At 39.7% G+C, this 57,671-nt stretch carries 52 protein-coding genes, 4 tRNA genes and 1 pseudogene (1 of these 57 cut by a window edge); 39 read left to right on the top strand and 18 right to left on the bottom strand.

The window, feature by feature from the left end:
- Nucleotides 1-11: 11 nt before the first annotated feature.
- From RMB13_RS15620 to RMB13_RS15585, 8 genes are all read right to left on the bottom strand, one after another.
- Nucleotides 12-87, bottom strand: a tRNA-Glu gene (locus tag RMB13_RS15620).
- A 30-nt stretch (nucleotides 88-117) separates the two neighbouring features.
- A tRNA-Glu gene (locus tag RMB13_RS15615) sits at nucleotides 118-193 on the bottom strand.
- Between the two features lie 121 nt (nucleotides 194-314).
- Nucleotides 315-1,214 carry a hypothetical protein gene (locus tag RMB13_RS15610; RefSeq protein WP_005038243.1) on the bottom strand — a complete coding sequence of 300 codons (900 nt, stop codon included), beginning with the start codon at nucleotides 1,212-1,214 and terminating at the stop codon, nucleotides 315-317.
- 119 nt (nucleotides 1,215-1,333) lie between these two features.
- Nucleotides 1,334-2,755, bottom strand: a complete 1,422-nt coding sequence (locus RMB13_RS15605; RefSeq protein ID WP_005038245.1) for an amino acid permease — start codon at nucleotides 2,753-2,755, stop codon at nucleotides 1,334-1,336.
- Between the two features lie 129 nt (nucleotides 2,756-2,884).
- Nucleotides 2,885-2,960: transfer RNA gene (locus RMB13_RS15600), tRNA-Glu, on the bottom strand.
- A 25-nt stretch (nucleotides 2,961-2,985) separates the two neighbouring features.
- Nucleotides 2,986-3,061, bottom strand: a tRNA-Ala gene (locus RMB13_RS15595).
- 57 nt (nucleotides 3,062-3,118) lie between these two features.
- The gene (gene gltX / locus RMB13_RS15590; protein ID WP_311085698.1) at nucleotides 3,119-4,627 is read right to left on the bottom strand and encodes a glutamate--tRNA ligase; all 1,509 of its coding nucleotides are present in this window, start codon (nucleotides 4,625-4,627) and stop codon (nucleotides 3,119-3,121) included.
- A gap of 116 nt (nucleotides 4,628-4,743) precedes the next feature.
- Complete coding sequence (locus RMB13_RS15585; RefSeq protein ID WP_005038248.1) at nucleotides 4,744-5,043, bottom strand: hypothetical protein; 300 nt, start codon at nucleotides 5,041-5,043, stop codon at nucleotides 4,744-4,746.
- Nucleotides 5,044-5,442: 399 nt separating this feature from the next.
- Between RMB13_RS15585 and RMB13_RS15580 the strand changes: the two genes are divergently transcribed.
- The 9 genes from RMB13_RS15580 to RMB13_RS15540 all read left to right on the top strand — a co-directional run bounded on the left by RMB13_RS15580 (nucleotide 5,443) and on the right by RMB13_RS15540 (nucleotide 15,026).
- The gene (locus tag RMB13_RS15580; protein WP_311085697.1) at nucleotides 5,443-6,444 is read left to right on the top strand and encodes a sulfate ABC transporter substrate-binding protein; all 1,002 of its coding nucleotides are present in this window, start codon (nucleotides 5,443-5,445) and stop codon (nucleotides 6,442-6,444) included.
- 232 nt (nucleotides 6,445-6,676) lie between these two features.
- Nucleotides 6,677-7,600, top strand: a complete 924-nt coding sequence (gene rsmH / locus RMB13_RS15575; protein ID WP_005038252.1) for a 16S rRNA (cytosine(1402)-N(4))-methyltransferase RsmH — start codon at nucleotides 6,677-6,679, stop codon at nucleotides 7,598-7,600.
- The gene (ftsL, locus tag RMB13_RS15570; protein WP_080027896.1) at nucleotides 7,600-7,932 is read left to right on the top strand and encodes a cell division protein FtsL; all 333 of its coding nucleotides are present in this window, start codon (nucleotides 7,600-7,602) and stop codon (nucleotides 7,930-7,932) included. Before rsmH ends, ftsL begins: the two co-directional genes overlap by 1 nt.
- 11 nt (nucleotides 7,933-7,943) lie before the next feature.
- Nucleotides 7,944-9,776, top strand: coding sequence for a penicillin-binding protein PBP3 (gene ftsI / locus RMB13_RS15565; RefSeq protein ID WP_005038254.1), 1,833 nt, complete (start codon nucleotides 7,944-7,946; stop codon nucleotides 9,774-9,776).
- 3 nt (nucleotides 9,777-9,779) lie between these two features.
- On the top strand, nucleotides 9,780-11,279 hold the full coding sequence (locus RMB13_RS15560; RefSeq protein ID WP_311085696.1) for a UDP-N-acetylmuramoyl-L-alanyl-D-glutamate--2,6-diaminopimelate ligase: 1,500 nt from the start codon (nucleotides 9,780-9,782) through the stop codon (nucleotides 11,277-11,279).
- Nucleotides 11,280-11,287: 8 nt separating this feature from the next.
- Complete coding sequence (gene murF, locus RMB13_RS15555) at nucleotides 11,288-12,688, top strand: UDP-N-acetylmuramoyl-tripeptide--D-alanyl-D-alanine ligase (RefSeq protein WP_311085695.1); 1,401 nt, start codon at nucleotides 11,288-11,290, stop codon at nucleotides 12,686-12,688.
- Complete coding sequence (mraY, locus tag RMB13_RS15550; RefSeq protein ID WP_003653822.1) at nucleotides 12,689-13,807, top strand: phospho-N-acetylmuramoyl-pentapeptide-transferase; 1,119 nt, start codon at nucleotides 12,689-12,691, stop codon at nucleotides 13,805-13,807.
- 59 nt (nucleotides 13,808-13,866) lie between these two features.
- Entirely contained in the window at nucleotides 13,867-14,199 is a 333-nt protein-coding gene (locus RMB13_RS15545) for a hypothetical protein (protein WP_003653820.1), read from the top strand.
- Between the two features lie 2 nt (nucleotides 14,200-14,201).
- Nucleotides 14,202-15,026: a putative RNA methyltransferase gene (locus tag RMB13_RS15540; protein WP_311085694.1), complete on the top strand. Its 825-nt coding sequence runs from the start codon at nucleotides 14,202-14,204 to the stop codon at nucleotides 15,024-15,026.
- A gap of 54 nt (nucleotides 15,027-15,080) precedes the next feature.
- Here the strand turns inward: RMB13_RS15540 and ponA are convergent, their stop codons facing one another.
- Nucleotides 15,081-17,642 (bottom strand): penicillin-binding protein PBP1a, encoded by a 2,562-nt coding sequence (gene ponA / locus RMB13_RS15535; RefSeq protein WP_311085693.1) that lies wholly within the window; start codon nucleotides 17,640-17,642, stop codon nucleotides 15,081-15,083.
- A 162-nt stretch (nucleotides 17,643-17,804) separates the two neighbouring features.
- Here ponA and RMB13_RS15530 point away from each other — a divergent pair, with 162 nt between their 5' ends.
- The 16 genes from RMB13_RS15530 to RMB13_RS15455 all read left to right on the top strand — a co-directional run bounded on the left by RMB13_RS15530 (nucleotide 17,805) and on the right by RMB13_RS15455 (nucleotide 38,070).
- Nucleotides 17,805-18,863, top strand: coding sequence for a pilus assembly protein PilM (locus RMB13_RS15530; RefSeq protein WP_311085692.1), 1,059 nt, complete (start codon nucleotides 17,805-17,807; stop codon nucleotides 18,861-18,863).
- Nucleotides 18,863-19,504, top strand: coding sequence for a PilN domain-containing protein (locus tag RMB13_RS15525; RefSeq protein ID WP_311085691.1), 642 nt, complete (start codon nucleotides 18,863-18,865; stop codon nucleotides 19,502-19,504). Before RMB13_RS15530 ends, RMB13_RS15525 begins: the two co-directional genes overlap by 1 nt.
- Nucleotides 19,501-20,250 (top strand): type 4a pilus biogenesis protein PilO, encoded by a 750-nt coding sequence (locus RMB13_RS15520; RefSeq protein WP_311085690.1) that lies wholly within the window; start codon nucleotides 19,501-19,503, stop codon nucleotides 20,248-20,250. Before RMB13_RS15525 ends, RMB13_RS15520 begins: the two co-directional genes overlap by 4 nt.
- 10 nt (nucleotides 20,251-20,260) lie before the next feature.
- Nucleotides 20,261-20,788 carry a pilus assembly protein PilP gene (locus tag RMB13_RS15515; protein ID WP_003653811.1) on the top strand — a complete coding sequence of 176 codons (528 nt, stop codon included), beginning with the start codon at nucleotides 20,261-20,263 and terminating at the stop codon, nucleotides 20,786-20,788.
- Nucleotides 20,789-20,850: 62 nt separating this feature from the next.
- Nucleotides 20,851-23,004: a type IV pilus secretin PilQ family protein gene (locus RMB13_RS15510; RefSeq protein ID WP_311085689.1), complete on the top strand. Its 2,154-nt coding sequence runs from the start codon at nucleotides 20,851-20,853 to the stop codon at nucleotides 23,002-23,004.
- Between the two features lie 11 nt (nucleotides 23,005-23,015).
- On the top strand, nucleotides 23,016-23,585 hold the full coding sequence (gene aroK, locus RMB13_RS15505; RefSeq protein WP_003653807.1) for a shikimate kinase AroK: 570 nt from the start codon (nucleotides 23,016-23,018) through the stop codon (nucleotides 23,583-23,585).
- Nucleotides 23,586-23,613: 28 nt separating this feature from the next.
- Nucleotides 23,614-24,696: a 3-dehydroquinate synthase gene (gene aroB / locus RMB13_RS15500; protein WP_311085688.1), complete on the top strand. Its 1,083-nt coding sequence runs from the start codon at nucleotides 23,614-23,616 to the stop codon at nucleotides 24,694-24,696.
- Between the two features lie 16 nt (nucleotides 24,697-24,712).
- Nucleotides 24,713-25,594 (top strand): hypothetical protein, encoded by an 882-nt coding sequence (locus tag RMB13_RS15495; protein ID WP_311085687.1) that lies wholly within the window; start codon nucleotides 24,713-24,715, stop codon nucleotides 25,592-25,594.
- A gap of 461 nt (nucleotides 25,595-26,055) precedes the next feature.
- Nucleotides 26,056-30,531, top strand: a complete 4,476-nt coding sequence (gltB, locus tag RMB13_RS15490) for a glutamate synthase large subunit (RefSeq protein ID WP_311085728.1) — start codon at nucleotides 26,056-26,058, stop codon at nucleotides 30,529-30,531.
- A 69-nt stretch (nucleotides 30,532-30,600) separates the two neighbouring features.
- Nucleotides 30,601-32,022, top strand: a complete 1,422-nt coding sequence (locus RMB13_RS15485) for an FAD-dependent oxidoreductase (protein WP_281836054.1) — start codon at nucleotides 30,601-30,603, stop codon at nucleotides 32,020-32,022.
- 172 nt (nucleotides 32,023-32,194) lie between these two features.
- Nucleotides 32,195-33,082: a metal-dependent hydrolase gene (locus RMB13_RS15480; RefSeq protein WP_056482453.1), complete on the top strand. Its 888-nt coding sequence runs from the start codon at nucleotides 32,195-32,197 to the stop codon at nucleotides 33,080-33,082.
- Nucleotides 33,083-33,210: 128 nt separating this feature from the next.
- Entirely contained in the window at nucleotides 33,211-33,801 is a 591-nt protein-coding gene (locus RMB13_RS15475) for a LemA family protein (protein WP_003653797.1), read from the top strand.
- Between the two features lie 24 nt (nucleotides 33,802-33,825).
- The gene (locus tag RMB13_RS15470) at nucleotides 33,826-34,905 is read left to right on the top strand and encodes a TPM domain-containing protein (protein ID WP_311085686.1); all 1,080 of its coding nucleotides are present in this window, start codon (nucleotides 33,826-33,828) and stop codon (nucleotides 34,903-34,905) included.
- Nucleotides 34,899-35,459 (top strand): TPM domain-containing protein, encoded by a 561-nt coding sequence (locus RMB13_RS15465; protein WP_311085685.1) that lies wholly within the window; start codon nucleotides 34,899-34,901, stop codon nucleotides 35,457-35,459. Before RMB13_RS15470 ends, RMB13_RS15465 begins: the two co-directional genes overlap by 7 nt.
- Before the next feature lie 347 nt (nucleotides 35,460-35,806).
- Entirely contained in the window at nucleotides 35,807-36,292 is a 486-nt protein-coding gene (locus tag RMB13_RS15460) for a pilin (RefSeq protein WP_311085684.1), read from the top strand.
- 149 nt (nucleotides 36,293-36,441) lie between these two features.
- Nucleotides 36,442-38,070 (top strand): Wzy polymerase domain-containing protein, encoded by a 1,629-nt coding sequence (locus RMB13_RS15455; protein ID WP_311085683.1) that lies wholly within the window; start codon nucleotides 36,442-36,444, stop codon nucleotides 38,068-38,070.
- Nucleotides 38,071-38,113: 43 nt separating this feature from the next.
- Here RMB13_RS15455 and bfr read toward each other — a convergent pair whose 3' ends face one another.
- The 6 genes from bfr to gmk form a co-directional block, all read right to left on the bottom strand.
- Nucleotides 38,114-38,578 (bottom strand): bacterioferritin, encoded by a 465-nt coding sequence (gene bfr, locus RMB13_RS15450; RefSeq protein ID WP_005038304.1) that lies wholly within the window; start codon nucleotides 38,576-38,578, stop codon nucleotides 38,114-38,116.
- Between the two features lie 245 nt (nucleotides 38,579-38,823).
- Entirely contained in the window at nucleotides 38,824-39,018 is a 195-nt protein-coding gene (locus RMB13_RS15445; protein ID WP_004639703.1) for a bacterioferritin-associated ferredoxin, read from the bottom strand.
- 219 nt (nucleotides 39,019-39,237) lie between these two features.
- Complete coding sequence (locus RMB13_RS15440) at nucleotides 39,238-39,621, bottom strand: RidA family protein (RefSeq protein ID WP_004789789.1); 384 nt, start codon at nucleotides 39,619-39,621, stop codon at nucleotides 39,238-39,240.
- A gap of 143 nt (nucleotides 39,622-39,764) precedes the next feature.
- On the bottom strand, nucleotides 39,765-41,870 hold the full coding sequence (locus RMB13_RS15435; protein ID WP_005038306.1) for a bifunctional (p)ppGpp synthetase/guanosine-3',5'-bis(diphosphate) 3'-pyrophosphohydrolase: 2,106 nt from the start codon (nucleotides 41,868-41,870) through the stop codon (nucleotides 39,765-39,767).
- A gap of 208 nt (nucleotides 41,871-42,078) precedes the next feature.
- The gene (gene rpoZ, locus RMB13_RS15425) at nucleotides 42,079-42,357 is read right to left on the bottom strand and encodes a DNA-directed RNA polymerase subunit omega (RefSeq protein WP_002116990.1); all 279 of its coding nucleotides are present in this window, start codon (nucleotides 42,355-42,357) and stop codon (nucleotides 42,079-42,081) included.
- A gap of 72 nt (nucleotides 42,358-42,429) precedes the next feature.
- Nucleotides 42,430-43,059 (bottom strand): guanylate kinase, encoded by a 630-nt coding sequence (gene gmk, locus RMB13_RS15420; RefSeq protein WP_311085682.1) that lies wholly within the window; start codon nucleotides 43,057-43,059, stop codon nucleotides 42,430-42,432.
- Nucleotides 43,060-43,181: 122 nt separating this feature from the next.
- On the opposite strand from gmk, the gene ispH reads away from it, so the two are divergent.
- A complete protein-coding gene (gene ispH / locus RMB13_RS15415; protein ID WP_003653781.1) occupies nucleotides 43,182-44,132 on the top strand; it encodes a 4-hydroxy-3-methylbut-2-enyl diphosphate reductase in 951 nt (316 codons plus the stop codon).
- Here the strand turns inward: ispH and RMB13_RS15410 are convergent.
- Nucleotides 44,098-44,398, bottom strand: a pseudogene (locus RMB13_RS15410) (hypothetical protein); the annotation flags it as partial. The gene ispH and the pseudogene RMB13_RS15410 overlap by 35 nt on opposite strands.
- Between RMB13_RS15410 and RMB13_RS15405 the strand changes: the two are divergent.
- From RMB13_RS15405 to rplS, 11 genes are all read left to right on the top strand, one after another.
- Entirely contained in the window at nucleotides 44,304-44,750 is a 447-nt protein-coding gene (locus RMB13_RS15405) for a prepilin-type N-terminal cleavage/methylation domain-containing protein (protein ID WP_311085681.1), read from the top strand. The pseudogene RMB13_RS15410 and the gene RMB13_RS15405 sit on opposite strands and share 95 nt — an antisense overlap.
- Nucleotides 44,747-45,268, top strand: coding sequence for a type IV pilus modification protein PilV (pilV, locus tag RMB13_RS15400; protein ID WP_311085680.1), 522 nt, complete (start codon nucleotides 44,747-44,749; stop codon nucleotides 45,266-45,268). Before RMB13_RS15405 ends, pilV begins: the two co-directional genes overlap by 4 nt.
- A gap of 1 nt (nucleotide 45,269) precedes the next feature.
- Nucleotides 45,270-46,298 carry a PilW family protein gene (locus tag RMB13_RS15395; protein WP_311085679.1) on the top strand — a complete coding sequence of 343 codons (1,029 nt, stop codon included), beginning with the start codon at nucleotides 45,270-45,272 and terminating at the stop codon, nucleotides 46,296-46,298.
- Complete coding sequence (locus tag RMB13_RS15390; protein ID WP_311085678.1) at nucleotides 46,298-47,044, top strand: PilX N-terminal domain-containing pilus assembly protein; 747 nt, start codon at nucleotides 46,298-46,300, stop codon at nucleotides 47,042-47,044. The genes RMB13_RS15395 and RMB13_RS15390 overlap by 1 nt, the downstream gene beginning before the upstream one ends.
- Nucleotides 47,045-47,068: 24 nt before the next feature.
- A complete protein-coding gene (locus RMB13_RS15385) occupies nucleotides 47,069-50,755 on the top strand; it encodes a PilC/PilY family type IV pilus protein (RefSeq protein ID WP_311085677.1) in 3,687 nt (1,228 codons plus the stop codon).
- Between the two features lie 9 nt (nucleotides 50,756-50,764).
- Nucleotides 50,765-51,265: a type IV pilin protein gene (locus RMB13_RS15380; protein WP_307012253.1), complete on the top strand. Its 501-nt coding sequence runs from the start codon at nucleotides 50,765-50,767 to the stop codon at nucleotides 51,263-51,265.
- Nucleotides 51,249-51,698 (top strand): type IV pilin protein, encoded by a 450-nt coding sequence (locus RMB13_RS15375; RefSeq protein WP_311085676.1) that lies wholly within the window; start codon nucleotides 51,249-51,251, stop codon nucleotides 51,696-51,698. Before RMB13_RS15380 ends, RMB13_RS15375 begins: the two co-directional genes overlap by 17 nt.
- A 146-nt stretch (nucleotides 51,699-51,844) precedes the next feature.
- Nucleotides 51,845-52,096 carry a 30S ribosomal protein S16 gene (gene rpsP, locus RMB13_RS15370; protein WP_000260334.1) on the top strand — a complete coding sequence of 84 codons (252 nt, stop codon included), beginning with the start codon at nucleotides 51,845-51,847 and terminating at the stop codon, nucleotides 52,094-52,096.
- Nucleotides 52,097-52,117: 21 nt separating this feature from the next.
- A complete protein-coding gene (gene rimM, locus RMB13_RS15365) occupies nucleotides 52,118-52,666 on the top strand; it encodes a ribosome maturation factor RimM (protein WP_003653772.1) in 549 nt (182 codons plus the stop codon).
- A gap of 42 nt (nucleotides 52,667-52,708) precedes the next feature.
- Nucleotides 52,709-53,464: a tRNA (guanosine(37)-N1)-methyltransferase TrmD gene (gene trmD, locus RMB13_RS15360; RefSeq protein WP_056482493.1), complete on the top strand. Its 756-nt coding sequence runs from the start codon at nucleotides 52,709-52,711 to the stop codon at nucleotides 53,462-53,464.
- A 219-nt stretch (nucleotides 53,465-53,683) separates the two neighbouring features.
- Nucleotides 53,684-54,052, top strand: coding sequence for a 50S ribosomal protein L19 (rplS, locus tag RMB13_RS15355; RefSeq protein WP_231762436.1), 369 nt, complete (start codon nucleotides 53,684-53,686; stop codon nucleotides 54,050-54,052).
- 52 nt (nucleotides 54,053-54,104) lie between these two features.
- Here rplS and RMB13_RS15350 read toward each other — a convergent pair whose 3' ends face one another.
- Nucleotides 54,105-55,046 (bottom strand): triacylglycerol lipase, encoded by a 942-nt coding sequence (locus tag RMB13_RS15350; protein ID WP_080028358.1) that lies wholly within the window; start codon nucleotides 55,044-55,046, stop codon nucleotides 54,105-54,107.
- Nucleotides 55,047-55,163: 117 nt separating this feature from the next.
- A complete protein-coding gene (locus RMB13_RS15345; protein WP_311085675.1) occupies nucleotides 55,164-56,195 on the bottom strand; it encodes a lipase secretion chaperone in 1,032 nt (343 codons plus the stop codon).
- 153 nt (nucleotides 56,196-56,348) lie between these two features.
- Here RMB13_RS15345 and truB point away from each other — a divergent pair, with 153 nt between their 5' ends.
- Nucleotides 56,349-57,254: a tRNA pseudouridine(55) synthase TruB gene (gene truB, locus RMB13_RS15340; RefSeq protein WP_311085674.1), complete on the top strand. Its 906-nt coding sequence runs from the start codon at nucleotides 56,349-56,351 to the stop codon at nucleotides 57,252-57,254.
- Nucleotides 57,255-57,273: 19 nt separating this feature from the next.
- Nucleotides 57,274-57,671, top strand: the 5' portion of a protein-coding gene (locus tag RMB13_RS15335) for a TSUP family transporter (RefSeq protein WP_005301047.1). 379 nt of this gene lie beyond the right edge of the window; only the first 398 of its 777 coding nucleotides appear in the window; its start codon is at nucleotides 57,274-57,276; its stop codon lies beyond the right edge, outside the window.

Genomic DNA, 57,671 nt, shown 5'->3' with positions numbered 1-57,671 from the left:
AGATTCGAATTTGGCGTCCCTACGGGGATTCGAACCCCGGTTACCGCCGTGAAAGGGCGATGTCCTAGGCCTCTAGACGATAGGGACTTATATGAGGCATACATCTGAAAAAATTACTGGCGTCCCTACGGGGATTCGAACCCCGGTTACCGCCGTGAAAGGGCGATGTCCTAGGCCTCTAGACGATAGGGACGTTTCAGAGGTGGGCGTATATTAGGTCGATTTAATAAAAGTGTCAAATAGTTTTCTGAATAAATATTAAAAAAAGCTATCAAGCGCTTAAAAATAACTCAAATTGTAGAAAATATATACATTTAGCCCTCTTTTTTCTGAAAAGGTTCAATAATTGCCTTTATCACGGAGGGATGTTGTAAATATCCTAAAATCTCATGTGGCTGGTTGGCGAAGGTAAAAATTTTCTGATTAATAATAGGCGGATCAAAGTTAAAAGGAGCCTCAGATAATGGAAATGCAGTCAGAAAATCATCTTGAGAATAAAAATTAAACCATTCACCGTGAATACAGGGTGGTCTGGCAATTGGGCTCGGGAGCTTACTTTGAATGACGCGAAAAGATAAAGGGGACGCTAAAGTTATAAATCGTTTAACTGAAAATTGATAAGATGGGTCTGAAAATAGCCGATAGGCAATGACTGAGCCGAGAGAGTGCGCAACGACAATATAATCATCATCTTCTCGCATTTTCTTTAAAATTCGCTCATTCACTTCTTGCATAAATTCAGGATTAGATAAGTACATATAAGTTTCAATCAGAAACTGCTGTATCAAACTCTCATGCAATTTTGGAAAGTTGTTTAAAAGAACAACCAATTCTTTGAGTACTCGATCCTTTACGAGTTGAGAGGTCAGATAGAGTCGTTCTGAAAAGCTTTTTTCAGCTTGATCCGTTGATGGCGACAATAAGGGAATAAAAGGGGTGTGTTCTTTCGTTGGGGGATTATTCTCATGTAAATGAATAGGTAAATAATTATTTAAAAATGTTTTAGGTAACAAGGTTGTAAGATCTAATTGATTACTTAATTGATATTTATTCATCAAATCGCCATAAAATGGCATATGAATATGAAGATCGCGTACGTTAACTTTGCAAGGCATTTGCTTTAGACCGAGCTTAAATACTTTTAACCAATGCTCTTTTAAGCGGTGTGATGTGTAATTCTGTTGATTCATCCCGTGGATAAATATAATTTTCATTCTATACAAGGAATTGTTTTTAATATAAATTTTAATCTACAACGGTATGTTATATAAAACCAGTGTGTAGACAAAAAAAAGTGTAGCTTTTTGCTACACTTTCATTGAATAAGGGTGATTTAGACCTTATTGCGGTAAAAAATAAAATAGCTGACATAACATAAAGCTGTAAAAATAAGGCAGCCTACAAAACCAGCACGCATTTCAGGGTCTGCTGCCATACTTAAACACGTAATAAAGCAGAAAATAAAACCTAAAATCGGGACGATAGGAAATAATGGAGCAGCATATTGTAAGTCTTTAACTGTATGGCCAGATTTGTACCATTGGCGGCGGAAATTAAATTGACTTAAACAAATGCTCATCCAGACAATAACCATAGTAAATGCTGCAACGCCAAGCAGATTTTTAAAAATAGTCTCTGGGGCAAATTGCTCTGATAACAAGCCTGGAATTGCTCCAAACATTGTGACAACTAGGGCAACAATAGGTGTTCCACTTTTTGAGAGTGTAGCAAATACGCTAGGTAATAATTTTTGTTCCGACAGTGACCACATCATACGTGAAGCGGCATAAAGTCCTGAATTTGCTGCCGAAAGCAGAGCTGTAATAATTACAAATCGAATAATGTCATCCGCATATGGAATGCCAATATAATTAAATACAGTAACGAATGGACTGCTACTTACGCTTTCACCACCTAAACCTGCAAGTTGGAAGGGAAGCAAAGCGCTAATAACAATAATGGTCCCTACAAAGAAAATAAGAAGACGCCAAATCGCTGCATTAATTGCTTTGGGTACATTCTGAGCCGGATCTTTGGTTTCACCTGCTGCTACGCCAATTAATTCGGTTCCTGAGAAAGCAAAGTTAACAATTAACATGGTAGTAAAAATAGGAATTAAACCATGTGGGAACCAGCCTTGAGCTGTAAGATTGCTAAATAGGGGTGCAGTTTGGCTACCATGAAAAGGAATTAAACCAAAAATTGCTAATAGGCCTAGCACAATAAAAGCAATCACGGTAATCACTTTAACAAGAGCTAGCCAAAACTCAGACTCAGCAAAAATGCGAGTTGAACTAATATTTAAGCCAAAAATAGTGATTGCAAAAAAAATTGTCCAGATCCACATTGAAATATGTGGGAACCATTCCTGCATGAGTAATGCCGCAGCTGTGAATTCAGTTCCAAGCGTTGCAGTCCAGGTCAACCAGTACATCCAAGAAATCATATAGCCTGTACTCGGGCTGATATATTTTTTGGCATAGGCACCAAAAGAGCCTGAAACAGGCATATGTACAGCAAGTTCTCCTAGGCAGAGCATGACCATATAAGCGATCGCGCCACCAAGAATATAGGCAATAATTGCGCCAATAGCTCCAGTTTGTGAAATGACTTCCCCTGAACCTAAAAATAAACCAGTTCCGATTGCTCCGCCTAGTGATAGCATAACAAGATGGCGAGTACTCATGGCTCTTTTTAAAGGTGCAGTACTGTTCTGATGCTGATGAGCATCTAGTTGATTGTCAGATGGCTGCATATTACACATTGAGAGAATTAAGAAAGACGCTATTTTAGATAAAATAGACAAATGTGCAATCTAGAAAGAGATAAAGAATAAACAGTAAGGTGACGATAGAGTCTTTTTATAATTTTATAAAGCAGAATATGGCGTCCCTACGGGGATTCGAACCCCGGTTACCGCCGTGAAAGGGCGATGTCCTAGGCCTCTAGACGATAGGGACTTGATGAGGCAAACACAAAGGAGCGTGGTGGAGTCAAGCGGGATCGAACCGCTGACCTCTACAATGCCATTGTAGCGCTCTACCAACTGAGCTATGACCCCAGTTTGTGTGAGCGCAATATTAGGTTGAATGCGCTCACACGTCAACTAAAAAATGAATTAAACTTCGCTAGTTGCTTCATTTTTCGGCAATTTTAAGCTCTCATTGAGTTTTTCCCAATTTTTAACTTCTTTCTTGCTTGGCCCACCCACAATTTCTAAAGCGCGACGTAAACGAGCGAAAGTTAAATCAGGTCCAAGGGTGACCATTGACTGCATTACAGGGGTCGAGCTGGTTGAACCCGCAATTGCGATAAAGAACGCTGGCATGAAATCGCGTAATTTAATCTCCATCTGGTTCGCAATATCCATTAGGGTTTGGCTCACAGTGTCATTATTCCAAGTGAACTGGCCTTCAAGACGCCATATTGCAAATTGAAGACTTTGACGAACTTGTTCTTGAGTCAATTTTTTACTTTCAAACATTTCCGCGGTAATTTGTGGCATATGGTTAAAATAGAAACCAGCCCAATTCACTGCTTCTGAAAGCAAGTTAATACGCGGTTGAATGGCAGCAGCAATATCTTCTAAAGTGCTTCGATCACTCTTCCAAGTTAATAAACGGTCTAACAGTTGACCAGGGGTTAAACCTTTGATCCATTGACCGTTAAGCCAATTTAATTTTTCAACATCAAAAATTGGTCCACCTAGGGAAACACGTTGAATATCAAAGTTATCCATCATGTCTTGTAAGGTGAACACTTCTTTGTCGTCCGGCATTGACCAACCCATACGGCCTAAATAGTTTAGCAAGGCTTCTGGTAATACACCGATATCGCGGTAGTAGTTAATTGATGTCGGGTTTTTACGTTTAGATAATTTTGATTTATCTGGATTACGCAGCAATGGCATGTGGCAAAGTGTCGGCATTTCCCAACCAAAATATTGGTAAAGCAACTGATGCTTCGGTGCAGATGGAAGCCATTCTTCACCACGCAATACATGAGTGATTTCCATTAAATGGTCATCAACGACATTGGCCAAATGATAAGTTGGTAATCCATCATTTTTAAGAAGAACTTGCATGTCGACTTGCGCCCAAGGAATTTCAACTTCCCCGCGTAATAAGTCATTAAACTTACAAATACCTTCTTCAGGTACTTTCATACGGATGACATGTGGTTCGCCCGCTTCCAAGCGATGTGTCACTTCGTCTTGAGAAAGTTTTAACCCACGACCGTCATATTTTGGTGTTTCACCACGTGCTTGTTGTTCTGCACGCATCTGGTCTAGTTCTTCAGCTGTAGCAAAACAATAAAAAGCATGACCTTTTTCAACAAGTTCTAATGCGTATTGCTTATAAATTCCCATACGTTCAGATTGGCGATACGGTGCATGAGGACCTCCCACATCTGGACCTTCAGACCAATTTAGACCTAACCAACGTAATGAATCCAAAATCATTTTTTCAGACTCTGGTGTAGAGCGAAGTTGGTCTGTATCTTCAATCCTTAAAATAAATTCTCCGCCATGTTGTTTCGCAAAACACATGTTAAATAAGGCGATGTAGGCGGTGCCGACATGAGGAAAACCAGTAGGGGAAGGTGCAATACGAGTACGAACTTTCATAGGTAATGGGTCAAAATAAAAATTGAAACTATTATAACGAAAAAGCCCAGTATTCTGACGTTTTATTTAACATCAGACTGGGCTAAAACTGAAACGAAGAGGGGATGTTTCAGATTTTAAGAAGCATGCGGCTGAAAGATTGCCTGAACAAAACGTGAAAAACGTTCATGCTGAGCAGCGAGAAAATTTTGAGTCGGTGTAACGCGAATGGTATTGAGTACTTTAAGCTCATCATCCGTAGAAGGTAATACAATAGGATTGCGTTTCTGTTGATCTAAAGCTTTTTCAATAAGCGAAGTCTGCTTATCTGACCCAGTTTTGTTTGGAGTATCTTTAAGTACTGCTGCTGCAGAAAACTGTGATGCCAAACCCAGCACCAAACTTAAGCTTAACGCTTTTCCATAATGAATTTTCATTATTAATCATCCCCTCTGTTCATTACATTTCATCTATTTTTTGAGTTTAACGAAATGTAAAATTACGGTAATGCTACGATTTAAACATAAATCTTAATAAAAAAGTGGAACTGTGTCACACTTTTTACAAAAATTATCTATATTTTAATCTGGTCGACCCAAATGTAGGCCATATGTATCCTTTGCGCTTCATTATTTAACAAATTAATGTGTAGATAAAGTGAAGGCCCTCATTAAGTTGTAAGAATAATTACAAAACTTTTCAAAAATGAAATAACTTAAACATCTTAATCTATATATTTTAAAGAGATTAATAAAAAATATATTAATATAAGTAATTGATTGTAAATTATAAAATTAAAAATATAGTAAAACTAAAACCAATGATGGATTTTGTAAATGAAAAAAATATCAATAATGGCTGTAGCTGTGTATTTGGGAATGGCAGTAACAGCAGCTCAAGCCGCTACCTCTTTTTTAAACGTTTCTTATGATCCGACCCGAGAATTTTATCAAGAATATAATCAGGCTTTTGGGAAGTTCTGGAAACAGCGCACAGGGCAAGATGTTGAATTTAAACAGTCGCACGGTGGATCTGGTAAACAAGCTCGGGCGGTGGCTACTGGTTTAGAAGCTGATGTTGTAACGTTAGCGTTAGCGAATGATATTGATGAGATTGTGAAAGCAGGCTTTATCCAGCCGAATTGGCAAAAAGAATTTCCGAATAATTCTGCGCCTTATACTTCTACTGTTGTATTTCTAGTACGAAAAGGCAATCCTAAAAATATACGTGACTGGAATGACTTAACAAAACCGGGTGTTGAAATTATCACCCCTAACCCTAAAACAGGTGGCGCACCTCGTTGGATTTATTTGTCTGCGTGGGGTTATGCCTTAAAACAACCGGGTGGTAATGATGCTAAAGCTCGTGAGTTAGTTAAAAAGCTTTATCACAATGTAAAAGTACTTGATTCGGGAGCACGCGGTTCGCTAACAACATTTGCCGAACGTGGCATTGGTGATGTTTTATTGTCTTGGGAAAACGAAGCTTTATTGGCAACGAAAGGACCTGATAAAGACAAATATGAAATTGTTTACCCATCAATTTCAATTTTGGCAGAGCCATCAGTCGCAATTGTAGATAAAACCGTTGATAAAGATGGAAATCGAACTTTGGCAAAAGGCTATTTAAATTTTTTATATTCACCTTTAGGGCAAGAGCTGGCTGCTAAACATTATTTCCGACCACGTAATGCTCAAGTGGCAGCAAAATATGCAGTACAATTCCCAAAAATTAAATTATTTACCATTAATGATGTGTTTGGTGGCTGGGCGAAAGCTCAGAAAACTCACTTTGCTAATGGAGCTGTCTTTGATCAAATTTATGATGGGAAGCAGTAAATAAAATTATCTAAAAAACAGTAGTTCAAAAAGAAAATTTAAAAGATAAATATTCATAAAGAAAGCAAGCAAACTTAAAAAGGTTAGCTTGCTTTCTTTTTTTGCTTAAAAAATGCTAACAAAACGGTTTTATCTATGAAAAATTAATATTTTCCTACAAAAAGCAGTTTGGTGTTGGTCATAAACAAGGTGATAATGTGCAGTTACATTTTTACGCAATGATTTAACACCTATGTCGCATATTTCTGTCTTACTTTTTGAGACCGTTGAGAGCTTATTGGCAGATCGCACAACAGGGGTGTATATCGATGCAACCTTCGGAAGAGGCGGGCATACACGTTTATTGCTCTCCAAACTTGATGAAAATGCACGAGTGTATGCATTTGATAAAGATCCTCAAGCTTTGGAAGTTGCTGCTGCTTTGGCACAAGAAGATCCAAGATTTACCATCATTCATGCCAGTTTTGCTGATATCAAAGAGAAGATGCAGGAAATTGGCGTGATGAGTGTTGATGGAATTATGGCTGACTTAGGGGTTTCATCTCCTCAGCTTGATCAGGCTGAGCGTGGTTTTAGCTTTATGCAAGATGGTCCGTTGGACATGCGAATGGATAATTCTAAGGGTTTAACTGCGGCTGAGTGGTTACTTAAAATTGAAGAAGAACAATTAGCAAATATTATTTATCAATATGGTGAAGAGCGTTATAGTCGACGTATTGCTAAAGCCATTAAACTAGCTGGAAAACTAGAAACGACCGCTCAATTGGCGGAAGTTGTTAAAACTGCTCATCCAAAATGGGAAAAACATAAACATCCAGCGACACGTGCATTTCAGGCTATTCGAATTGCTATTAATAAAGAGCTAGAAGATATTGAACTGTTTTTGCCGCAAGCTGTAGACTTACTAAAACCGGAAGGGCGTTTGTCTGTTATTAGTTTCCATTCTCTTGAAGATCGACTGATTAAGCAGTTTATTCAAAAAGAATCTACGTTAGCAGAAGATTTCGGTTGGGGAATGCCTGAGCAGCGGGTAGATACAAGAAGATTAAAGAAAATTTCAAGGGTTCGTGCGAGTGAAGAAGAAGTAAAAGCGAACCCTCGTTCACGTAGTGCATGGCTTCGGGTTGCTGAACGCTTGGAAGAAAAAGGCGCGTAATGAAAAGCAGTGATGAAATCGCAACCACAGAAAACAAAGTGGTGAAAAAAATTGTTGTGTATACAGTATTGGTGGCGCTTGTTTTTATAAGTGCCATGATGGTGGTATTTCAAGTATTTGAATATCGTCATGATTATAGAGAGCTTAGCTCTTATATGCGTGAACGTGATGATCTCAATGCTGAATGGGGGCGTTTGCTCATTGAGCAACAAACCTTTGGTGCAACAGCACAGATTGGTACGCGTGCTGTAACTCAGCTACGGATGTTTTCTCCACCGGCTGCAGAAACGGTGGTAATTTCTTTACCAATGACCTCAGAGCAAAATAAGTAAGGCCTTGCTGTATGGTAGATAAGCGAACAAAACAAACACGGAAAAAACAGCAGTCTATTTCGGAAAAACCAACTCTTGCATTTGATATGTGGCGGTTTTATCTGCTCTGGGCAGTGGTGCTGCTCTGTTTTGTTGTTTTAATTGCACGTGCATTTTATGTACAAGTAATTAATAAGGATTTTTTACAAAACAAGGCCAATGCCAATATTTTGCGTACTGAGCGTGTGGAAGCCATGCGTGGCGTGATTAGTGATCGCCACGGGGTGCCTTTGGCAATTAGTACACCAATCATGAAAATCGTAATGGATCCACGTGATTATTTCGATACCAAACACTTATATGATCAAATTACAGAAGAATTAAAGAAAGATCCGAATAATCGTAAATTAAAACGACAATTACCCGATAAAAATTTGAATCTTGATGAGTTGGCAGATGTCGTTGGTTTAGACCGTGCCGATCTTAAAAAACAGATGAATGCACGACCGCGTTCTCGTTATCTGGTTTTGAAGAAAGAAATACCTCCGCAACAGGCAGACCTCATTACGAAGGGTAACTTTCAAGGGGTATATGCCGAGAAAACGTATAAGCGTTATTATCCTCAACCACAGCCAAATGCCCAGATTATTGGTTTAACCAACAGTGAAGGCCAAGGGATTGAAGGCTTGGAAATGCAGCTCAATAAACAGCTGTCGGGTGTGGATGGTGAGCAAAAAATTATTCGTGATAAGCGCGGAAACCGTTTAAAAGTTTCAGAGGTTATTCGTGAGGGTGAACCGGGCGAAAACATCACTTTAAGTATTGACTCCCGTTTGCAGTACATTATGTACCGTGAATTAACAGCTGCTGGTGTTGCAAATAACGCTCGTTCGGCAACAGCGATTGCTGTAGATGTTAAAACTGGCGAAATTTTGGCAATGACCAGTTGGCCGTCATATAACCCAAATGACAAAAACGGTTTATCTAATAAAGATGCCATGCGTAACCGCGGTGCGATTGATATGTTCGAACCGGGTTCAACCATGAAGCCATTTACTGTTTCTGCGGCACTGGAAACTGGACAATATACGCCAAATACGATTGTAAACACTTCTCCGGGTTCAATGCGTTTAGGTTGGCATACAATTCGTGATACTCATAATTATGGTGCATTAACTGTAAGTGGCGTGATTATTAAGTCTTCAAACGTGGGTTCTGCAAAAATTGCATTGTCGCTTCCAAAGCAAACATTGCCGAGCTTCTTTAATCGCGCTGGCTTTGGTAAACGTTCAGCTGTGAAGTTCCCAGGTGAAAGCTCAGGTTTGGTGCTACCGGCAAGTAAATTAAATTCTTCCCAAATTGGTACCATGGCTTATGGTTATGGTCTAAATGCGACTATTCTCCAGTTGGCGCAAGGCTATGCAATGCTTGCAAATCATGGCGAGAAAATGCCTTTAAGCCTGCATAAGTTAGATCAGGCACCTAAAGGTGAACAAGTTCTAGCTCCAAAAATTGCCGATCAGGTTTTGCTTATGCTAGAGCAGGTGACTATGCCTGGTGGTACTGCAAAACAAGCTAATATTCCGGGTTATCGCGTGGGTGGTAAAACTGGTACGGCGCATAAACTTCGTGCAGACCGTAAAGGTTATTCAAATAATGAATACCGTGCTTTATTTGCTGGTGTTGCCCCAATTAGTGACCCGCGTTTAGCAGTTATTGTTGTGGTTGAAAACCCGCAAGGCCGTTATTACGGTGGTTTGGTTGCTGCCCCTGTTTTTGCACGCATTATGCAAGAATCATTGCGCTTAATGAACGTACCGCTTGATAAGCCCCTTGATACTCCAGAAAACCCTATTCGCAGGTAAGCTATGTCTGTTTCTTTTCAAGAAATTAGTCCAGTCGAGATTGATGTACAGTGGTCTAAGCAGCCTTTTCATGGTTTTAGTTTAGACAGCCGTAAAGTTGAGTCAGGCCAAATCTTTATCGCCTTGACCAGTTATAGCCAACCTGAAAAAACGCGTATATTTGCTGAGTCAGCTTTAGCCAATGGTGCACTTGCTATCATTAGCGAGACTGAGTTGGGTTTGGAAAATGAGTGGGTATGCCCTGATGTACGCCAGCGCATGGGGGAGTGGCAACAGCGTTATTTGCAGCAGATAGATCCAGTTGCACCAGCACGTATTGTTGCAGTGACAGGCACAAACGGTAAAACAACAATTTCACGTCTAATTGCTGAGTTAATTAGTTCGCAACAAAAGCAATGTGCAGTGATGGGAACTACGGGTAATGGTATTTTGCCAGACTTAACACCATCAACGCATACCACACTTGATGCTTTGCAATTACAAAATGCGTTACATGACTATGCTAAACAAGGTGCAACTTTTGCGTCTTTGGAAGCAAGCTCACATGGTTTAGAGCAGGGCCGTTTAAATGGTTGTGCTATTGAAATTGCCGTTTATAGCAATTTGAGCCGTGATCATCTGGATTATCATGGCACTTTAGAGGCTTATGCTGAAGCTAAGGCTCTTTTATTCCGCTTCAGCTCTTTAAAAGTGGCTGTTATTAATCTGGATGATGAGTATGCTGCTCTAATGATAAATGCAGCAAAACAAAATCCTGCTCAGCCAAAGATTCTGACGTATTCGCTTACTCAAAATACAGCAGATTATTATATTAGTGACCTAAGTTACAGTTTGGCAGGGGCGACTTTTAATTTAGTCAGCCAGCAAGGTTCTTTTGCTGTTCAAAGTCCATTATTGGGACATTTCAATGTCGAAAACTTGATTGCAGCACTTATTGCTGCTGAGCAAGCAGGTTTTGATTTAGAAGCATTAGTCGCTTTTGTCCCTCAATTAATTGGTGCGCCGGGACGAATGCAGGTCATTCGTGATGGTGAGCGTTTATTTGTTGTGGATTATGCGCACACACCTGATGCTTTGATTCAGGTGCTTAAAACTCTAAAACGTCATGTATCTAATCAACTTTGGGCGGTATTCGGATGTGGTGGAGATCGGGATCGAGGCAAACGTCCACTAATGACTCAAGCCGCTTTAGACGGCGCAAATCCGATTATTTTGACTTCGGATAACCCAAGAACCGAAGATCCTGAACAAATTTTTGCTGATATGAAGCAAGGAATCGATTTTTCAGGACACCGTATGCATGAAATTCATGACCGCCGTGAAGCAATTAAATTTGTTGCACAGCAGGCTCAGGCTGGTGATATTGTTGTTATTGCTGGTAAAGGTCATGAAAACTATCAAGAAATTAATGGTGTGCGTCACTGGTTTGATGATGTTGTTGAAGTTCAATCAGCGATTGCTGCGCAACACCATACTGTAGACGCTGCTTACCCTGCACAATAGGACAAATTATGCATACTTCAACCACCAGTACCGTGCCTTTGGAACCGTGGACAGCTCAGCAATTACAACAGGCAACACAGGGCTACTGGCATAAAGACCAGATCCCTCAAACTGAAATTAAACGTATTTTGACGGACTCACGTCATGCGGAAACTGGGGATGTTTTTTTAGCACTTAAGGGTGAACGTTTTGATGCGCACGACTTTGTAGCTCAGGTTGCAGCGAATGGTTGTCAAATCGCAATTGTTGAACGTCCGTTAGATGTGGATATTGCCCAACTAGTTGTTGCCGACACTCGCTTGGCTCTCGGGCAACTTGGCGCTTATCGTCGTGAGCAAAATACTCAATTAAAAGTGATTGCTTTAACAGGTAGTAGCGGTAAAACCACAACTAAAGAAATGTTGGGAAGTATATTATCGCGTTTAGCTCCGACATTAATCACCCGTGGTAATTTAAATAATGACCTCGGTGTACCCATGATGTTGCTTGAACTGAGAAAAGAACATCAGTTTGCTGTAATGGAACTAGGTGCAAGTCATCAGGGTGAAATTGATTATACTTCTAAGTTGGTTCAGCCTCATGTTGCGGGCATTTTAAATATTGGGACAGCTCATTTAGGCGAATTTGGCGGACGTGAAGGTATTTGCCGCGCTAAATCAGAAATTTATCGTCATATTTTACCAAATGGCGTTGCAATCGTTCCACAACAAGATGATTTTACGGCTGAAATTCATAAAGCTGCACAAGCACATCGCATTTCTACATTTGGCGTAGGGGGCGATATTTATGCAACAGATATTGAGTTACTGCCTCAATCAACAAATTTTACCCTACATACGCCGCAAGGGACGAGTACCGTTAAACTCCCTTTTGCAGGTGAGCATAATGTGCAAAATACCACTGCGGCTGTAGCCTTTGCTTTGGCGCTTGGTATTGGACTTGAAGATATTGTCCAAGGCTTAGAGCAAGCTCAGGGTGCTAAAGGTCGTCTAAACTTTATTCAAAAATCTCCTTACTTATTTATTGATGATACTTACAACGCCAATCCAAATTCTATGCGTGCTGCTGCGCAAGTATTGTTGCAGCAACAAGGCATAAAAGTGATGGTAATGGGTGATATTGGTGAGTTGGGAGATAGCAGTTGGCAAGAGCATCACGATTTAGGCCATGATCTCGCCGAACTTCCTTTAGATCATATTATTGCAGTTGGGCAGTTTGCTTCAGCCGCTCTCGAGGGTGCAGACTCTCATTCCAATAAAGTGAAAGCATTTCAGACACAAGCTGAGGCGCTTCCATTTCTAATCAATCTAATCCAAACACATCAACCCCAGTCCATGAGTTTCCTGTTTAAAGGTTCTCGCTTTACTCATATGGAAACGTTGATGGCTGATTTGATGGAGAAACTTTAAATGCTGTTATGGTTGTTTGAACAACTTGCGGGCTATCACAGTTCGTTTCAGGTCGTTCGTTATTTAACATTACGTTCTTTACTCAGTGTATTAACGTCCCTGACCATTGGTTTGGTCCTCGGACCGATCATGATTCGTAAATTACAAGCGTTAAAATACGGTCAGGCAGTAAGTTCGTTTGCTCCTGAAAATCATGCTAAAAAGATGGGTACACCAACGATGGGCGGGATTTTAATTCTGCTTTCAATTGGTATTAGTACTTTACTCTGGGCTGATTTATCTAACCCTTATGTCTGGATTGTGCTTGGTGTAATGGTTGTGTTCGGTGCTGTAGGTTGGGCAGACGACTGGATTAAAATTCGCTATAAAGACAATGCAGGTTTACCTGCACGTAAGAAGTTTTTCTGGACTTCTGTTGCATCCCTTGGTGCTGGTATTGCGTTATATTTAATTGCAACTCAACAGTCTAATGCAGAACATACTGCAAATATGCTGGATTTATTGATTCCTTTCTTTAAGAATCTTTCAATTCCACTCTCAATTGTTCCTTTAGGCTTGGCATTTATTGTATTTACCTATCTGGTGATTAATGGTGCTTCTAACGCAGTTAACTTAACAGATGGTTTAGATGGCTTGGCGATCATGCCTGTTGTAATGGTAGCTACCGGCTTAGGTGTATTTGCTTACTTGTCTGGTGACATCCGTTTCGCTAACTATTTACATATTCCATATGTGAAATATACCTCTGAGCTTGTTGTGATCTGTTCTGCCATGATTGGCGCAGGTTTGGCATTTCTTTGGTATAACGCACACCCTGCCCAAATCTTTATGGGTGATGTTGGCGCTTTAGCTTTAGGCGCGATGCTTGGAACAATTGCTGTCATGGTGCGCCAAGAAATCGTATTTGCGATTATGGGTGGTGTGTTTGTAATGGAGGCAGTATCTGTCTTCTTGCAAATTGGATCGCTGCGAATGCGTAATAAACGCGTATTCTTAATGGCGCCGTTGCATCATCACTATGAAAAGCAGGGCTGGAAAGAAACCCAAGTTGTGATTCGTTTTTGGATTATTACAATTATATTAGTAGTTTTAGGTCTAATGACTTTAAAATTGCGATAGATCTTATTTTAGTGTCAATATAAAGCCAGTTCTACTGGCTTTTTTTATTGGAGAGATGAATGACAAAAGTTGCTGGTCTAGACCAATTATCTGTAATTAATCAAAAAGTGGTTGGTGAGGGTGAGGTGTTACCTCAGGTCGTACTTAAAGATGGAAGCCAGGTACAAACAGGAACTGTCGCTACAATGTTGCATAATATTGAATTATATAATGCAGGGCAAAGAGGACAGATTGAAGAGGAATTAAAGATCGCAATTCCAACTTTAGTCAAGGTTGGTCTGTTTGATTTATTTCAAGTAGATGAATGGATTAATGGAACAAATGCAGGGCGTACATTTGTGGGAATGCAGGCAAAGACTTATTTACAGCAAAAAGAACAAGAGAATAATTAAAAGTGACTAAGCAAATTTTAATGTGTCCTGTGTGCCGTCAATCTCTGGATTTAAATGAAAAAACTTGGCGATGTGGACAAGGGCATAGTTATGATGTCGCTAAACAAGGTTATGTTAATTTACATGTTGTGCAACATAAACACAGTAAAAACCCCGGAGATACGCCAGAGTCAGTCGATGCGAGACGAGCTTTTTTACAAGGCGGTTATTACCAACCCTTACAACATGCTGTAGTGGCTTTATTAAAACAACTTGATGTAAAAACTGTACTTGATATTGGGTGTGGGGAAGGCTATTACACAAGTGCTATGCAGCAAGTGGTTGAGCAATGTGTTGGTGTGGATATTGCAAAAAATGCGGTACAGCGTGCAGCAAAGCTGAATAATGAGGTGACTTGGGTTGTGGGAACTGGTGCGACTTTACCTGTGCTTGATCAAAGCATGGATGCATGTACCAGTTTGTTTAGCCCTATTCCACAAGCAGAAATTGCACGTGTTTTAAAAGATGATGGCTATTTAATTGTTGTCACGCCTGCCTCTGAACATTTATATGCAATGCGTGAAGCTTTATTTGAACAGGTTAACCCTCATGTACCAGAAAAGTTTGTGGAGCAGTTGCAAGATTTGTTTGAGCTCAAGCAAGAGCAAATTATTGATGCCCCTTTTGTGCTTGATCAGCAGTCCTTAAAAAATCTAATTGCTATGACGCCTTATGCTTATAAAGCTTCTCCCGAACGTCGTTTTCAGTTAGAGCAGCAGTCGCAATTAGAAGTAATGGCATCTTTTCAAATTTATGTCTTTCAGAAGCGTAATAAAGAAGCTAGCTAATAGACTATTTTAAAAGCCCAAAAAAAAGCCATCTAACGATGGCTTTTTTATTATTTATTCAATCTGATTAATCAGATTTTCTAGTTCATCTTTTTCTCGCTTAGGTGCGGGTTCCTGTGAAGGTTTCATAGCAGGAGGTGCAGCTTTTGATGGAATAACAATTTCTTCACCCGGTAAATCGGCAAAGTCATTATTATTGTTGAGCTTCGGTTGCGGTGGTGCTGGACGATATAGTGGACGAGCCAATGGTGGAGCCGCGCGATAGGTTTTCTTATCGCTAACTTCTACTACTGCTTGATTTTTGTCACGTGAAATAGGTGCTTGAGCATCTTTGTCGAGGCGAACCCAAGCTGATGGTGTCCCTTGCAAAGCTTGACCCATAAAGTTAATCCAGATCGGTAATGCAGCAATACCACCATACTCACGACGACCTAGTGTCGTTGGTTGGTCAAATCCAACCCACGTCACAGTAACTAACTTGCCGTTGAAGCCAGCAAACCATGCGTCTTTTGCATCGTTGGTTGTACCTGTTTTACCGCCTAAGTCATTACGACCAATTTTAAGCGCGGCACGGCCTGTACCATGTTCAATAACGTCTCGTAAAATATTAGCCATGTCATAAGCAGAACTTGATTTTAAAATACGCTGTGCCTGACGATATTCACTGTTCGCTTTATCAGTCTGTTTAAGATTAAGTTGCTTAGCTGCCTTTTCTTTCTGCTCTACATCTTTATTAGTAACTTCAATCACTTCATCATCTGTTGTCGTCGTTTTTTGCTCGTCATCAGTTGTGTCAGGTGCGTTAATACATGGAATACATGCATATTCTGGTTTAGCTTCATAAATGACTTTACCGTATGCATCTTCAATACGTTGAATAAAGTGCGGTTGAATGCGATAGCCGCCATTGGCAAAAGTCGAATATCCCGTTGCCATTTGAATTGGCAAGACTTGAGGAGTACCTAAGGCAATGGTGTAGTTACGTGGAATTTGATCTTCTTGTAAACCAAAATCCATAAATAACTGGCGAGTACGTTCAATTCCGACTGTCTGTAAAAGACGTACAGATACGGTGTTACGAGATAAATACAACGCACGGCGTAATGGAATCATTCCTAAATAACGACCGTCTGAGTTTCTCGGTGTCCACTTACCAATCGTGATAGGACTATCATTCACCATGCTGTACGGTGTCATACCGCGCTCTAGTGCCAATGCATAGACAAAAGGTTTAATCGTTGAACCCGGTTGGCGCCAGCCTTGCAAAGCACGGTTAAATTTCGATTGATAGAAGTTATAACCACCTACAATTGCTTCAATTGAACCATCATTCGGGTTAATCGCAATAAGTTGACCTTGAACTTTTGGAACCTGAACTAAAGACCATGCTGTTTTTGCATCATTTGGACGTAAGCGAACGATATCTTTAACTTGAACAATTTGAGATGCACGGGAAGGAGCACCACCTACACTATTCGCATTGCGATAGGGGCGGGCCCATGACATACCTGACCACTGTACAGTAACCGTTGTACCATCTTGCATTAATGCTTCAAAAGAGCTGCTATTTACCTTAGTAACTTGTGCAGGGTAGGTGTTGGCATATGCTCTAAATTCAGTTAACGGTTTGTCGTGTGCTTCAGCACCGCGCCAGCCATGACGACGGTCATAAGCTTCAAGACCATCTTGCACAGATTTTTCAGCAATCGCTTGGCGTTTAGCATTGATAGTTGTATAGACTTTATAGCCAGAATCAATTGCTTGTTCACCAAAATGCTTTACGAGTTCTGAACGAACCATTTCGCCGGCATAAGGGTGAATATTATTTAAATCCCGATTGGGCATATTGAGGTTGATCGGTTCAGCTACAGCTTTTTGGTATTCTGCTTGAGAGATATAACCCAGCTGTAACATACGACCTAAAATCCAGTTACGACGTTCAAGTGCACGCTCTGGATTAACCACAGGGTTGTATTTAGAAGGCGCTTTTGGTAAACCTGCGATCATTGCCATTTGAGCAATGCTTAGCTCATTAATACTTTTGTTGTAATAAATTTTGGCTGCTGCTGCGATACCGTAGGCATTTTTTCCTAAAAAGATTTTATTCACATAGAGACTGAGAATTTCTTCTTTAGATAAATTTTGCTCAATTTTTCGAGCCAAAAAGATCTCGGTTATTTTGCGTTTTAATGTTCTTTCTGGACTCAAATAATAGTTCTTTGCAACCTGCATAGTGATGGTTGAACCACCAGTTTGCACATCAGAGCCAGTCACACTTTCACTTAAAGCACGCCCTAAGCCCTTAAAACTGATCCCGCTATGTTCAAAGAAAGAAGAGTCTTCTGCTGCTAAAAATGCATGAATAAAAGCAGGAGGAATTTGTTTGTATTCAACCGGAATAGACAGCTTACCACCATACTCGGCAATCAGTTGATTATCTGATGTGTAGACCTGTAGTGGTTTTAAAAGCGGAGCTTTTTTTAGCGAACTCATTTCTGGGAGCGATGGGGCGATATAGAGATACATGCCATAAAAGCCCATCGGAAGTGAGACTAAGATAATAATAATGATCAAAAAAATTGGACGCACGAAGCCCAAACTGGATAGCTTTTTCATGATAAGTAAGCTTTAATAAGATCGAATACAAACTAATTGTGGTCAGTATAGCCTTTAGACATGCGGATTGTTAGATGAGATATTGTATCCGTGTAAAAATAAAGACCTAGATTATTGGTTTGTAATTTTTTTTTGGGGATAAAAAAATAATAGGACAATAGTGTGCTCAGGTTATATCGTAAACCGAATAAGGGGTTAATGGGTGTCGATATTAGTTCGACTTCTGTTAAGTTGTTAGAGCTCTCTGTTAAGAACGGTAAATATTTGGTGGAAAGCTATGCTTTGATGCCTTTACCCGAGAACAGTGTAGTTGAAAAAAATATCTTGAATCCAGAGGCAGTTGCAGAAGCTTTGGAACGGGCGATGAATTTGGCAAATCCCCAAACCAGTAACGCTGCAATTGCTGTTCCAACATCGACGGTTATTCATAAAACCATCGAAATGGATGCAGATATGAATGATGATGAACGAGAAGTTCAGATTCGATTAGATGCGGAGCAGTATATACCGTTCCCTTTGGATGAAGTGAGCCTTGATTTTGAGGTTTTACCAGATCGACTGCCTAATCCAAACCGCGTGAATGTACTTTTAGTTGCAACAAGAACAGAAAATGTTGAAACACGAATAGAAGTACTGGAACTGGTGGACTTAACTCCTAAGCTTGCTGATGTCGAAAGTTATGCTGTCGAGCGTGCTTTTAGTGTATTTGCTGATAGCTTGCCAATGGGTGCAAATACCATTGGTATTTTAGATATCGGTCATACCATGACGACATTATCGGTTATGCAAAATGGCAAAATCATTTATACCCGTGAACAAGTCTTTGGTGGTAAACAGCTTACTTTGGAAATTCAAAGCCGTTATGGTTTGTCTTTAGAAGAAGCGGGACGGGCTAAAAAAGAGCGCTCTTTACCAGATGATTATGATATTGAAGTCTTAGAGCCATTTCTTGATGCTGTCGTGCAGCAAGCAGCTAGATCTCTACAATTTTTCTTCTCTTCATCACAATTCAATGAAATTGACCATATTTTACTAGCAGGTGGGAATGCCAATATTCCTGGGCTTGCCAAATTGTTGCAGCAAAAGCTTGGTTACCGTGTGACCATTGCCAATCCGTTTTTACAAATGGGTTTTTCTCCTCAAGTCGACGTTCAAAAAATTGAGAATGATGCTTCTTCGTTAATGGTGGCATGTGGCTTGGCTTTAAGGAGTTTTGATTAATGGCAACAATTAATTTACTCCCTTGGCGTGATGGGCTTAGGGAGCAGCGAAAAAAACAATTTATTATTTTTTGTTTTGGGGTCGTTGTTTTGGGGATCACCACTGTATTTTCAGGGTGGTTTTATTTGAATCAAAAATTAAATGATCAAGAACAAGCGAATCAGCTCATCATCAGTACAAACCAGAGTCTAGATCAACAACTTAAAACCTTAAATGGTCTGCAAGAACAGCGTGACGCTATTATCGAGCGTATGAAACTTATTCAGGGATTGCAAAGTCAGCGCCCTGTTGTCGTGCGTTTGGTAGATGAATTGGTACGTGTTACTCCTGCTGCAATGTATTTGACTAAATTTAGTCGAACTGGAGATAAATTTACTATTGAAGGTAAAGCGGAAAGTCCAAATACGGTTGCGGAGTTATTACGTAATCTCGAAGCATCACCATGGTATCGCAACGCTTTTATGAACTCTTTCTTAGCGACTGAAGAGAAAAAAGATAAGACTGCGAGTTCGCTGCTTCCTCGAGTGGAAGATAGCTATGGCAGTTTTGTTGTGACTGTTGATTTGGGCGAAATGGGGGTGACTACAACAGATGATACCGCCAATACGACTGTAAGTACGGATAAGGGGGCGGTTAAATGAGTCCGGATGAACTTCATGAGTTGTCGCTAGAGCAAGCTCCATCTAAGAAAAAAAAGATCACCTTAGAAAAATTTCTTCAGCAATTTAACACACTAGATATGAACAGTTATGGTAGCTGGCCATTATCTGTGAAAATTACTTGTTGGATTTCTATTTTCTTTGCTGTGTTGGCTTTGGGATATTTTGTTGTTATTCAGCCAAAGCTACAAGCAATTGATAATGCACAGGCACAAGAAAGTAATTTGTTGAATGAGTTTCGAGAAAAAGATTCAAAATTGCGTAACTTGCAGCAATATCAGCTTCAACTTCAAGAGATGCAAGCAAACTTTAATCAGCAGTTAGAGCAACTGCCAAAAGAAACCGAAATTCCAAGTTTGGTTGAAGATATTAACTTAACTGGGGTGAATTCTGGCCTGAAGTTTAAAAATATCCGTTTAGAAGATGAAGTGAAGCAAGAAATTTTTATTGAACAGCCTATTACGATGGAAGCAACCGGCGATTATCACGCTTTTGGTGCTTTTGTCAGTAGTATTGCGGCATTACCACGTATTGTGACAATGCATGACTTTGTTGTAGAAGCTGCACCTGTTAAAGATAGTAAGTCAGATATTCCTGTGCTTAATTATTCTATTAAAGCAAAAACTTATCGCTATATGGGCGCCGTAGAAAATGCTGAACATCCGGAAAACAACGCTTCGGCTTCAGTAGCACCTGTTTCCTCTACTGCTAATACACAGTCGAAATAGGAGCATTACAATGAAACTTAAGCAAATTTCTTTTTCTATTTTGGCATGTTTAGTTTTAGTCGGATGTGACTCGAGAATCGACGCTGTAAATCAGCAAATGGCAGATATACGTAACCAGCCACCACAGCCGATAGATCCAGCACCTGTTTTCACACCTGTACCACAATTTAATTATGCGGCTCATCAGCTAAAGAGTCCATTTTTACCAAGCTCACTTGCTGCTGAGCTCAAAATTATGGCAGGAAAACGGGTATATCCGAATTTCTCACGTGCACCTCAGCCTCTAGAAAGTTATGCATTAGAATCCTTAAACATGAAAGGAAGCATACGTAATAACCGTGGGCAAGTACTGGCTCTTATCCAATCACCTGATCAGCAAATTGAGCGAGTGCAGGTGGGGAACTATATCGGGATGAATCAAGGGCGTATTACCCATATTGGTCCAACTCAGATTGATCTGGTAGAAATTGTCCCCGATGGGCGTGAAGGCTATGTGGAGAGACCAAGAACCTTAGTGTTAATTGGACCCGCACCCTAAAATTTAGGGAATAACAAAGAAAAAGTATTTTTAAAGATTATTTAATTGGGGATGGTCAGACAATGAATCACGTATTCCGTCAGTTTTCTATGGGGGCTGTAGCCATTGCAGTTATGCAGGTTGCATCTGCACAGGTCAGCATGACCAATATTGTACCGACACAAATTGCAGGTCAGGGTACAGAAATTAGAGTGATGTTTAATGGTTTGCCGCCACAACCACAGGCATATCAACTTGAAAATCCTTCACGTTTGATTTTGGATTTTAATAAAGCTCAGCAGACTTTAACACAGTCAAAAGTGGCAATTGGTACAAATGAAGCGAGCTCGGTCGATGTAAGTTCTGACGATCAGCGCTCACGTTTAACTGTAAATTTAAAAGATGCGGGTGCGTTTACAACACGCATAGAAGGCAATACTTTTATTTTAAAGATTAATTCAGCTCAAGCGGCTATTAAACCTCTACCAACAAATACAATGCAACCCCAAGGCGTTTCAAATATTGGCTTTCAGCGTGGTGGTCAAGGTGAAGGGCTAATTGTTATTGATTTATTGGGAAGTAATACCCCTGTTGATGTTCAACAACAAGGCAGCAAAGTTGTAGTGAGAACACTAGGCTCTAAAATTCCCACTCATTTAGCTAAACGTTTAAATGTGAACGATTTTGCGACTCCTGTTTCTACCATCGAATCTTATAATGAAAAAGGCAATGGTGTTATTACGATTCAATCCACTGGTAGCTATGAATATATGGCTTATCAAGCGGAAAATAAACTCACCATTAGCCTAAAGCGTCCACAAGACAAAAACGTAACTTCTTTATATAAGACGCCTCATTACTCTGGTAATAAGCTTTCTCTTGATTTCCAAGATATTGAAGTTCGTAGAGTTCTACAGTTACTTGCCGATTTTACGGGCATTAATATGGTGGCTGCCGATAGTGTGCAGGGCAATATTACTTTGCGATTGAAAGATGTTCCGTGGGATCAGGCACTTGATATTATTTTAAAGACCAAAAATCTTGATAAACGCAGAAATGGTAATGTCATTTGGATTGCTCCTGTTGCAGAGTTGATCAAGGCTGAAGAAGAAGAAGCAAAAGCTGTGGCGCAGAGTGTCAAACTTGCACCCTTACAAACTGAGTATATTCAACTTAAATATGCGCAAGCTCAGGATATTATGGGTTTAATTACTCAAGGTTCAAATAATAGTAATGGCTTACAACGGACTTCTGCTGGCGGAACATCAACTTCTACTAACTTAAATACGGGTGTTGATAGTCTAGGCAATAACGTAGGGAGTTTGTTGAGTCCACGTGGAACAATTACTCAAGATGATCGAACCAATACCTTAATTATTAATGATACAGCACAGTCGATTGATCAAATTCGTAAAATGATTGATTTGTTGGATGTGCAAGTCAAACAGGTCATGGTTGAAGCGCGAATTGTAAGAGCATCTACTTCATTCACCAAAGAGCTTGGCGTTAAGTGGGGAATATTATCGCAAGGGGTGAACAGTAATAACAGTTTGTTGGTGGGGGGGAGTGATACGACGCTTTGGAATTTAAGAGAACCAGATGATGAAGGTAAATACACGATTGAACGGCCAGATAATTTAAACGTTGATTTGGGTGTTACCTCAGCCGGAGCCAGTAGCATAGCTTTTAGTTTAATCAGTATGTCTGATTTTATGTTGGATTTAGAGTTATCAGCATTGCAGGCAGATGGCTATGGTGAGGTTATTTCAACACCAAAAGTCATGACTGCAGATAAACAACGAGCTAGAGTGGCAACAGGTCAGCAAGTTCCATATCAAACTACAACGAATTCTGCTTCTGGTTCAACTGCCACAACTTCTTTTAAAGATGCGCTGTTAAGTTTAGATGTTACGCCAAGTATTACACCTGACGGTAAAATTCAAATGAAATTGGATATTTCAAAAGACTCGGTTGCCGATAGTGCTCCTAATGGCGAGTTAATTTTGAATAAAAATCAGATTAACACCAATGTATTGGTGAATAATGGGGAAACCGTTATTTTAGGTGGAGTATTTGAACAGGCAACTTCTAATTCACAAACCAAAGTTCCTTTCTTGGGAGACCTCCCTGTAGTTGGCCGTTTATTTAGAAAAGATGTGAAATCTGATGATAAACAAGAGTTACTGATTTTCGTTACGCCACGAATTGTTAATGACACTTTGGTGAGAAATCATTAATATATTTTTCAATGAAAGCAATTGAAATAGGTGGCGCCTTGCCAAGCAAAGCGTTTGAAACCCTGCCAAATATTTATTTGGTAGGGCCCATGGGGGCAGGAAAAACAACCGTTGGACGCCATTTAGCCGAACTATTGGGGCGTGAATTTTTAGATAGTGATCATGAAATTGAGCGCAAAACGGGCGCTACTATTCCTTGGATTTTCGAAAAAGAAGGGGAAATTGGATTTCGTACTCGTGAAACCATTGTTTTGAATGAGTTGACTTCCCGTAATGCCTTGGTATTAGCAACTGGGGGCGGTGCCATCACTCAAGCGCCAAACCGTGAGTTTTTAAAGCAGCGCGGTATTGTTGTTTACCTCTACACTCCTGTGGAACTTCAATTACAACGAACGTATCGCGATAAAAACAGACCTCTATTACAAGTTGAAAACCCTGAACAAAAATTGCGTGATTTGTTAAAAACACGTGATCCTTTATATCGTGAAGTTGCTCATTATACGATTGAAACTAATCAGGGCGCTGCTCGTGATCTTGCTCAAAAGATTTTGCAACTTATTTTGTCTAACACGCTAATATAGCCAAACTTACTCGTGGTTTTATAAATTCATGCAAACTTTACATGTTGAATTAGGCGAACGCCGTTACCCTATTTTTATTGGCAGTCAACTTGATCCTAAACAGTTGCTTGAGCCTTATATTCATGGTCAACAGGTCATGATTGTGAGTAACGAAACGGTCGCTCCTTTATATTTGTCTCATTATCAAGAAGCGTTAAAAAGTTTGGGTAAAACTATAGCTACTTGTATTTTGCCTGATGGTGAAAAATATAAAGACATTCAACATTTAAATTTAATTTTTGATGCATTACTTGAAGCTGGCTTTAACCGAGACTGTACAGTTTTAGCTTTAGGTGGTGGTGTTATTGGTGATATGGCTGGCTTTGCCTCAGCATGTTTCCAGCGTGGTGTATATTTTGTTCAGGTTCCGACCACACTTCTTTCACAGGTAGATTCAAGTGTAGGTGGTAAAACTGGCATTAATCATCCACTGGGTAAGAACATGCTTGGTGCATTTCAGCAGCCTCAAGTTGTTTTAGCTGATATGGCTCAACTCAACACTTTACCAGATCGAGAGTTGTCTGCTGGATTGTCGGAAGTCATTAAGTATGCCTTGTTAGGTGATGCCGATTTTTTAGTTTGGTTAGAACAAAATATGGATGGCTTGGTTGGTCGAGATGCTAGTCTTTTAGCTGAAGCTGTTTATCGTTCATGCGCCCATAAAGCCCGTATTGTTGCAAATGATGAAAAAGAGCAAGGCGAGCGTGCTTTACTCAACCTAGGTCATACGTTTGGTCATGCTATAGAATCTTACCTTGGTTATGGCACTTGGTTGCATGGCGAAGCAGTTGCTACCGGCATGGTCATGGCAGCTGATTTATCACAGCGTTTAGGCTGGATTTCAAGCGATGATGTAGAGCGTACAAAAAAAATTATTCAACGCGCTAATTTGCCGATATCATGTCCAAAAATTCCATTGGATGAATTCCTTGGATATATGGCACATGATAAAAAAGTTCTCAATGGTCAATTACGTTTAGTGTTGTTAAAACAACTTGGACAAGCGGTAATTACTAAAGACTTTGATGTTGAACTCATGAAACAAGCTATTTTAGCAAATCAACACGGATAATAAATTAAGGTAACACATGACTGTATCACGTACACTTTGGCAGAATGTTCAACAATATATCTGGTTGGTGGGTGGTATCGTCTGCTTGTTTCTGGCTTTTATTTTCTGGGTAATGACTGATAGTAAGAAGCTTGTCGAAGTTGAAAAAGCAGCCGATTCAGACACACCAGTGCAAATTCAGCCAGAAAAAGTGGCAACAACGGCTAACTTGGGGGCTTTAGCTGATGAAGTTAGGCCTCTTGATTTAACGACTCGGACGGTTGTATCTGGTCAACATGAGGCAGAGTTCCGCGGTACAAAGTTTATGAACGAAAACAAGAAACAATGGACGCTTGAGCTATTCCGTGCATCTGATGAAGATATTATTAAAAACTTTTTAAAGAATCGTTCAGACCGAAATAAATTTATCTACTTCCGATTAAGTGGAGAAAAGCAATCTGAACAATATGTTTTGACATATGGCGTATTTAAACGTTCTGAAGATGCAATTCAGCAGTTAACACAACTGAATCTTAATTTGCCTGAATCAATTAAGCCGCAACCTCAACAATTTTCAACTTATGTGCCACTGGTCAATGATTTGGGTGCGGATGAAATGAAAGGTGGGATTAGCCAAACTTATGAAGTGCGGTTGCGCCCAGCTGCGTTGCCTAAAATTGATGAGTCTTTACTTATAGGCACAGGTGTAAATGGGGCTATAAATACGCAACCTAAAGTGGCTGCTCCAGCAACGAACTCTACAACTCGGACAACTATTATTCGTCGAGATGCAGAGGGAAATGTTGTAGATGTACACCAGTCTAATTCTGCTGTTGATACTGCTAAAAAGACTCAACAAAATCGTGCAACTGAAGCTCCTCCAAAAAGTGCAATAAATGAGGGCACAAGAGGGAACTAATGGTAAGAATAATTTGCACAAATATAGTGCAATAATAAGAAATACATATACTCTTTGATCAAGTGTGGTGCGTATTTGGTCATTTATTAAAATGATAGCCTGAATAAAACTGATCTATTTTTAATAAATATAAACACTTAAGTTGTAAAAATCATATTGGCATAGTTTTTGCTTTATTCTTGTGCTTATTAATGTACTGCTAACTATTTTGGCGCTCTAAAGAGTGAAGTCTATGCAGAGTCGTGGGGTCGAACTGCTTTAAAAGAGTGCGAAATAAGTCAAAACATTTTTCTAGCAAAAACCAGTGTACGCATTTATGGAACAGCGTATATTGGCTTATCAGCCCAAAATTTTTTTTTGCGAAACATTGAGCTAACTATCGTCCGTAGGCAATATCGCAGAAATAAGTTGTTTGTTTGACGCTCGAAAGAGCCTTATTGAAAGAAGGGTACGCTATGCACATGCCATCGCCTAATACTGTAGCTCCCGCTCAAGGTTTATATCAACCTGATGAGTTTAAGGATAACTGTGGTTTTGGACTGATTGCCCATATGAAGGGTGAATCAAGTCATCATCTTGTAGAAACCGCGATTCACAGTTTAAGTTGCATGACGCACCGTGGTGGTATTGCCGCAGATGGCAAGACGGGAGATGGGTGCGGCTTATTATTGGCGATGCCAAAGCAATTTTTTCGTGATGAAGCAAAAAAACTGAGTGATATTACACTGAGCGAAGTTTTTGCTGTGGGTACGGTATTTCTAAATATTGATCCGGCATTAGCGCAACATTCTAAAAATATTTTAAATAAAGAAATTGAAGCAGAAGGCTTACGCGTACTGGCTTGGCGCGTTGTGCCTACAAATAACGATGCACTAGGTGAAATTGCACTTCAGTCTTTACCTGCTTTTGAACAGGTCATTGTGAACTGTCCAATGGGTGTAACCGAAGTTGAGTTCAACCGTAAGCTATTTTTAGCGCGTCGCCGTGCGGAACAACAATTACAAAAAGATCCGTTATTCTATGTGACTACGCTTTGTTCGACAGTGATCACTTATAAAGGCTTGATGATGCCTGCTGCGATTGCTGAGTTCTATACAGACTTGGCAGACGAACGTTTAAAATCACATATTGTCGTGTTCCATCAACGTTTCTCGACCAACACTTTACCACGTTGGCCATTGGCTCAGCCTTTCCGTTATCTTGCTCATAATGGTGAAATTAACACCATTACAGCAAACCGTAACTGGTCATTAGCACGTACTCCTAAATTTGAAAATCCATTGTTGCCGGGCTTAACTGAACTTAACCCGATGGTAAATCGTACTGGTTCAGACTCATCAAGCTTAGATAATATGCTTGAGATCTTGGTCGGCGGCGGTATGGATTTATTCCGTGCGTTACGTATGCTCGTACCGCCAGCTTGGCAAAACGTAGAAACTTTAGATGCGGACTTACGCGCATTCTATGAGTTCAACTCTAAGCACATGGAAGCTTGGGATGGTCCTGCGGGCTTGGTAATTCAAGATGGTCGTCATGCAATCTGTATGCTTGACCGTAATGGTTTACGTCCTGCGCGTTGGGTAATTACTAAAAATGATTACATTACCTTAGCATCTGAAATTGGTGTTTGGGGCTATGAACCTGAAGACGTGGTTTCTAAAGGCCGTGTAGGTCCAGGCCAAATTTTGGTAGTTGATACCTTAACAGGCAAAGTACTTGATACTAAAGATGTAAACACTCATCTTAAAAACATGCGTCCGTACCGTGAATGGTTGCGTGATCATGCAATTCGCTTAAAGGCTAATCCTGAACTTGAAGAACAATTAGTTGATCAAGGTTTAACTGGAGATGCTTTAAAAGCAGCTCAAAAAATGTTTATGGTGACATTTGAAGAGCGTGACCAGTTATTGCGTCCAATTGCTGAAAGTGGTCAGGAAGCAGTAGGTTCTATGGGTGATGATACGCCAATGGCTGTATTGTCTCGTCAAGTACGTCATGTGACTGATTATTTCCGTCAACAATTTGCACAGGTGACTAACCCTCCAATCGATCCATTACGTGAATCGATTGTAATGTCCCTTGAGACGTGTTTAGGTCGTGAGCAAAATGTATTTGAGCAAGGTCCAGAGCACGCAGATCGAATCATTATTTCGAGCCCTGTTCTGTCTAACTCAAAAATGCAGCAAATCCGTAGTATTGATCGTGCAGGCTATGAGTCTGTTGACATCAATTTGAACTATGCTGAAGAAGAAGGTTTGCAAGCTGCGATTACACGTATTTGTGAAGAAGCGGCACAAGCAGTTCGTGATGGTAAAACTTTAATTGTTTTAACTGATAAAAATATTCGCCAAGGTTTCTTGCCTGCAAATGCAGCACTTGCAACAGGTGCGGTACACCATTACCTCATTAAAACTGGTTTACGTACTGATGCTAATATCATGGTTGAAACTGGTTTTGCCCGTGATCCGCACCAATTTGCGGTATTACTTGGTTTCGGTGCAACCGCAGTTTACCCATACCTAGCATATGACGTGATCAATGATTTGATTGCTAAAGGTGAGCTTTTAGGTGATCCAATCCACGCACAAGCGAACTTCCGTAAAGGGATTGAGAAAGGCCTATTAAAAGTTCTTTCAAAAATGGGTATCTCTACAGTTGCATCGTATCGTGGCGGTCAGCTTTTTGAAGCAGTAGGTTTGTCGTCTGAAGTTGTAGATCAGTGTTTCTTGGGTGTTCCAAGTCGTATTCAAGGTGCAACATTTGCTGACCTTGAAAAAGACCAGAAAAAATTAGCTGCTACAGCTTGGTCAAATCGCAAACCGATTGATCAGGGTGGTTTGCTTAAATTCGTATTTGATAAAGAGTACCATGCGTTCAACCCAGACGTGATTAACTCATTACATACGGCTGTTCGCTCTGGTAAGTATGAAGACTTTAAAGTATATGCTGAGTTGGTTAACAACCGTCCGGTTGCAACTATTCGTGACTTATTCAAGTTAAAAACAACGAATTCGATTCCAGTTGACCAAGTAGAGTCAGTTGCAGATATCTTGCCTCGTTTTGACTCGGCAGGTATGTCTTTAGGTGCTCTTTCTCCAGAAGCACATGAAGCAATTGCAATCGCGATGAATACAATTGGTGGCCGTTCAAACTCTGGTGAGGGTGGTGAAGATCCTGTTCGCTACGGCACAATTCGTAACTCTAAAATCAAACAGATCGCATCTGGTCGTTTTGGTGTAACACCTGCTTACCTAACTTCTGCTGAAGTATTGCAAATTAAAGTTGCTCAAGGTGCAAAACCAGGTGAAGGCGGTCAGTTACCAGGTGGTAAAGTAAATGGCTTAATTGCACGTTTACGTTACTCTGTACCGGGTGTAACGCTGATTTCACCTCCACCACATCACGATATTTACTCAATTGAAGATTTGTCTCAGTTAATTTTTGACTTGAAACAAGTTAACCCGAAAGCAATGGTGTCAGTAAAACTGGTATCTGAACCGGGTGTGGGAACAATTGCTGCTGGTGTTGCTAAGGCATATGCAGACTTCATTACCATTTCTGGTTATGACGGTGGTACAGCAGCATCTCCACTTTCATCAATTCACCATGCGGGTTCTCCATGGGAATTAGGTCTCAGTGAGGCGCATCAAGCACTTCGCGTGAATGACTTACGTGGCAAAGTACGCGTACAAACTGATGGTGGTTTAAAAACTGGTCTTGATGTGATCAAGGCAGCAATTTTAGGCGCTGAGAGCTTTGGTTTCGGTTCAACACCAATGATTGCTTTAGGTTGTAAATATTTACGTATTTGTCACTTGAACAACTGTGCAACAGGTGTTGCAACTCAACAAGATCACTTACGTCAAGAGCACTATATTGGCGAGCCAGAAATGCTGATCAATTTCTTCCACTTTATTGCGGAAGAGACTCGTGAATGGTTAGCAGCATTAGGTGTTTCTTCATTGAAAGACTTAATTGGTCGTGTTGATTTACTTGAAGTATTATCGGGTGAAACTGAAAAACATGCTCACCTTGATTTAAGTGCATTGTTAACATCTCATCCATCTGCTGACGGTAAAGCACAGTATTGTGAAGTACAGGGTAATGCACCATTTGATAAAGGTGTATTGGCTGAGAAAATGGTTGAAGAAATGCTTCCTGTAATTGAATCAAGTGCAGGCGGTCAGTTCAACTTCAAAGTTGTGAACTGTGACCGTTCGATCGGTGCTCGTGTGTCAGGTGAAATTGCTCGTCGCTACGGCAACTTAGGCATGGAAGTGCATCCTGTAGTCATGAACTTAACTGGTACTGCTGGTCAGTCGCTTGGTGTATGGAACGCTGGTGGTTTACACATCCGTCTTGAAGGTGATGCAAACGACTATGTGGGTAAAGGTATGGCAGGTGGTCGTATCTCAATCTTCCCACCACAAGGTTCGCCTTTCCAAACACAAAACACAGCAATTATTGGTAATACCTGTTTGTATGGTGCAACTGGCGGTAAGCTTTTTGCAGCGGGTACAGCGGGTGAGCGGTTTGCAGTTCGTAACTCTGGTGCATTTGCTGTAATTGAAGGTGCTGGTGATCACTGCTGTGAATATATGACAGGTGGTGTTGTGACTGTACTTGGTAAAGTAGGCCATAACTTTGGTGCAGGCATGACTGGTGGTTTTGCTTATGTACTTGACCTTGATAATGACTTTGTAGATTACTACAACCATGAATTGATTGATTTAAATCGTATTTCAACAGAATCTATGGAAGATCATAAAGAGTTCTTGTTGCGTATTATCGATGAGCATATCAAAGAAACAGGTAGTGCTTGGGCTTATAAAATCCGCAATGAGTTCGATTTCTACAGCCGTAAATTCTGGCTTGTGAAACCAAAGGCTGCTAATTTGCAAACGCTTTTGAAAACAACACAAGCTGATCCACAATAATTCCACGACTGCAACGACATAGGCAGGTGCGGGCAACAGTGAAATCCGCGCCTACCCACGGAGAGAGACATGGCAGAACGCCTAAATAATGACTTTCAATTTCTGGATGTAGCACGCCAAGATCCAGAGAAAAAAGATATTACTGTCCGCAAAGCAGAATTTGTGGAAATTTATAAACCTTTTACATCGGAAACTGTCGCTAATCAGACTCACCGTTGTTTAGGTTGTGGTAACCCATATTGCGAATGGAAATGTCCTGTACATAACTACATTCCAAACTGGTTAAAACTCATTGCTGAAGGCCAAATTTTCCAAGCTGCTGAGCTTTGCCATCAAACCAACACATTACCTGAGGTATGTGGTCGCGTATGTCCACAAGACCGTTTATGTGAAGGTGCTTGTACCTTAAATGATGGTTTTGGTGCAGTGACTATTGGTAATGCTGAAAAATATATTAACGACACAGCCTTCGCTTTAGGCTGGCGTCCAGATATGTCAGGCGTGAAATGGACTGACAAAAAAGTTGCAATCATTGGTGCCGGTCCGGCAGGCCTAGGTTGCGCGGATATTTTAGCTCGTGGTGGTGTTAAGCCAGTTGTATTCGACAAGCGTCCTGAAATTGGTGGTTTACTTACATTCGGTATTCCAGAATTTAAAATGGAAAAAGATGTAATGAAGCGCCGTCGTGAAATTTTCACAGGTATGGGCATCGAATTCCGCTTAAATACTGAAATTGGTAAAGATGTCACCATTGATGAATTACTTGCAGAATATGATGCTGTATTCATGGGTATGGGAACTTATACCTACATGAAGGGTGGCTTCCCAGGTGAAGATCTTGCAGGTGTTTATGATGCACTTGATTTCTTGATCTCTAACGTGAACCGTTGCCAAGGTTGGGAAAAAGACCCAAGTGAGTACATTAGCTTAGATGGTAAAAAAGTGATTGTACTTGGTGGTGGTGATACAGCGATGGACTGTAACCGTACTTCATTACGTCAAGGTGCTCATGATGTAACGTGTGCATACCGTCGTGATGAAAGCAACATGCCAGGATCTGCACGTGAAGTAAAAAATGCCTATGAAGAAGGTGTGAAATTCTTGTTCAATCGTCAACCGATCGAAATCGTAGGCGAAAATGGCAAAGTGACAGGCGTTAAAGTGGTGACGACTCAAATGGGTGAACCCGATAGTCGTGGCCGTCGTAGCCCTGAACCAGTTCCAGGTTCTGAAGAAGTATTACCAGCTGATGCGGTTTTACTTGCATTCGGTTTCCGCCCAAGCCCAGCTGACTGGTTTGGTAACGCGAATATTAATCTTGATGGTTCAGGCCGTGTTGTGGCAGCTGAAAAGCAAGAATTCAAATTTCAGACATCGAACCCGAAAATCTTTGCTGGTGGCGATATGGTCCGTGGTTCAGACCTTGTCGTGACTGCAATTTGGGAAGGCCGCCAAGCTGCTGAAGGAATTTTAGACTACCTCGGTGTTTAATCTAAAAAACTATTTTTAAAGTTTTTAATAAAGCCTGCTTGATGCAGGCTTTATTTTTACCGCTAGTCACTTTGATATTTTTGGCAAATACAATAAGCTTTTTAGCCCTTTTTAGCCTTTAACCATCACGACATACTCAAAGCTTCCTTCTTCAATACAATAGGTGTTGAACATGAGCATCGCAGGTATGACGGCAGAAAAATCATATTTAAATCGTCGAAAAGCGTTGGGTATTACTGTGCGTCGCCTTGAATTTAATCCTAAGGCGATCAAGCGGCACTATTTTGCGAATTCTCCTCTTATGTCTCACTTTTTAACTGCACTATCTTCAACGTTTCCTGTAGGAGAGCAGTTTTTCGTAAATAGCGTGCGCAATGTACGTGATAAGGTTTCCGACCCACAATTACAGGCTCAAATTGCCGCTTTTATTGGGCAAGAGGCAATGCATTCCAAAGCTCATGATGAGTTTAATGAAGCTTGGCGGCGTGATGATTATAATCTAGACAGCTTTCAAAACTGGCTAAATCAGCGTGATAAATATTTAAGAACGATTCCTCCTAAACTGCAATTGGCCCTTACCTGTGCTTTTGAACATTTTACTGCTCTACTTGGGGGATATGTTTTACAGCACCCAGAGTTATTAAAAACGTTAGATCAAGATGCGCTAAAACTTTGGGTATGGCATGCGATTGAAGAAATTGAGCACCGTTCAGTGGCGTTCGATGTCTATCAGCATGTGTATGGGGATGATCGTATTCGTCGCTTACTCATGCGTAGTGTTACCACAGGATTTGCCAGTATTGCTTTTTATGGAACAACCCGCTTATTTTGGCAAGATAAATGGAATAGCTTACCTAAAATTGGAGGTAATTTATTTGGTTTATATTTGCTGGTTAAAATGCTTGTTCAGCTCATGCCCGAATATTTCGCATATTACAAAAAAGATTTCCATCCAAGTCAAAAGGATTATGGTCGTATGGTCGATTACTGGAAAAGTTCTTTGGCAGATGAATATCGAATGGCAAGTTTTCAACAAGAAAAAGACCAACTATTAAGTTAATAAATAACCGGATTGAAAAATCCGGTTTTTAAATCAATAAAATAAAAGCAACACAATAATGCCAAAATCATCATACAATCGAGGAAAAAGGTTAAAAATATAAAGAAAAACTTGAGGATAATGTGACGATGAAAACATTGAAACAACTCGCGATCGCGACGACACTTGCCAGTACCTTATTGTTTTCAGGGTGTGGCTATAACACTTTACAAGTCAAAGATGAAGCAGTAACGGCAGCTTGGTCTGAAGTTCAAAACCAATATCAACGTCGATCAGATTTAGTACCAAACCTTGTGAATGTTGTAAAAGGCTATGCTAAGCATGAAGAACAAGTCTTAACCGAGGTTACACAGGCACGTTCGAATGTTGCTGGTTTGAAGGTTGATAAAGAAGTTCTAGAAGACCCGGCTTTACTTGAAAAATACCAACAGGCTCAAAGTCAATTAACAGGGGCTTTATCTCGTTTGATTGCTGTTTCTGAAAACTATCCAGATTTAAAAGCCAATACCCAATTCCAAGAACTTCAAGTTCAACTGGAAGGAACAGAAAACCGTATTGCTGTAGCTCGTAATCGTTATATTACAACAGTGCAAGACTACAACGGATATGTACGCCAGTTCCCGCAAGCAGTGACTGCAAAAGTAATTGGTATGCATCCAAAAGCCAATTTCTCTGCCGAAGCATCTGCACAGCAGGCACCAAAAGTTTCTTTTGATTAATTTTAAGAATCAAAGGAGTGCTGCATGAGAAATAATATATTGCTTCAGCTTAAGCAAATTAAGGTATTTGTTATTACCTTAATTTTGCTCTGTTGCGGTGTTCTTTTTCAGAATGCAGCATGGAGTGAGACTAATATTGCAACTGCTACTGATGAAACTGACACCATTGTAGCGGGCAAAATTATTCAGAAGCAGCAGGCTCAAGCTTCCGCTTCTAAAAGTGAACAGTCTGCTTCTGGCGTAGCTCCCCAAGCTCAAGTCGCCAACGATATGGCAGATGGTGAATCGATTCGTGGTTTGCCAACCTTAAATCAGCCTGTTATTGATCAAGCAAATATATTAAGCGAGGCAGAGAAGCAGCAGCTCGACCAAAAAATTCTAAGTTTATATCAACAAGGCAAAGCACAAATCGGTATTGTTATTGTTCCTACAACAGGGCAAGAAGATATCTTTGATTATGCATTGCGTGTAGGTGAAAAATGGCAACTTGGTTCAGCAAAGCGCGATAACGGATTGCTCATTGCGGTTGCGGTAAATGACCGCCGTATACAAATTTTAACCGGATATGGCTTAGAGGGCGTATTACCAGATATTGTCTCGAGTCGAATTATTAGAAACCAAATCACACCCTATTTTAAACAAGCCCAATATGCGCAAGGTTTAAATGCAGGTGTTGATGAAATTGGAAGAATTTTAAATCTTGATCCAGAAGTTGCTCAGCAAGCTGCTCAAGATTTAAAGGAACGACAACACCAAGCCGCAGAAGAGCAACAAGCCAAACAAACAACCCTTACAATGGCTCTATTTATTCTTGTTGCCGGAATTGTGGGGTCATTTATTGTAGGGCGACCTCTTAGTGCATCTACTGCGGGCGTCGCTGCGGCGGTAGCAGGGTTTGTAAATGGCGCAGGTCTAGTGACTAGCTTATTACTTGGCTTTGGAATCTTCTTTTTACTCATTACTTCAATTGCCCAACTGATTCTACAGGTTATTCTGAGTGGTGCAGGCGGAGGAGGGCGTGGTGGTGGCTTCGGCGGTGGAGGCGGAGGCTATGGCGGGGGTGGAGGTCGTTTTGGCGGTGGAGGTGCATCAGGCTCATGGTAACAACATCAGAAACAACACAAATTATTACTCAACCTAAAATTGAGGAATCTGTAGAGCCAAGCCTAAAACGTTGGTTTAAACATCTATGCTATTTTCCGGCCAGTAGCCGTTATTTTTCAAAACAAGATAAGCAAACTATTGCTGATGCGGTACAACAAGCAGAACATGGGCATGTTGGAGAAATACAAGTTGTAATTGAAGGTCATATTCCATGTTCACAGGCCTACAGACAAAATACACGTTTAAGGGCACAGCAGTTATTTGCAGAATTAGGGGTATGGGATACCGCATTAAACAGTGGCGTACTACTTTATTTGAACCTATGTGAACGTACAGTAGAAATTATATTTGACCGCGGTATTAGAAATGCCACTAATGATCAAGTCTGGCAACAGATTTGTGAGTCTATCGTTCAACAACTTAAACAAAAACAATATCAGCAAGCTGTAGTGATTGGTGTTCATCAAATTGGAGAGGTAATGTCACGTTTTTATGATGAAAACATACCAGATCAATCCAATGAATTGGGAAATGCTCCAATTATTATTAATTAAGTTATTTTCTAAAAGTTCTATATCCATAATTTTTAAATTTTATTTCTTAAGGTGACTGACAAAAAATGTCACCTATTTATTTATTTTTAAAGAGAGTTTGTTCACAAAAGCAAATATAAACTTTGATAAGTTTTGTTTACTTTTTTTGATGTGTGATGCATTTGGTTAAAAAGTTATATGACGATTTTTGTCAGTTATTTACAGTGATTTTATATTTATTAAATTGAAAAGATTGTATAAGTTTTTGTTTTATAATAAAAATAAAAGTTGGCATGGTTGCTGCATTATAGTTGATAGCTGAAAAAGCTTATATAAAAACATACATACAATCTTTGGGGAAAAAGGCTATGAATGCACAAAAAGGTTTTACATTAATTGAACTCATGATCGTGGTTGCGATTATCGGTATTTTGGCGGCAATTGCAATTCCGCAATATCAAACTTATATTGCGAAATCACAAGTAACAAGAGCTGTAGATGAAGCTGCAGGTCTGAAAACTGCTTTAGATACATGTATACTTGATGGAAAAGCAACGGCTGCATGTGACTTTGGCGCTACTGGATCAAATATTTTAACAGGTGCTGCTACAGGTGGCTTAAATGGAACTAATGGAGTATCTTCTGGGGTTACAGGTGTTCCTGTTGCAGTAATTGGTGCTAACGCGACAACTGATTCAACAATTACTGCGACAATAGGTAATAGTGCTGCTCAAGCGATTGCTACCCAAACCATCGTTTGGACAAGAAATGCTGGTACAGGTACATGGACTTGTTCTTCAAACGTGTTGCAAAAATATGCTACTTCAGCTTGCCCGACAACTAGTACTAGCTAATAATAAAAAATAAAAAAACGCACCTCATGGTGCGTTTTTTATTTTAAAATTTACTTCTATCGGTATTAGCAGTTTATAAATTAGTTAGAACTTCTCTTTTTCTATTTGCATGTATAATTCTTTCCAGTTTTGGTCTCTAACCTCTCACTATGCAAGTATTCTTCCTATTCCTCGCTGCAATCCTGTTAGGTTTTGCATGGTTGTCTCCATTTCACTATAGCCCTTGGGTCATGTTCTCGAGTGAAGTGAGTACTTTTGGGGCTGGATTATGTGTATTAGCCGCTCTAATTCAGCAAAATATTAAAATTCCTAGGGCACAACTATTGTTGCTGCCATTTACTTTAATCCCAATAGTACAGTGGGGTTTGGGTTTAGTTTTTGATCTGAGCACAGCCTTATTGAGTTCATTTTACTTGCTTGGTTTTTGGTTTATGGTCTTGGCTGGTTACAACCTATCTTTAGATCAACAAAAGCGCGATCAAATCTTTTCGGGTTTTAGCTTACTCGTAATTATTGTATCCCTTGCCACTAGCTTCATTGCAATTTGCCAATGGTTGAATATCGAGTCTCATATTCCGTATGTGCTTAAGTTGCTGGGTAATCGTCCTTACGGTAATTTTGGTCAACCCAATAATATGGCGACCTTTTTAATTATTGGATTATTAGGGTGTTTGTATTTATATGAAAAGAACAAAGTAACTATCTGGTTGTTATTGCCTTCAGCGCTCATTATTTTATTTACGGTCGCATTGAGTCAGTCAAGAACTTCATGGATAGTTTTTCCATTTTTACTTATCTATTGGATGATTAAGCAGTTTGGAAAGCAAAAAAGATTTGGATTTGCTCAAGGCTTCTTGTGGTGCCTAACATTTTTTTTAATTGCTGGCTTAATCTTACCTTATATCACTCAATTCATCGAATTCTCTACAAATACAGAGATTACTGAAACGAGTACGTTTGTTGCTCGGGCAGGTTCGGGGCATGAGCGTGTAGGTATGTGGATACAAATATTGCATGCTATAGCTCAGCAACCATGGGCTGGGTATGGGTGGAGCCAAACTAGTGTTGCTGTAGTCGATAGTATTCAATATGGAACTGTACATGTATGGTTTAATAGCGCCCATAATGTACTGCTTGATTTAATTGTCTGGAATGGTATTCCATTAGCTGCTGTAATCATTGCTTACTTTGCGTGTTGGTTCCTTTGGTTAAATCAACAGGCTAAAGAAAGCATCTCAATTATAGCGATTATGATGGTGTGTGCGGTGTTTATTCATGCCATGTTCGAGTTCCCACAGCGCTATGCTTATTTCTTGCTTACCTGTGGTTTTTTACTTGGTATTGTTCAGGCGCAGACTCCAGTACTCAAAGGAATTGTACTTAATAAGCAACTTTTTCGCTTAATATGGATAGTTAGTTTACTGCTTATTATTGCGATTTTACGTGATTATAATGTCTATGTTCTGAATAGTAATTTACTTTATAAGAATAAAAAGCCAAATGCAGAGTTCATGGGAAGCAGTAAAATTTTTGTTTTAACGCAGTTTGAAGAGCGTTTAAAATGGATTGAACTTAATCCAGAAACTAAATTATCTGAAGCTGATTTAGTTGAGTGGGGAAATTCAGTAAAGAATAAAGCGACTCCCTATAATTTACGTAAATATGCAAAATTGCTGGCTTATAATGGAAAAATAGAGCAAGCGCAGCAGCAAATATTAATTTTAAAGCATCTCTATAAGCAAAAAATAACGCTACCAGATTTATTAAAAGAAAAGTAATAAAAAAATCCCCTTGTACTCAAGGGGATTTTTTTATGAGAAACTACATCTGACTCTGGATGTAATTTTCAATGCCAACGTTGCCGATAAGGTCAATCTGGGTATCTAACCAGTCCCAATACTCTTCTTCTTTCTCTAAAATTTCTTGAACGAGATCACGAGTCACATAGTCTTGCTCAGTTTCAGCTAAAGCTACTGCTTGCTGAATCGCTTCTATATTTTCTTTCACTTTACGAATGTCACAGTGTAAGACTTCTTCGGTGTGCTGACCAATGTAAAGTTTACCTAAATGCTGAAGATTAGGCAGGCCTTCCAAAAACAAAATACGTTCAATAATTTTGTCTGCATGCTTCATTTGACGAATTGATTCTTTATATTCGGCAGAACCTAGCTGTTCAATTCCCCAATCATTAAACATGCGTGAATGTAAAAAGTATTGATTAATTGCAGTTAAATGATGATACAGCACTTGGTTAAGCTGATTAATGACATCACGATTGCCTTTCATTGTAGCTACTCCAAAACAATTTCTGCCTTAATCCAATTAAGGCAATCTATAAAACCATTTTAGTGAACAATCATGGATATGGCGAGTAGTTTATGGAACAGCAAATGAAAATCGCAATCAAAAACAACACAATATTAGTGCAGGAGAGTTTCCTGCCAAAAAAAACCGCTTGAATGAGGAACTAGTAACGTTCCGCAAAAAGCGGTGGAGGAGCTAATAAATACGGTTAAATATTTATAATTCTTTTAAGCAGCTACAGAAATACGAGCAGCGATTTCTGATAATTCTTCACTAATAATAGCACGTGCTTCTGGTGCACAGCGTCCACAGCAAGTACCGAGATCAAGCAAGTCGCGAATTTCGCGATAGCTTTCAGCGCCATTTTCAACAGCGTCTTTAATATCTTGATCGGTAATGCCACGACACAAGCAAACGTACATGGGAGTGATCCCCAAATATAAATGCGATAATTGATATTATTGATAATTATTATCGTTTGTCAATGAAATTCATTTAAAATCTCATTTATTATTATTGGGATTTTGGATAAAAAAATACCACCTGAGCGGAAATCTGAGTGGTGTTCAGATTTTAAGCAAGGGTGGTACCTAATTTAGAGCTAAATATTTTTTAATTTCGAGTGTTTAATATTTTGTATCCTATTGATTAATAACAACAATACCATCCATTTCTACTAATGCACCTTTAGGTAGACTAGCTACACCTAATGCTGCACGGGCAGGATACGGTTGAGCAAAATATTCACCCATAATTTGGTTTACAAGTTGGAAATTTGATAAATCGGTTAGGAAAATATTAAGTTTGGCAATGTCTGCAAGTGAACCACCAGCAGCTTCACAAACCGCTTTTAAATTATCAAATACACGGCGAATTTGAGCTTCGATACCTTCTACAAGTTCCATACTGTATGGGTCTAAACCAATCTGCCCTGATAGATATAGCGTATTGTCTACTAAAATAGCTTGAGAGTATGTGCCGATAGCAGCAGGGGCATTTTCAGTATGAATCACTTGGCGGGACATTTGGTTCTCCTTGATTAAATCTCTTTCCATCATAATCGATGATAGGTTTGGACAAAAGTATCATCGATTTAATTGATTAAGTGGATTTGGAAAGTTTGATTTTGTTAAAGAAACATAAACCTGACCAATAGCTCTTGTAAAGACTAGCTTACTTTGGAAACTTCCATTTGGGGATTAGCAGCATCCAAACGTTCAATACGCGGGAAACCATAATGCATACGTAAGTCACGGATGACTTTTGCAATATGTTTACGGTTGTTAACTACAATATTAACAAAAGTTCTTTGCTCATTTGAATGAACCATCTCTACCCCAGCATTATTTTTACGACATTGATAGATCAGGTCTGATACCTGTTCATCATTCATTGCCATATCTATAGCGAGGTAGGCGGTAAAACGTACATCATCTACATCATCTGCTTTCCATTGAAGCGGCATAATATTTTCAGGATGTAGATGTTGTTCATGTAGCAAGTTATGGCAGCGGATGCGATGCACAATTAACCCACGACGTGTTAAGTGCCCCTGAATTGGGTCACCCAAAACTGGATTGCAGCAATGCGCATATTTAACGTCGATACCTTCAGTACTCTGAATAAGTCGATCTGAGTTTTCTACTTGAGGGTGTTTGTCATGAGCAAATAGGTGATTAGCCACAAGTTGAGGAAGTAAGTCACCAACCGCAATTTGTTCAAACAATGTATTCTTGTTATCGATGTGACGCCACTGCAGTAAATCTAACCAGTCAGCATCAGAGAGATCACTGATCGAACGATTGAAGAGTTTTAATGCGCGAGAAAGTGCTTGCTCACCCACAAGACGCTGTTCTTCAATTTCCTGATCTTTAAGAACATGTTGTAAAGCACGACGCGCTTTTTGCGTATTAATAAAGCTTAACCAGTCTGGATTTGGTGTTGCTAAAACATCCGTAATAACTTCGATAACCTGACCGCTAATTAATGGTGTAGATAATGGTTTAATCTCACCATCCACTTTTGCACCAACTGCATGATTACCTAAAAATAAACTTGCTGAATAAGCAAAATCAACTACGGTAGCACCTTGTGGTAACTCATGGAGTTGACCATGTGGTGTGTAAACCCAAATTTTTTCTTGATGTAAGTAATCTAATAAATCATTGAAGGTTGTTTTTGCACATTCTCCATCGATAAGCGTATTCAGGTTTTGCATAGATGCCTGAATGGCTGAGCGACAAGTTTGTGGTGCATTTTCACCGAGCACTACCCCAAAACGGGCAGCTTTACGCATAAGCTCGGTTTGGATGGTAAGAGATAGTGTGGTTTTTTCGCCTTTAAGTTTAATCAGTAAAGATTGATTGCCACCTGGTAACGGACGACGGATATGGTCCTGATATTGAATGACCTGAAAATTTTCTCTTAAGGCATCAACTAAGCGGTCACAGTCGGCAATTGTTTGTAAAACAATTTCAAAAGCATGGCTATGGGTAAGCTCTTGTAGATCCATCTCATTTTTAACGAAATGGCGTAATAATTCGATATTGTTATTTTTCTTTTTAATGCGGCCTTGGATATGATAGTTGTGGAGAAGTTCAGCGAGGTTTTGTTCCCAGATACTTTGATATTTACATCGCTCTGGTTTGGTTTGACGTAGTGCATTTTGCACGTTATCAAACATATCAAGATCAAGATTCTGATAACAAAGATTTTCTAGATTATCGCCCATTTCATTCATGCCGACTAATCTCGCCATTGGCACAAAGATATCAAGAGTTTCTTGAGCAATACGGGCGCGTTTATCTGGACGTAAAGCACCTAGAGTTGTCATATTATGATAGCGATCGGCTAATTTAATAATAATGACACGTGGGTCCTGTAGGGTCGCTTGCAAGATTTTTCGGAATGAGGCGGCCTTGTTATATTCTTTATCACTTGACTGGCTAAGTTTGGTTACACCGTCAACCAGCTCGGCAACTGTCAGACCGAACTTTTCAGTAATATCTTCTTTTGTATATTGAGTGTCTTCAATAACATCATGCAAAAGTGCTGCCATTAAAGTTTCAGCATCTAAACGCATGTTCGCAAGAATGCAGCTGACAGCAATTGGATGCAGAATGTAGGGTTCACCACTTTTACGTGTAATGCCAGTATGCGCTAGATCGGCAAAATCACAGGCAGCAAGCACTTTCTCGACCTCACTTACCGATAAGTAAGGGTCGATAATCAATTTAAGCTGTTGCTTGGCTTGGCTGACCTCTTCGCCTGGCATAAATCACCCTTTTTCCTAATGCTGAGAAACTAAATCTATCTACTTCTTAATGAAAAGCATATTGCGGAACTTGTCAATTTTTTCATTTGAAAAAGTGTATTTTTTTTCAATGAAAATAATTGATTTTTTCAATATCTTTAAATTCAAGACAAAGCCAAATAAAAAACCACCGCAGAAAAACGATGGTTTTTTTATGAAACAGAATTAATTAGAAAGAAAAACCTTCTAAATTCAAGCTGTTTGTAGAAAGAGCAAGATCAAGACTAGAAGTTTGATAATCTTGTTCACGTTGTTTAAGAATTTCTTTCGTAACGTGTCCTGCCGCGATTTCGCGCAAAGAAACTACAGTCGGTTTGTCGTTATCCCATTCTACAGTTGGCTCCATGCCTTGACGTGCCAATTGACGAGCACGTTTACTTGCAACGAGCACAAGCTCAAAACGGTTGTCTACATGATCTAAACAATCTTCAACGGTGACGCGTGCCATAAAAGTTCTCGTTTTGGAATGGTGAATTTGAACAGACTAAACAGTATAAAAGGCTTTCGATCCAGACTCAAGTTATTCCTGTTTTGGTTGAGGAGTAATCAAGTCTTGAATTAATGTTTGATGACGTTTTGCTTGCTGAGATAACACTAAACGATTTGCTGTAATCACAGCTTCAAGCTCATGTAAGGCTTTATTAAAATCATCATTAATAATGATGTAATCAAAGTTCGTGTAATGCTGCATGTCTTCAACTGCACAGCTTAAACGATGTTCAATGACGTCAACTGAGTCAGTACCGCGATTAGATAAACGCTGACGTAGGTCAAACTGTGTTGGCGGTAAAATAAATAGTTGCTTGGATTCAGGAAAAAGTTTGCGTACTTGCTCTGCACCTTGCCAATCAATTTCAAGTAGAACATCGTGCCCTTGAGCTAACTGTTGTTTTACAGTTGCTTGAGAAGTGCCATAGTAATTACCAAATACTTCAGCGTATTCGATAAAGCCTTCATGGTTTACTTGGTCTAGAAAGTCATCTTTTGTAGTGAAGTGATAGTGAACACCATCTAACTCACCAGGACGTTGACCTCGGGTAGTATGCGAGACTGAAACATGTAAATTGCTTACACGGTCAAGCAGGGCTTTCACCAAAGATGTTTTGCCTGTTCCTGATGCAGCAGAAACGACAAACAATAGACCCGACATGATATTTTTCCTGATATGATAAAATATCTTCGCTATTGTAGTGTACCGTGCGTTTAAACTGAATAGTTTTAATTGCAAATATTCAAGAGAAATTCCCCTGTTTTATTAATTTTGAGGCTGTTATGGAAATTGTGTTAGCTAATCCGCGTGGTTTTTGTGCCGGTGTTGATCGAGCCATAGCAATCGTCAATCGGGCTTTAGAATGTTTTAATCCTCCTATTTATGTACGTCATGAAGTTGTACACAATAAATTTGTGGTAGATGACTTACGTCAAAGAGGGGCAGTTTTTGTTGATGAACTAGATCAGGTTCCGGATGATTCAATTGTAATTTTTAGTGCGCACGGTGTTTCAAAAGCCGTTCAACAAGAAGCTGAGCGCCGAGGCTTAAAAGTGTTTGATGCGACTTGCCCTTTGGTTACCAAAGTTCATATTGAAGTGACTAAATATGCACGTGAAGGTACTGAAGCAATTTTAATTGGTCATGAAGGACACCCTGAAGTTGAAGGAACAATGGGGCAATATGACAAATTAAAAGGTGGTGACATTTATCTGGTTGAAGATGAAGCGGATGTTGCTGCACTTGCAGTAAGACATCCTGAAAAACTTGCATTTGTAACTCAAACAACTTTATCAATTGATGATACGGCTAAAGTTATTGATGCTTTGCGTGCAAAATTTCCTCATATTCAAGGGCCACGTAAAGACGATATTTGCTACGCAACTCAAAACAGACAGGATGCTGTACGTGACTTGGCCGAACAGTGTGATGTGGTATTGGTCGTAGGTTCACCTAACTCATCAAATTCAAATCGTTTACGCGAGCTTGCAGAGCGTATGGGCAAAGCAGCTTACCTTGTAGATAATGCTGATCAGTTAGAACAGTCATGGTTCAATGATACTTGCAAAATTGGTGTGACAGCGGGTGCGTCAGCGCCGGAAATTCTAATTAAGCAAGTGATTCAACGTTTACAAGACTGGGGCGCGCAAGCACCTAAAGAATTAGATGGACGTGAAGAGAACATAACCTTTAGTCTTCCTAAAGAATTACGCATTCACGTGACTCAAGCATAAAGTGTGACTTATTTAACATACTGATTTTAAAATAGTAAAACAGATAATTGTTGATGTGACGATTATCTGTTTTTTTATACCCTTTATCTGCTTTGTATTTGTTTTGTAAATCTAAACCGTAAAATTTAAATAATAAATAAAAATTTTTAAGTTTATTTGGGGTTTCTGGGGATGAGGGGAATTATTCCGCAAGAAGGGTTCACCTTGGTTGAGCTCATGGTGACGATTGCGGTAATGGCTATTATCGCAATGATGGCTGCGCCGTCTTTTACTCAACTCATGGCAAAACAAAGATTAAATGCGAATACGAGAGAGCTGATCTCAACCTTATCTCAAGGGCGTAGCCAAGCTGTTTTATTAAGAACAAATGTTACTGTCCATTTAGTTGATGGAACCAATACAAATACAGATTTTTATTGGGAGCCCACGTTAGGAAATCGAGTAACTGCTCCAACATCAATAAGTAGTATTACTTTTGGTAGAGATGGAGCGTTAGTTTTAGGTATTTCTGCTGACACGGATTTTGTAATTTGTAACTCAACAGCTAAAACTCAAAAATCCTTTGCGTTAACTCGGATGGGAACTGTTTATTCAAAAAACGACGGAACTTGCTCATGAATAAATACAATCAAAGGGGCATAGGGATGATGGAAGTATTAGTTGCTTTACTGATTCTTGCGATAGGGGTTTTAGGATTTACTGCATTGCAGTTAAGAGCCGTTGATGCCACAGATGAGGCTATGAGTAAAATTCAAGCTATGAATCTTGCAAGGGATTTAGCTGAACGTATTCGTGTAAATAGGGCTGCATTTAGTACTTATGGCAATAATTTAAATGCAACAACACAAAGTACAACAGCGACTCCAGAATGTATTCAAACGACAAATACAACACCATGTACGACGTCTGTTCACATGGCAAATTATGATACTGCGCAGGTTGTTAGTCAGGCAAATGATCTAGGAATGAAGATTCGCTTACCCGACTGTCAAGTGAGTGGTACTCAAAGCCGCAAGTGTGTCTATGTCGCATGGGGGAAAACAAAAGCAATAAATAGTTCTACCGACTCAGATGCTTGTACGAATGGTGGTGCATATTTGCCCCAAGCTAAATGTGTCGTCATGGAGTTATATTGAGATGAATAAAATATATATTCAGCAGGGATTCACACTTGTCGAATTCATGGTAGCAATTGTTTTGGGGCTATTGATTACAGCTGCTGCAACCCAGCTATTTCTTACGGGGCAAATTTCTTTAAATACTCAACGAGCGATGGCTGATCTGCAGGAAAGTGGAAACTTCGGATTACGCTATATCTCGAATGATATTCGCAAGAGTAATTATGGAAATAATAACATCATAAATGATCGACTAGCTAACGGCGGAATTGTAATAACAACAAGACAAACTTCCCGCTTTCCAACAGTAGCAGGCCCAACTTATACGGCTGATACGATTCCAACGAATATCTCAGACACGATTCCTTCAACAGTAGCTGTACCAGTCACAAGTTTTGCTACCAATGCAAGTAATGTGCAGGTTTCGGCTGTACCTCCTGCCACAGGAAAAACAAATCAAGGCAGCGATCAATTGGTTGTTCAATTCTTTACAGAGCAGGCAGGCATCGATTGTGAAGGAAATAATTATGAGGCCAATAGATATATTATAGAGCGTTTCTTTTTGAGATCAGATTCAAATGCCATATCAAATGAACCTAACACTGCATTAGCACTTGCATGTGAAGCAGGTTCATATGTATCGGATGACACCACGATTTTAAAAAACCCTTCAACATCTACGGCTGTATTTGGTACGACAGCAGGAGAAATCTTGGTAAGACGTGTAGATCATTTGCACTTCATGTTAGGCATTTCCGATGATACCAATACAACAAATTTTCGTTATATCTCGATTGGACAATATCTTGCTTTGAATGCAAATCCGCGTCCGCGAGTTAATTCTATTCAAGTAGGTTTACTTGTACGTTCTAATGAAAGTATTCGTGAGAACGGTTTAGTTTCAAATAGCCAAACTTATAAAGTGCTTGATCAAAATGTATCTATTAAGGTGCCGACGGGAAACCCTCCAAAATATTTGCGTACAGTTATTACTCAAACTATCGCCTTGCGTAATGGTTTGTTTTCTCAAGATACGGCGGTCATGTAATGAAAGTACAAAAGGGTTCAACATTAATCGTTGTTTTAATTTTACTGCTAGTGATTACGGTAATTGGGACATTAGCTGTTCGGCAAAGTTTAACAAGTTTAAATATCGCAACAAACAGTCAAGCCCAGCAGTTACTCATGCAATCATCTGATTCTGTACTTTACCGATTAGGTGCCGAAGGCTTTGCTAGTACAAGTGGTAATCCCACAAGTTTGCTTGGCTTTGCATTACAAAATCAGGGAAAAGAAGTCGTTTTTTGTTTTAGAAGCCAGACCTCTCCTGCAACGTCTTTTTCTGTTGCAAATACAAGTACCTTGCAATGGAATGAAGAAAATACAGACATCACCGTAAATGGTGTATCTGGGTTTTGTGATTTAAGTGCAGTTAATGATTATGCTAGCCGTCGTAAAGCACAAATGACACAAGTTGCTATTATTGTAAATCCACCGCTAAGCACACCTGCACGCCCATTACAAATTGTCACTTTAGGGAGCGATCTTGAAAGTTTGGGGAAATTGGATAATGAGCAAACAAAAAGAATAAGAGTATATGTGACATCTATTTTGCCCAATTTATCCGATGCTTCTCAGGCTGATATTACAAATTGTCTGAAACGTCCAAATAGCCAGCCATTATCCGGTTCAAACTCAACAGTATCGAGTTGTTTACAAGATTTGAATGTTCCATTTAATACGCAGTTTCAGGATTTTGTGTTGAGTACATATCAACGTCAGAACTCAGTTTAATTGGATTATTGGGGAATAGATGAAATGAAAATATTAAAGACAAAAAAAGCTAAAGTTTTAAAATATAAAGTACTCGTCATGGCGCTATCTGCCATTATGACTGGTCCAGTAACAACATCAGTTGTTCGTGCAAGTGATGTGCAAATTTATCAAAATCCAACGGCAACCAAATATCCAATTATCATGTTGGCAATTGATAATTCTTTTAGTATGGCAATTAATGATGCCTATTATAATAATACAAGAATGTCGCGTTTAGATGCCTTGAAACGTTCTTTAGTCACTGCTTTACAGGCTTTGAATACGGATGGCACATATAAAATTCCAAATATCACTTATATGGGATTATCTAAGTTTGCTGGTGATGTTAGTAATGCGAGACGTTCTAGAATTTGGGTGCCAGCAAAAAGACTTGATGCTTTAGTATCAGGCACAAAAACACAAAGACAATTTTTAATAGAGCAAATTAACGGACTAGGTGCGGATTCAAGTACACCAACTTCAACTTTATTTGCAGAAACTTATGCCTATTTGTTGGGTAGTCGTACTGATAGTCCTAATGCTGTCAATAATTTTTCAAATGGTTACCAAGCCGATCTTGCTGGTATCAGTAATGCTGTGGCAGGCACTGTTTCAAATGGTAAATACATTGCACCAATTGAATCTTTACCAAATGAAAATGATAAACAGTGTTCAACACAAGGCGTATTCTTTTTAACAGATGGGGCACCTTCAGGTATTCCCGCAGCAAACACGCAGTTATTACTTAAGAATGTAGTTGCAAATGCAGGCATTACTGGCGTGGATGGTAATACAATTAGTGGCTCTGTTACCGATGTACCAGCTGTATATTATAACTATAGCAAAGCTCGTGGTTCAGCTACTACAAATGGTGAGTTTTATGAGATGAAGCTATCACCAACAACTAATGAAATAACGACTAATAATACCGTAACAGGTTATCAAGATCGAAGTGGTTGGTCGTATATTGCCGATCTAGTTAAAGCAACATCAACAACAGCAACAATTACCTCAAAGAAAAGAATTTATTTAGCCACTGTTGGATTTGGGCCTCTTTTTAATACCGCGGTCAATAGTAGTGGTGCTCGGGTTGAAACCTGTGACAAGGATGGAGCAGGACGCAATACCCATTGTTATATTGGTTCAGGGGGAGTCGTAAATACCAATCTAGGCAATTCAGATACTAGTCCTTACTCAAACACTCTAAATGCTGATGCACTAAAGATGTTAGGAGATAAAGTTGGTGAAGGGGATACTTATGGAACCGACAAGCCAATTGGTGGCTATACGTATGCAGATACAGGTGAAAAAGTACAAAATGCTTTATTAAGATTTGTAGGTGCAATTTCTCAAGGAACTTTTGAGGCTGCTAGCTTTGGAACCTATGTGGTACCTGCTGATCCGATGGCAACTAGTGCATCTTATTCTTATGTGTTTGCACCCCAGTTTCAACCTAAAGTAAGTGGGTCGGGTGGGACCATAGTCTCTACTCAACAGTTATGGTTAGGTAACCTTAAAAAATATACCTTGAACTCATCTGGTACTATGGTTGATGTGAATGGTAATACTGTATTAAAAAATACAGGTGGTATTAATACTTTAACTCAGGACTTTTGGAATGCTGAGAATATTAATGATGGAGACGATGCTCTCAAAGGTGGGGCGTGGTCACAACTATCAGTTCCAAATGCGTCTTCAGGTACGCTGAGCACAGTAACTAATGCTTCAGATATTCAAACCCGTCCTCTTTATATTAATGCGACTATTCCGACAGCTTTAACTGATACGAATAAAAATAAAGTTGTAGCTGCAAATAGTTTAACTCAATTGAGTACGCAAAATGTTCTGACTGCTAACTATATTGACAGTACAGCAGGTTCAGGAACGACGGCATGGCGACAAAACGTTTACCAACCTTATCTGTTATCTGCGCTAGGTTATAAGCTTACAAAAACTGAATTAGAAGCCAAAACAGCAGGTTATAAGTGGGATACTGTCGATAAAGTAAAAAACTTAAATGTGATGCAGCAAATGGGTGGTGTATTACATTCGGACCCATTACTAGTGACTTTAGAAGCCAAATATGACCCAACTACAGGTGTAATTTTAAGTAATACTCAAAGTACAGTAAACCGTAAAGATTATATTGTGATGGGATCAATACAAGGTTTACTACATATACTTAATCAGGCTACTGGTAAAGAAGAAATGGCTTTTCTTCCCAATGAAATTCTTCAAGATGTTAATCGTCGAGATGCTTTATTAGACGTAAGTAATACAACAACATCTACAACAAATCCATTTTATGGTATCGATGCTCAATGGGGTTCTTGGGTTGAATATAATATTGATGCAACGAATAATAAATTTAAAGCCAATATTGCCAATATTTATGGTGGTATGCGTATGGGTGGAAAAAGCTATTATGGCTTAAATATTAAAAATCCATCAGATCCAAAATTTTTGTTTCAGATTGATCCTGTAAATGGGGTAATTAATAGTAGCACCAGTGGTGTATCTGCTACAGGGAATCAAGTAACCGCACTTCAGGCAATGGGGCAGAGTTGGTCCAAGCCAACACTTGCAAAAATTCGTTTCAATAATCAAGTCAAAAACGTCATGATTGTAGGAGGCGGATATGATCCAGCTTATGAGACGGATGGTTATCAGCCGACTGCAACCACTGTAAATGCTGGCGCTGGTATTTATATTTTTGATGCGACTACAGGTGCTTTATTGTGGGATGCCCGTTACGGCAGTAGTAATAATACCAGCACAGTTGACGTCAAGAATACTAATTTAAAATATAGCGTAGTGAGCCAAATCAAAGCTTTCGATCGAGATGCAGATGGTTTGGTTGATAATTTGTATTTTGGCGATTTGGGTGGGCAAATCTTTCGTGTTGATTTGAATAATGGTTATGGCACATCGACAACAAATTTTGGGCGAGTAAATCGATTCGCGAACTTTTCAGCACTTAACCAGCGTTTCTATGAAATGCCGACTTTAAGTATTCATGATCGTAATGGTAGTCGTTTTGGTGTGCTTGGAATTGCATCAGGTAATCGAAGTTTTCCATTGAACAAAGCCAATAGCAATGATAATCGAATTTATGCCTTATATGACTATGATATTGCTTCATCAAATTTATACAATTCAACATTCTCCAAAACCAGTAATTTAACAGAATCAGATTTATATAATTGGAGTGCTATTGCCAGTACAAATGTAGCAAATCTAATGAACAATACTAAAAAGGGTTGGTACTATGTTTTGCGTGAAACTGATGGAACAGTCCAAACTGCAAATACAGGGACAGTAAAAGCACTTAATGGATACCTTGTGGTTGCAAACACAGCTCAATTTTCAGATTTCTACGTATCTTTATATAACCCAAATCATGCCTCAACCCAACAGCCAAATGCATGTACAGGTGGGATTACAGGTTCAAGTGTAATACGTCGTCTATGTTTACCTTATGGAGTTTGTGGGGATGCAACCGACGCTTCTCATTTTGATGCAAATAAGAGTGGCGGCAATGTTGGTAATGCTTCTGATGGTATTAGTAAAATTAATGCTGGAGGATTTTCAAATGGCGTAAATAATTTGATTAAATTGCTACCAGAAGTTGGGCGAAATTATAAAACGACAAAAATATTTCAAAGTACAAATTGGTATGAACGACAATAGGAGATCTCTATGAAAAAAAATACGGGATTTACCCTGATTGAGCTAATGGTTGTCGTCATGATTATCGCTGTTTTTGCAGCAATTGCGATTCCATCTTATCAAGCCCAAATTCGTCGTGCAGATACCGCAGCAGTACAGCAGGAATTGTTAAAACTTGCTGGACAATTAGAAAGATATAAAAGCCAGAATTTTTCTTATCATGGTTTTGATCCTAAATACTTATATGGACAAACCTTAGCAATGAGTAGTGTAGATTTTCCAAGCAGTACCAATAAAAAGTACACGATTACTCTAGTCGATATTAGTGAAACAGGACGCACTACTTTATTAGCGAGTAGTGCTGGATTAGGCCAAAGATGGGCTATTAGCGCAATACCAGAAACGACTGGGTATGATGCGCTGTTAGTTACCAGTACAGGGATTAAATGTAAATCTAAGTATTTGGTGGCAAATGATCTAACTAATATCAACAATTACACAGGGTGTGCTACAAATGCTGAAAAATGGTAGACATCAAGGATTTACCTTGATTGAGCTGATGATTGTGGTGGCGATCATTGCAATTTTGGCAGCAATTGCTTATCCGTCTTATACCCAATATAAAATTCGTACTAACCGTACTGATGTACAAGCTGAGATGCTGCGTATTAATCAACGATTACAAAGCTATAAAGTGGTTAATCATAGTTTTAATAATGCTACTTTAGATAATGGTACAGCATTACAAAGTTATCCTTTAACAGGAACTGCTTTTTATACTGTAACTTTAGCCATTGATGCTGATAATCAGGGATATTTACTCAAAGCTACTCCAATTATTGCTTCTATACAAAATGGTAATGGTGAGGTCTGCGTAAATCAGGATCAACAGCGCTATTGGTTTAAAGGTGGAATCTGCTCATCAGCAAACTTGTCAAATACTTCAAATTGGGATGGACGCTAATTTAAATTCAAAACTGCGGATAACTCAAAATTTAATCTTTCTTTCATGGTGAAAATCACGTAGAATGTTGCCCTCTATGAAAGGGGTTTGAAGTGTTGCCGATGGTCGGCGCAGGGATAATCCGTAAGAATTATAAGGCTTTTATCATGGTTGTTATTCGTTTAGCACGTGGCGGCGCAAAAAAACGTCCATTCTATCAAATCGTTGTGACTGATAGCCGCAATGCACGTGATGGTCGTTTCATTGAGCGTATCGGTTTCTTTAACCCGACTGCACAAGGTCAAGCAGAAAAACTTCGTTTAGATGCAGACCGTTTTGCTCACTGGGTTTCTCAAGGTGCTCAACCTTCTGAACGTGTTGCTTCTTTAGCTGCTCAAGCTAAAAAAGCTACTGCATAATTTTTTTGTAGTAGGTAACCCATGACATCAACACAGAATGTTCCCGAAGATCGTATTCAGATTGGACAGTTACGTTCAGCTTATGGATTGAATGGGTGGCTCTGGGTGTATTCAAATACAGAACCCATGAGCAATATGTTTGACTACCTGCCTTGGTACATTGAGACCAAGGCCGGTTGGCAAACAATAGATGTAAAACGTTGGAAACCACATGGCAAAGGTCTAGTTGTTGCTTTGAAAGGTGTGAGTGATCGCACTGGAGCAGAAAACTTGGTTGGCGCTAATATCTGGGTTGCTAAGTCTCAACTGCCAAAAGCAGATGTAGATGAGTACTACTGGTCAGATTTAAAAGGCTTAACAGTGTTAGGTCTGGATGATGAAGAACAGGAAGTAAACTTAGGTAAAATTCATGAGTTGTTTGAAACTGGAGCCAATGATGTGATGGTGGTGCATGCTACCCCAGACAGCATTGATTCAGAAGAACGCATGATTCCTTGGCATAAAGATGTAGTACAACGTGTTGATCTTGAAGCTGGTCGTATTTACGTCAATTGGGGCGTAGATTATTAATCCTTTTAGGATTAATACAGCAGGAAAATAGAGGAGTCTGTGATGTTTTTTGCAGTCATTACGCTTTTTCCTGAAATGTTTGAAGCGATTACAGCCTACGGCATCAGCGGACGTGCGGCAAAACGGGATATTGTACAAGTTACTTGTATTAATCCACGTGATTTTGCTGAGGGAAACTACAGAAGAGTGGATGAACGTCCATTTGGTGGTGGCCCTGGAATGGTGATGATGGCTGAGCCTTTGGCGAAAGCAATTAACCATGCTAAACAGCTTGCCTCACAAGCAGGATATGTTCATGTTCCTGTAGTGTATATGTCTCCACAAGGCAAAACCTTAAATGAACAAGCAGTACAGCAGTTTGTTGATTACGACGGCTTAATTGTACTGTGTGGACGTTATGAAGGGGTGGATGAGCGTTTGATCCAGCAATATGTTGATCAGGAATGGTCAATTGGTGATTATGTTTTATCTGGTGGTGAACTGCCCGCTATGGTGTTACTTGACAGTATTATTCGTCGTTTGCCGAATGTAATGTCAGATGAACAATCAGCAGTACAAGATTCTTTTGTTGATGGTCTTTTAGATTGTCCACAATATACAAAGCCAGACCATTTTGAGGGGCTGGATGTACCAGAAGTTTTAAAATCTGGACATCATGGCAATATCGAAAAATGGCGCTTTTTGCAGCGGTATCAACGAACTTTAGAACGTCGACCAGAGTTGGCTGAAAAAGTAGAGTTGAATAAGCAGCAGAAAAAGTGGCTAAAAGATGCGCAAGGGAGTGGTGGTAATTCTTAACCGCTATTCTCAGGAACGAAAGTTCTGCAAAAATACGAGAAGCAGTGCTTCTAGTTAAAGCATGATTCTATTTAATGAATAGTTTTATGTATATTCTAAGGCTCTTTATAGACATATTGTCATAAAGGGAAAGATAAACGGGTTGATATGCGCTTTAGCCTCTATCCCCAGCGGAACCTCAGACCTCTTCTGACTCCGCACATATTGGAGATTCCCACAATGAGTGGTAAACATCCTTTAGTTCAAATTATTGAAAATGCACAGTTAAAAACTGATATCCCTGCTTTTGCTCCTGGTGACACTGTTATTGTCCAAGTTAAAGTAAAAGAAGGTGAGCGTGAGCGTCTTCAGGCATTTGAAGGTGTTGTAATCGCGAAGAAAAACCGTGGTTTAAACTCTGCATTTACAGTTCGTAAAATTTCTAGCGGTGTTGGTGTTGAGCGTGTATTCCAAACTCACTCACCAGTTGTTGCTAAAATCGAAGTGAAACGTCGTGGTGACGTTCGTCGTGCTAAACTTTACTACCTCCGTGAGTTGTCTGGTAAAGCTGCACGTATTCGTGAAAAATTACCAGCTCGTAAAGCGTAAGCTTATACCGAGTAAAAAAATGCGCCTTTTGGCGCATTTTTTTGTTTGAAAATTATAGTCCTTGTAGTTTTAAACGGTTTGCATGTTGACGGTAAACCGAGACAGGATCTGAAGCAAAAATAGAGCGTATCCCAAGCACTTGGTTCACCTCATCTAAATGATTCCAGTTGTAATCATCACGAATGGTTTTACCAAATTTGGCGCTGCATCGTGAAACAAGCCCATCATTATCACCAAACGGATCGACTACTAGACTACTGCCTGTAAGGGCAATATCAAATGGATCTAATGGATTTGTTAAGGCTTTATTTCCTGAGAAAGAATACATATAAATGCCTTTGTCTTGATATGCCCCCTCACCACAAGAAGTAGTTGGCATACCCATAGGAAATTGAGCATTAAACTGAGCTGAACCTTTAGTTGATAAGCTATGGGCGGCTGCTAAAGAGTCGTGCGGATAGCTTGTCGGATCTAGGCCTCCTGCCCAAGTAATTGCTGCTGAAAACCAGTTTACTAAAGTTGCCACGCCTGAAAGAGGAGTACCCTCAACATTCAGGATGACATCTGCCATTGGTGATCCCTTATGAGGTGCGCCAATCGTTGTGAGTGATGCCACTTTTTCTGGCATGATACCAGCCACATAGCGAATTGTTGGCCCCCCGTGGCTATGACCGATTAAATTGACTTTGGGTTTACCGGTAATGGCAATAATTTCTTCTACTTGCTGTGCAAGTTGTTCTCCACGCACTTCTGTTGAGTTAAATGGTGAGACTCTTGTTGCCCAGACATTTCCTCCATTACGGGCAAGATCAGGAAGAATTTGGTACCAATAATCGAGACCAAGCGTATCTGTTCCAACTCGGCTAAAGCCTGCCATACCGTGATTAAAAACCATTGGGTATTTTGTTTGAGCGTAAGATGAATATACGAACGAGCTTTTAACTTGTTCAGCATTTGTTGCATGGGCCGCTGAAATACTCAGTCCTGAGAGCATTGCAGCGCAGAAAAACATTAACTTCCTTTTCATTTTTTACTCACTATTTTTATTTTGTATGAAAAGCAGCTTCTTACTGCTAGTGAATGTTTAGCCAGTTCCCAAAAAAGGAAAGGCTTAGTAATTAAATGGCAGTTCACCTCCCTGATCATGGACCGTTTCAAAAGTTCGAAGTCTTAGTTGTTCTTGTGATGAATTGAATTGTTGTTGACGTAACTGCTGAATCGCTTGGTTTTTGGCGCTATCACTCATGTTACTTTTAATAATTTCATCTCGACCATCGAGGTAACTGGTGACTCTTTGTTGCCAAGCATTCCGTTGAGTATCTAAAGTTTCTAATCTTTGAGTCGCCTCGGCTCCAACAAGTGCTGTACGCATTTGCCGAAGTTCTTCTGCTGAACCATTGCGTGCTTTAATTTGTTTGGTCAGTGTATGTAAATCATCAAGTTTGGAGAGTTCTTGTAGGTTTTGTTGCCAGTCTTCTGGAAGCTCTTCAAAACGCTCTTTAAGCTTTCGTGCTTTTTCAATTTCGCTTAAAGAAGAGTCCTCAAGTATCTGCATTCGATCTAGCGTATAGTTCTGATAGATATCTTCGCTCGAGAAAAGCCCTTCAATTTCAGAGGCCGAAAAAAAGCGTTTTCTTATATCTTGGATCGAGTTAAAAATCTTTTGAAAATAATTTTTATCTTGTTGTTTTGCTGAAGGTGCTTGGATTTGAGCAAGCTGTTCACGATATTTTAAATAACGGGTCCATAAGTCCATAATCTGTGAGCGAGCTGGCTCTAGATATTGTCCTTGAATAAATTTCCCAAAGTGATTTTTGATCTGTTCTAAATCATTTTCGCCATATTGAGTAATAAAATATTCAAAGCAGTCGCGTGTTTGACTATTCACGACCAAATGTTGAGAACTATCAATTTTTAACTGGCAGTTAACTTCGGTGTCTTGCTGACTTTTACTATGGTACGCATCTTCGTTTAGTGATGGATGATCTGTATGAGGAGATGATGCTAAATTTTGACCTTTATTTTCACTCATCTGAGCTGATGTGTTTTTTGAGTCAGGACTTAACCAATAGACACATGCAATGAAGCTCAAAATAAAAAATCCGAGCACACACCACAATACCTTCTTCTGCATCCCTTGCATAAAGATATCTTCCTTAAGTTTTAATTTGTTGTTTTTTTACTCGATCATTAATGTGCCATAAAATAAGTGAAAAGGCACCTAAATATTGTGAAAATATCTTGCCGAATTTGCTAACATGTCGGCACTTTTTTCTAGCTTTGTGTTCCAGTAAAAATGACGACAAAAAATCAAAAAATTTCTCGTCGCCATATCAGTGGTGTATTTCTATTAAATAAACCATTAGGGCTTAGTTCAAATGCGGCTTTGCAAAAAGTGCGTTGGTTATATCGCGCCCAAAAGGCAGGGCATACAGGGGCTTTAGATCCGTTGGCGACAGGCTTACTTCCTATTTGTTTAGGAGAGGCCACCAAGTTCTCACATTATTTGCTGGACTCAACAAAGCGCTACCAAACGACTGTTCAGTTGGGGCAAACCACAACGACAGGTGATGTGGAAGGGGAGATTCTACAAGAACGCCCTATTCCTGTTCTGAACCGAGAGCTTATTGAACAAACCTTAGAAAAATTTAGAGGTGATATTCAGCAAGTTCCGCCAATGTACTCTGCTTTGAAAAAAGAAGGTCGGCCGTTATATGAGCTTGCTAGAAAAGGTATTGAGATTGAGCGTGAAGCACGTCCAATCACGATTTATGCTTTAGAACTCATTGAATTTACCGAAAATAGTATCACTCTGGATGTAACTTGTTCTAAAGGAACATACATTCGTGTATTGGGTGAAGATATTGGCGAAGCACTTGGTTGTGGTGGGCATTTAATGATGCTAAACCGGACTCAAACAGGACATTTTGAACTTATTCCGAGTTATACCATTGAATATCTGGAAAGTCTGACAGAAGAGCAAAGAGAAGCTTTGTTACTTCCAGTTTATGCTCCAGTTGACCATTTCTTAAAAATTCAGGTTCCAGAAGGGCGTGAAAAATATTTTTGCAACGGTTTAGAAAGCAATATTGAGCATTCTGCAGAAGCAGAAGTTTTGGTTTTTTCGGGTGAGCGCTGTTTAGGCTTAGCCGAGATTACCGATAAAAAACGGTTGGTACCTAAACGTATCTTAAATTTGTAGTAGATGTAGAGTATAGAGCATGGGCATGGAATGGGATGTTATCCTGAGTTTGATCTTTTTTGCGTTTACTGCGGGAGCAATTGATGCTGCTGTGGGGGGCGGTGGACTCATCCAGATTCCCGGGATCATGAGCACTTTTCCTAACATGTCGACTGCTACGGTGATTGGTACCAATAAAGTCTCATCCATTTTTGGTACGGCATCGGCAGCTTATACATTTGCTAAAAAAGTAAAATTGCAATGGAAGCTTTTAGCAGTTATTGCCATTTGTGCTCTGATTAGCTCTTTTGCTGGAGCAGCTTGTCTATCGCTTATTCCTCAATCGGTATTACGTCCTTTCGTGTTCGTGATGTTGATTGTGATTGCCGTTTATACGCTAGTTAAAAAGAACTTCGGACAGGTTCACACTGAGCAAAA

The sequence above is a fragment of the Acinetobacter sp. V102_4 genome (assembly GCF_031799005.1).
In the GTDB taxonomy this organism is placed as follows: domain Bacteria; phylum Pseudomonadota; class Gammaproteobacteria; order Pseudomonadales; family Moraxellaceae; genus Acinetobacter; species Acinetobacter calcoaceticus.
Note: the sequence above shows the minus strand (reverse complement) of the source record. Positions and strands in the feature narration are given on the sequence as shown.

What these genes read in the sequence shown, in the direction of transcription:
- RMB13_RS15610 (WP_005038243.1), bottom strand. Translation starts at nt 1,214, where the DNA reads ATGAAAATTATATTTATCCACGGGATGAATCAACAGAATTACACATCA.
- RMB13_RS15605 (WP_005038245.1), bottom strand. Translation starts at nt 2,755, where the DNA reads ATGCAGCCATCTGACAATCAACTAGATGCTCATCAGCATCAGAACAGT.
- gltX (WP_311085698.1), bottom strand. Translation starts at nt 4,627, where the DNA reads ATGAAAGTTCGTACTCGTATTGCACCTTCCCCTACTGGTTTTCCTCAT.
- RMB13_RS15585 (WP_005038248.1), bottom strand. Translation starts at nt 5,043, where the DNA reads ATGAAAATTCATTATGGAAAAGCGTTAAGCTTAAGTTTGGTGCTGGGT.
- RMB13_RS15580 (WP_311085697.1), top strand. Translation starts at nt 5,443, where the DNA reads ATGAAAAAAATATCAATAATGGCTGTAGCTGTGTATTTGGGAATGGCA.
- rsmH (WP_005038252.1), top strand. Translation starts at nt 6,677, where the DNA reads ATGTCGCATATTTCTGTCTTACTTTTTGAGACCGTTGAGAGCTTATTG.
- ftsL (WP_080027896.1), top strand. Translation starts at nt 7,600, where the DNA reads ATGAAAAGCAGTGATGAAATCGCAACCACAGAAAACAAAGTGGTGAAA.
- ftsI (WP_005038254.1), top strand. Translation starts at nt 7,944, where the DNA reads ATGGTAGATAAGCGAACAAAACAAACACGGAAAAAACAGCAGTCTATT.
- RMB13_RS15560 (WP_311085696.1), top strand. Translation starts at nt 9,780, where the DNA reads ATGTCTGTTTCTTTTCAAGAAATTAGTCCAGTCGAGATTGATGTACAG.
- murF (WP_311085695.1), top strand. Translation starts at nt 11,288, where the DNA reads ATGCATACTTCAACCACCAGTACCGTGCCTTTGGAACCGTGGACAGCT.
- mraY (WP_003653822.1), top strand. Translation starts at nt 12,689, where the DNA reads ATGCTGTTATGGTTGTTTGAACAACTTGCGGGCTATCACAGTTCGTTT.
- RMB13_RS15545 (WP_003653820.1), top strand. Translation starts at nt 13,867, where the DNA reads ATGACAAAAGTTGCTGGTCTAGACCAATTATCTGTAATTAATCAAAAA.
- ponA (WP_311085693.1), bottom strand. Translation starts at nt 17,642, where the DNA reads ATGAAAAAGCTATCCAGTTTGGGCTTCGTGCGTCCAATTTTTTTGATC.
- RMB13_RS15525 (WP_311085691.1), top strand. Translation starts at nt 18,863, where the DNA reads ATGGCAACAATTAATTTACTCCCTTGGCGTGATGGGCTTAGGGAGCAG.
- RMB13_RS15520 (WP_311085690.1), top strand. Translation starts at nt 19,501, where the DNA reads ATGAGTCCGGATGAACTTCATGAGTTGTCGCTAGAGCAAGCTCCATCT.
- RMB13_RS15515 (WP_003653811.1), top strand. Translation starts at nt 20,261, where the DNA reads ATGAAACTTAAGCAAATTTCTTTTTCTATTTTGGCATGTTTAGTTTTA.
- RMB13_RS15510 (WP_311085689.1), top strand. Translation starts at nt 20,851, where the DNA reads ATGAATCACGTATTCCGTCAGTTTTCTATGGGGGCTGTAGCCATTGCA.
- aroK (WP_003653807.1), top strand. Translation starts at nt 23,016, where the DNA reads ATGAAAGCAATTGAAATAGGTGGCGCCTTGCCAAGCAAAGCGTTTGAA.
- aroB (WP_311085688.1), top strand. Translation starts at nt 23,614, where the DNA reads ATGCAAACTTTACATGTTGAATTAGGCGAACGCCGTTACCCTATTTTT.
- RMB13_RS15495 (WP_311085687.1), top strand. Translation starts at nt 24,713, where the DNA reads ATGACTGTATCACGTACACTTTGGCAGAATGTTCAACAATATATCTGG.
- gltB (WP_311085728.1), top strand. Translation starts at nt 26,056, where the DNA reads ATGCCATCGCCTAATACTGTAGCTCCCGCTCAAGGTTTATATCAACCT.
- RMB13_RS15485 (WP_281836054.1), top strand. Translation starts at nt 30,601, where the DNA reads ATGGCAGAACGCCTAAATAATGACTTTCAATTTCTGGATGTAGCACGC.
- RMB13_RS15480 (WP_056482453.1), top strand. Translation starts at nt 32,195, where the DNA reads ATGAGCATCGCAGGTATGACGGCAGAAAAATCATATTTAAATCGTCGA.
- RMB13_RS15475 (WP_003653797.1), top strand. Translation starts at nt 33,211, where the DNA reads ATGAAAACATTGAAACAACTCGCGATCGCGACGACACTTGCCAGTACC.
- RMB13_RS15470 (WP_311085686.1), top strand. Translation starts at nt 33,826, where the DNA reads ATGAGAAATAATATATTGCTTCAGCTTAAGCAAATTAAGGTATTTGTT.
- RMB13_RS15465 (WP_311085685.1), top strand. Translation starts at nt 34,899, where the DNA reads ATGGTAACAACATCAGAAACAACACAAATTATTACTCAACCTAAAATT.
- RMB13_RS15460 (WP_311085684.1), top strand. Translation starts at nt 35,807, where the DNA reads ATGAATGCACAAAAAGGTTTTACATTAATTGAACTCATGATCGTGGTT.
- RMB13_RS15455 (WP_311085683.1), top strand. Translation starts at nt 36,442, where the DNA reads ATGCAAGTATTCTTCCTATTCCTCGCTGCAATCCTGTTAGGTTTTGCA.
- bfr (WP_005038304.1), bottom strand. Translation starts at nt 38,578, where the DNA reads ATGAAAGGCAATCGTGATGTCATTAATCAGCTTAACCAAGTGCTGTAT.
- RMB13_RS15445 (WP_004639703.1), bottom strand. Translation starts at nt 39,018, where the DNA reads ATGTACGTTTGCTTGTGTCGTGGCATTACCGATCAAGATATTAAAGAC.
- RMB13_RS15440 (WP_004789789.1), bottom strand. Translation starts at nt 39,621, where the DNA reads ATGTCCCGCCAAGTGATTCATACTGAAAATGCCCCTGCTGCTATCGGC.
- RMB13_RS15435 (WP_005038306.1), bottom strand. Translation starts at nt 41,870, where the DNA reads ATGCCAGGCGAAGAGGTCAGCCAAGCCAAGCAACAGCTTAAATTGATT.
- rpoZ (WP_002116990.1), bottom strand. Translation starts at nt 42,357, where the DNA reads ATGGCACGCGTCACCGTTGAAGATTGTTTAGATCATGTAGACAACCGT.
- gmk (WP_311085682.1), bottom strand. Translation starts at nt 43,059, where the DNA reads ATGTCGGGTCTATTGTTTGTCGTTTCTGCTGCATCAGGAACAGGCAAA.
- ispH (WP_003653781.1), top strand. Translation starts at nt 43,182, where the DNA reads ATGGAAATTGTGTTAGCTAATCCGCGTGGTTTTTGTGCCGGTGTTGAT.
- RMB13_RS15405 (WP_311085681.1), top strand. Translation starts at nt 44,304, where the DNA reads ATGAGGGGAATTATTCCGCAAGAAGGGTTCACCTTGGTTGAGCTCATG.
- pilV (WP_311085680.1), top strand. Translation starts at nt 44,747, where the DNA reads ATGAATAAATACAATCAAAGGGGCATAGGGATGATGGAAGTATTAGTT.
- RMB13_RS15395 (WP_311085679.1), top strand. Translation starts at nt 45,270, where the DNA reads ATGAATAAAATATATATTCAGCAGGGATTCACACTTGTCGAATTCATG.
- RMB13_RS15390 (WP_311085678.1), top strand. Translation starts at nt 46,298, where the DNA reads ATGAAAGTACAAAAGGGTTCAACATTAATCGTTGTTTTAATTTTACTG.
- RMB13_RS15385 (WP_311085677.1), top strand. Translation starts at nt 47,069, where the DNA reads ATGAAAATATTAAAGACAAAAAAAGCTAAAGTTTTAAAATATAAAGTA.
- RMB13_RS15380 (WP_307012253.1), top strand. Translation starts at nt 50,765, where the DNA reads ATGAAAAAAAATACGGGATTTACCCTGATTGAGCTAATGGTTGTCGTC.
- RMB13_RS15375 (WP_311085676.1), top strand. Translation starts at nt 51,249, where the DNA reads ATGCTGAAAAATGGTAGACATCAAGGATTTACCTTGATTGAGCTGATG.
- rpsP (WP_000260334.1), top strand. Translation starts at nt 51,845, where the DNA reads ATGGTTGTTATTCGTTTAGCACGTGGCGGCGCAAAAAAACGTCCATTC.
- rimM (WP_003653772.1), top strand. Translation starts at nt 52,118, where the DNA reads ATGACATCAACACAGAATGTTCCCGAAGATCGTATTCAGATTGGACAG.
- trmD (WP_056482493.1), top strand. Translation starts at nt 52,709, where the DNA reads ATGTTTTTTGCAGTCATTACGCTTTTTCCTGAAATGTTTGAAGCGATT.
- rplS (WP_231762436.1), top strand. Translation starts at nt 53,684, where the DNA reads ATGAGTGGTAAACATCCTTTAGTTCAAATTATTGAAAATGCACAGTTA.
- RMB13_RS15350 (WP_080028358.1), bottom strand. Translation starts at nt 55,046, where the DNA reads ATGCTCTCAGGACTGAGTATTTCAGCGGCCCATGCAACAAATGCTGAA.
- RMB13_RS15345 (WP_311085675.1), bottom strand. Translation starts at nt 56,195, where the DNA reads ATGCAAGGGATGCAGAAGAAGGTATTGTGGTGTGTGCTCGGATTTTTT.
- truB (WP_311085674.1), top strand. Translation starts at nt 56,349, where the DNA reads ATGACGACAAAAAATCAAAAAATTTCTCGTCGCCATATCAGTGGTGTA.